The organism is uncultured Clostridium sp. (assembly GCF_947039605.1).
In the GTDB taxonomy this organism is placed as follows: domain Bacteria; phylum Bacillota; class Clostridia; order Clostridiales; family Clostridiaceae; genus Sarcina.
Map to the genome: position 1 here is coordinate 1 of NZ_CAMQZG010000017.1, position 57671 is coordinate 57671.

The 57671-nt window shown below is 28.6% G+C and carries 61 protein-coding genes and 2 pseudogenes (1 of these 63 running past the window's edge); 18 read left to right on the top strand and 45 right to left on the bottom strand.

The genetic code is table 11. From position 1 onward, the window contains the following. Positions 1-388, top strand: a pseudogene (locus Q0V24_RS07920) (cell wall hydrolase); the annotation flags it as partial. 580 nt (positions 389-968) lie between these two features. Here the strand turns inward: Q0V24_RS07920 and Q0V24_RS07925 are convergent. The 4 genes from Q0V24_RS07925 to Q0V24_RS07940 all read right to left on the bottom strand — a co-directional run bounded on the left by Q0V24_RS07925 (position 969) and on the right by Q0V24_RS07940 (position 3804). Then, on the bottom strand, positions 969-1112 hold the full coding sequence (locus Q0V24_RS07925) for a cyclic lactone autoinducer peptide (RefSeq protein WP_297520203.1): 144 nt from the start codon (positions 1110-1112) through the stop codon (positions 969-971). Positions 1113-1115: 3 nt separating this feature from the next. Then, a complete protein-coding gene (locus Q0V24_RS07930; protein ID WP_297520205.1) occupies positions 1116-1682 on the bottom strand; it encodes an accessory gene regulator ArgB-like protein in 567 nt (188 codons plus the stop codon). 104 nt (positions 1683-1786) lie between these two features. Next, a complete protein-coding gene (locus Q0V24_RS07935) occupies positions 1787-3097 on the bottom strand; it encodes a sensor histidine kinase (RefSeq protein WP_297520207.1) in 1311 nt (436 codons plus the stop codon). Then, positions 3091-3804 (bottom strand): LytTR family DNA-binding domain-containing protein, encoded by a 714-nt coding sequence (locus Q0V24_RS07940; RefSeq protein WP_297520209.1) that lies wholly within the window; start codon positions 3802-3804, stop codon positions 3091-3093. Before Q0V24_RS07940 ends, Q0V24_RS07935 begins: the two co-directional genes overlap by 7 nt. 233 nt (positions 3805-4037) lie before the next feature. On the opposite strand from Q0V24_RS07940, the gene Q0V24_RS07945 reads away from it, so the two are divergent. From Q0V24_RS07945 to ndk (Q0V24_RS07955), 3 genes are all read left to right on the top strand, one after another. After that, positions 4038-4799: a sulfite exporter TauE/SafE family protein gene (locus Q0V24_RS07945; protein ID WP_297520211.1), complete on the top strand. Its 762-nt coding sequence runs from the start codon at positions 4038-4040 to the stop codon at positions 4797-4799. 323 nt (positions 4800-5122) lie between these two features. After that, complete coding sequence (gene ndk / locus Q0V24_RS07950) at positions 5123-5515, top strand: nucleoside-diphosphate kinase (RefSeq protein ID WP_297520213.1); 393 nt, start codon at positions 5123-5125, stop codon at positions 5513-5515. A gap of 177 nt (positions 5516-5692) precedes the next feature. Continuing rightward, the gene (ndk, locus tag Q0V24_RS07955; protein ID WP_297520215.1) at positions 5693-6088 is read left to right on the top strand and encodes a nucleoside-diphosphate kinase; all 396 of its coding nucleotides are present in this window, start codon (positions 5693-5695) and stop codon (positions 6086-6088) included. Between the two features lie 103 nt (positions 6089-6191). Here the strand turns inward: ndk (Q0V24_RS07955) and Q0V24_RS07960 are convergent, their stop codons facing one another. The 3 genes from Q0V24_RS07960 to Q0V24_RS07970 form a co-directional block, all read right to left on the bottom strand. Then, positions 6192-6842: a hypothetical protein gene (locus tag Q0V24_RS07960; protein ID WP_297520217.1), complete on the bottom strand. Its 651-nt coding sequence runs from the start codon at positions 6840-6842 to the stop codon at positions 6192-6194. 34 nt (positions 6843-6876) lie between these two features. Next, the gene (locus Q0V24_RS07965; protein ID WP_297520219.1) at positions 6877-7518 is read right to left on the bottom strand and encodes a hypothetical protein; all 642 of its coding nucleotides are present in this window, start codon (positions 7516-7518) and stop codon (positions 6877-6879) included. Positions 7519-7685: 167 nt separating this feature from the next. Further along, a complete protein-coding gene (locus Q0V24_RS07970) occupies positions 7686-8360 on the bottom strand; it encodes a hypothetical protein (RefSeq protein WP_297520221.1) in 675 nt (224 codons plus the stop codon). Between the two features lie 403 nt (positions 8361-8763). Between Q0V24_RS07970 and Q0V24_RS07975 the strand changes: the two genes are divergently transcribed. Continuing rightward, entirely contained in the window at positions 8764-9675 is a 912-nt protein-coding gene (locus Q0V24_RS07975) for a hypothetical protein (protein WP_297520223.1), read from the top strand. On the opposite strand, the gene Q0V24_RS17100 is transcribed toward Q0V24_RS07975, so the two are convergent. The 10 genes from Q0V24_RS17100 to Q0V24_RS08025 form a co-directional block, all read right to left on the bottom strand. Beyond that, positions 9620-10006, bottom strand: coding sequence for a helix-turn-helix transcriptional regulator (locus Q0V24_RS17100; protein ID WP_366938289.1), 387 nt, complete (start codon positions 10004-10006; stop codon positions 9620-9622). The genes Q0V24_RS07975 and Q0V24_RS17100 overlap by 56 nt on opposite strands. A gap of 43 nt (positions 10007-10049) precedes the next feature. Then, entirely contained in the window at positions 10050-11819 is a 1770-nt protein-coding gene (locus Q0V24_RS07985) for an SH3 domain-containing protein (RefSeq protein WP_297520225.1), read from the bottom strand. A 244-nt stretch (positions 11820-12063) separates the two neighbouring features. Beyond that, positions 12064-12723 (bottom strand): NAD(P)H-dependent oxidoreductase, encoded by a 660-nt coding sequence (locus Q0V24_RS07990; RefSeq protein WP_297520227.1) that lies wholly within the window; start codon positions 12721-12723, stop codon positions 12064-12066. Continuing rightward, entirely contained in the window at positions 12723-13292 is a 570-nt protein-coding gene (locus tag Q0V24_RS07995) for a hypothetical protein (RefSeq protein WP_297520229.1), read from the bottom strand. Before Q0V24_RS07995 ends, Q0V24_RS07990 begins: the two co-directional genes overlap by 1 nt. A 194-nt stretch (positions 13293-13486) precedes the next feature. Continuing rightward, entirely contained in the window at positions 13487-14371 is an 885-nt protein-coding gene (locus Q0V24_RS08000; RefSeq protein WP_297520231.1) for a hypothetical protein, read from the bottom strand. A 169-nt stretch (positions 14372-14540) separates the two neighbouring features. Beyond that, positions 14541-15455 (bottom strand): Bro-N domain-containing protein, encoded by a 915-nt coding sequence (locus Q0V24_RS08005; protein ID WP_297520233.1) that lies wholly within the window; start codon positions 15453-15455, stop codon positions 14541-14543. 129 nt (positions 15456-15584) lie between these two features. After that, the gene (locus Q0V24_RS08010) at positions 15585-15725 is read right to left on the bottom strand and encodes a hypothetical protein (protein ID WP_297520235.1); all 141 of its coding nucleotides are present in this window, start codon (positions 15723-15725) and stop codon (positions 15585-15587) included. Positions 15726-15907: 182 nt separating this feature from the next. After that, the gene (locus Q0V24_RS08015) at positions 15908-16621 is read right to left on the bottom strand and encodes a lysozyme inhibitor LprI family protein (protein WP_297520237.1); all 714 of its coding nucleotides are present in this window, start codon (positions 16619-16621) and stop codon (positions 15908-15910) included. Positions 16622-16875: 254 nt separating this feature from the next. Next, positions 16876-17766 carry a hypothetical protein gene (locus Q0V24_RS08020; RefSeq protein ID WP_297520238.1) on the bottom strand — a complete coding sequence of 297 codons (891 nt, stop codon included), beginning with the start codon at positions 17764-17766 and terminating at the stop codon, positions 16876-16878. A 27-nt stretch (positions 17767-17793) separates the two neighbouring features. After that, positions 17794-19458, bottom strand: coding sequence for an MFS transporter (locus Q0V24_RS08025; protein ID WP_297520241.1), 1665 nt, complete (start codon positions 19456-19458; stop codon positions 17794-17796). A 199-nt stretch (positions 19459-19657) separates the two neighbouring features. Between Q0V24_RS08025 and Q0V24_RS08030 the strand changes: the two genes are divergently transcribed. Further along, the gene (locus Q0V24_RS08030) at positions 19658-20236 is read left to right on the top strand and encodes a TetR/AcrR family transcriptional regulator (RefSeq protein WP_297520243.1); all 579 of its coding nucleotides are present in this window, start codon (positions 19658-19660) and stop codon (positions 20234-20236) included. Positions 20237-20301: 65 nt separating this feature from the next. Here the strand turns inward: Q0V24_RS08030 and Q0V24_RS08035 are convergent, their stop codons facing one another. Then, the gene (locus Q0V24_RS08035) at positions 20302-20694 is read right to left on the bottom strand and encodes a hypothetical protein (RefSeq protein WP_297520245.1); all 393 of its coding nucleotides are present in this window, start codon (positions 20692-20694) and stop codon (positions 20302-20304) included. 345 nt (positions 20695-21039) lie between these two features. On the opposite strand from Q0V24_RS08035, the gene Q0V24_RS08040 reads away from it, so the two are divergent. Both Q0V24_RS08040 and Q0V24_RS08045 read left to right on the top strand, forming a co-directional pair. Continuing rightward, the gene (locus Q0V24_RS08040) at positions 21040-21984 is read left to right on the top strand and encodes a nuclease-related domain-containing protein (protein ID WP_297520247.1); all 945 of its coding nucleotides are present in this window, start codon (positions 21040-21042) and stop codon (positions 21982-21984) included. 274 nt (positions 21985-22258) lie between these two features. Then, positions 22259-23083: a hypothetical protein gene (locus tag Q0V24_RS08045; RefSeq protein WP_297520249.1), complete on the top strand. Its 825-nt coding sequence runs from the start codon at positions 22259-22261 to the stop codon at positions 23081-23083. A 336-nt stretch (positions 23084-23419) separates the two neighbouring features. On the opposite strand, the gene Q0V24_RS08050 is transcribed toward Q0V24_RS08045, so the two are convergent. The 3 genes from Q0V24_RS08050 to Q0V24_RS08060 form a co-directional block, all read right to left on the bottom strand. Further along, positions 23420-23998, bottom strand: a complete 579-nt coding sequence (locus Q0V24_RS08050; protein ID WP_297520251.1) for a zeta toxin family protein — start codon at positions 23996-23998, stop codon at positions 23420-23422. Between the two features lies 1 nt (position 23999). Continuing rightward, positions 24000-24164, bottom strand: a complete 165-nt coding sequence (locus Q0V24_RS08055; protein ID WP_297520253.1) for a hypothetical protein — start codon at positions 24162-24164, stop codon at positions 24000-24002. A gap of 154 nt (positions 24165-24318) precedes the next feature. Then, entirely contained in the window at positions 24319-25170 is an 852-nt protein-coding gene (locus tag Q0V24_RS08060; protein ID WP_297520254.1) for a BRO family protein, read from the bottom strand. 249 nt (positions 25171-25419) lie between these two features. Between Q0V24_RS08060 and Q0V24_RS08065 the strand changes: the two are divergent. Beyond that, positions 25420-25539: pseudogene (locus Q0V24_RS08065) on the top strand (ribbon-helix-helix domain-containing protein); the annotation flags it as partial. A 141-nt stretch (positions 25540-25680) separates the two neighbouring features. Here Q0V24_RS08065 and Q0V24_RS08070 read toward each other — a convergent pair. Beyond that, entirely contained in the window at positions 25681-26622 is a 942-nt protein-coding gene (locus Q0V24_RS08070; RefSeq protein WP_297520255.1) for a BRO family protein, read from the bottom strand. A gap of 139 nt (positions 26623-26761) precedes the next feature. Here Q0V24_RS08070 and Q0V24_RS08075 point away from each other — a divergent pair, with 139 nt between their 5' ends. Then, complete coding sequence (locus Q0V24_RS08075; protein ID WP_297520257.1) at positions 26762-26926, top strand: ribbon-helix-helix domain-containing protein; 165 nt, start codon at positions 26762-26764, stop codon at positions 26924-26926. Positions 26927-26983: 57 nt separating this feature from the next. Here Q0V24_RS08075 and Q0V24_RS08080 read toward each other — a convergent pair whose 3' ends face one another. The 8 genes from Q0V24_RS08080 to Q0V24_RS08115 all read right to left on the bottom strand — a co-directional run bounded on the left by Q0V24_RS08080 (position 26984) and on the right by Q0V24_RS08115 (position 32953). After that, positions 26984-27709 carry an HNH endonuclease signature motif containing protein gene (locus Q0V24_RS08080; RefSeq protein WP_297520259.1) on the bottom strand — a complete coding sequence of 242 codons (726 nt, stop codon included), beginning with the start codon at positions 27707-27709 and terminating at the stop codon, positions 26984-26986. A 273-nt stretch (positions 27710-27982) separates the two neighbouring features. Next, positions 27983-28474 (bottom strand): molecular chaperone Tir, encoded by a 492-nt coding sequence (locus Q0V24_RS08085; protein WP_297520261.1) that lies wholly within the window; start codon positions 28472-28474, stop codon positions 27983-27985. Positions 28475-28496: 22 nt separating this feature from the next. Further along, positions 28497-29321 carry a macro domain-containing protein gene (locus Q0V24_RS08090; protein ID WP_297520263.1) on the bottom strand — a complete coding sequence of 275 codons (825 nt, stop codon included), beginning with the start codon at positions 29319-29321 and terminating at the stop codon, positions 28497-28499. A 198-nt stretch (positions 29322-29519) separates the two neighbouring features. Continuing rightward, positions 29520-29996 (bottom strand): hypothetical protein, encoded by a 477-nt coding sequence (locus Q0V24_RS08095; RefSeq protein ID WP_297520265.1) that lies wholly within the window; start codon positions 29994-29996, stop codon positions 29520-29522. A 168-nt stretch (positions 29997-30164) separates the two neighbouring features. Continuing rightward, a complete protein-coding gene (locus tag Q0V24_RS08100) occupies positions 30165-30710 on the bottom strand; it encodes a GNAT family N-acetyltransferase (protein WP_297520268.1) in 546 nt (181 codons plus the stop codon). Positions 30711-30801: 91 nt separating this feature from the next. Then, positions 30802-32358, bottom strand: a complete 1557-nt coding sequence (locus Q0V24_RS08105) for an ABC-F family ATP-binding cassette domain-containing protein (protein WP_297520271.1) — start codon at positions 32356-32358, stop codon at positions 30802-30804. 51 nt (positions 32359-32409) lie between these two features. Continuing rightward, a complete protein-coding gene (locus Q0V24_RS08110) occupies positions 32410-32553 on the bottom strand; it encodes a hypothetical protein (RefSeq protein ID WP_297520273.1) in 144 nt (47 codons plus the stop codon). A gap of 220 nt (positions 32554-32773) precedes the next feature. Further along, positions 32774-32953: a hypothetical protein gene (locus Q0V24_RS08115; protein ID WP_297520275.1), complete on the bottom strand. Its 180-nt coding sequence runs from the start codon at positions 32951-32953 to the stop codon at positions 32774-32776. Between the two features lie 318 nt (positions 32954-33271). Here Q0V24_RS08115 and Q0V24_RS08120 point away from each other — a divergent pair, with 318 nt between their 5' ends. From Q0V24_RS08120 to bioC, 3 genes are all read left to right on the top strand, one after another. Beyond that, positions 33272-34330 (top strand): hypothetical protein, encoded by a 1059-nt coding sequence (locus tag Q0V24_RS08120; protein ID WP_297520277.1) that lies wholly within the window; start codon positions 33272-33274, stop codon positions 34328-34330. A 162-nt stretch (positions 34331-34492) separates the two neighbouring features. Continuing rightward, complete coding sequence (locus Q0V24_RS08125) at positions 34493-35197, top strand: alpha/beta hydrolase (protein ID WP_297520279.1); 705 nt, start codon at positions 34493-34495, stop codon at positions 35195-35197. A gap of 2 nt (positions 35198-35199) precedes the next feature. Further along, a complete protein-coding gene (gene bioC, locus Q0V24_RS08130; protein ID WP_297520281.1) occupies positions 35200-36009 on the top strand; it encodes a malonyl-ACP O-methyltransferase BioC in 810 nt (269 codons plus the stop codon). 52 nt (positions 36010-36061) lie between these two features. Here bioC and Q0V24_RS08135 read toward each other — a convergent pair whose 3' ends face one another. The 3 genes from Q0V24_RS08135 to Q0V24_RS08145 all read right to left on the bottom strand — a co-directional run bounded on the left by Q0V24_RS08135 (position 36062) and on the right by Q0V24_RS08145 (position 38406). Further along, positions 36062-37369 (bottom strand): peptidoglycan-binding protein, encoded by a 1308-nt coding sequence (locus Q0V24_RS08135; RefSeq protein WP_297520283.1) that lies wholly within the window; start codon positions 37367-37369, stop codon positions 36062-36064. Positions 37370-37469: 100 nt separating this feature from the next. Next, a complete protein-coding gene (locus Q0V24_RS08140; RefSeq protein ID WP_297520285.1) occupies positions 37470-38132 on the bottom strand; it encodes an SdpI family protein in 663 nt (220 codons plus the stop codon). A 1-nt stretch (position 38133) separates the two neighbouring features. Further along, positions 38134-38406 carry an autorepressor SdpR family transcription factor gene (locus tag Q0V24_RS08145; RefSeq protein WP_297520287.1) on the bottom strand — a complete coding sequence of 91 codons (273 nt, stop codon included), beginning with the start codon at positions 38404-38406 and terminating at the stop codon, positions 38134-38136. A 220-nt stretch (positions 38407-38626) separates the two neighbouring features. Between Q0V24_RS08145 and cls the strand changes: the two genes are divergently transcribed. Beyond that, on the top strand, positions 38627-40063 hold the full coding sequence (gene cls / locus Q0V24_RS08150; RefSeq protein ID WP_297520289.1) for a cardiolipin synthase: 1437 nt from the start codon (positions 38627-38629) through the stop codon (positions 40061-40063). A 64-nt stretch (positions 40064-40127) separates the two neighbouring features. Here cls and Q0V24_RS08155 read toward each other — a convergent pair whose 3' ends face one another. After that, on the bottom strand, positions 40128-40562 hold the full coding sequence (locus Q0V24_RS08155; protein WP_297520291.1) for a globin domain-containing protein: 435 nt from the start codon (positions 40560-40562) through the stop codon (positions 40128-40130). Positions 40563-40818: 256 nt separating this feature from the next. On the opposite strand from Q0V24_RS08155, the gene Q0V24_RS08160 reads away from it, so the two are divergent. Beyond that, a complete protein-coding gene (locus tag Q0V24_RS08160) occupies positions 40819-41847 on the top strand; it encodes a hypothetical protein (protein ID WP_297520293.1) in 1029 nt (342 codons plus the stop codon). 884 nt (positions 41848-42731) lie between these two features. Here Q0V24_RS08160 and Q0V24_RS08165 read toward each other — a convergent pair. The 3 genes from Q0V24_RS08165 to Q0V24_RS08175 all read right to left on the bottom strand — a co-directional run bounded on the left by Q0V24_RS08165 (position 42732) and on the right by Q0V24_RS08175 (position 45782). After that, the gene (locus Q0V24_RS08165) at positions 42732-43775 is read right to left on the bottom strand and encodes a type II CAAX endopeptidase family protein (RefSeq protein WP_297520295.1); all 1044 of its coding nucleotides are present in this window, start codon (positions 43773-43775) and stop codon (positions 42732-42734) included. 345 nt (positions 43776-44120) lie between these two features. After that, positions 44121-45398, bottom strand: a complete 1278-nt coding sequence (locus Q0V24_RS08170) for a competence/damage-inducible protein A (RefSeq protein WP_297520297.1) — start codon at positions 45396-45398, stop codon at positions 44121-44123. 171 nt (positions 45399-45569) lie between these two features. Next, entirely contained in the window at positions 45570-45782 is a 213-nt protein-coding gene (locus tag Q0V24_RS08175; protein WP_297520299.1) for a hypothetical protein, read from the bottom strand. Positions 45783-46128: 346 nt separating this feature from the next. Between Q0V24_RS08175 and Q0V24_RS08180 the strand changes: the two genes are divergently transcribed. After that, entirely contained in the window at positions 46129-46998 is an 870-nt protein-coding gene (locus tag Q0V24_RS08180) for a DMT family transporter (protein ID WP_297520301.1), read from the top strand. Positions 46999-47093: 95 nt separating this feature from the next. Here Q0V24_RS08180 and Q0V24_RS08185 read toward each other — a convergent pair whose 3' ends face one another. The 7 genes from Q0V24_RS08185 to hxlA all read right to left on the bottom strand — a co-directional run bounded on the left by Q0V24_RS08185 (position 47094) and on the right by hxlA (position 53074). Beyond that, entirely contained in the window at positions 47094-48026 is a 933-nt protein-coding gene (locus tag Q0V24_RS08185; RefSeq protein ID WP_297520303.1) for a type I phosphomannose isomerase catalytic subunit, read from the bottom strand. A 24-nt stretch (positions 48027-48050) separates the two neighbouring features. Next, entirely contained in the window at positions 48051-48434 is a 384-nt protein-coding gene (locus Q0V24_RS08190) for a DUF956 family protein (RefSeq protein ID WP_297520305.1), read from the bottom strand. A gap of 78 nt (positions 48435-48512) precedes the next feature. Beyond that, positions 48513-49436 carry a PTS system mannose/fructose/sorbose family transporter subunit IID gene (locus Q0V24_RS08195; RefSeq protein WP_297520307.1) on the bottom strand — a complete coding sequence of 308 codons (924 nt, stop codon included), beginning with the start codon at positions 49434-49436 and terminating at the stop codon, positions 48513-48515. 18 nt (positions 49437-49454) lie between these two features. Continuing rightward, positions 49455-50261: a PTS mannose/fructose/sorbose transporter subunit IIC gene (locus Q0V24_RS08200; RefSeq protein ID WP_297520309.1), complete on the bottom strand. Its 807-nt coding sequence runs from the start codon at positions 50259-50261 to the stop codon at positions 49455-49457. A 39-nt stretch (positions 50262-50300) separates the two neighbouring features. Next, positions 50301-51269, bottom strand: a complete 969-nt coding sequence (locus tag Q0V24_RS08205) for a mannose/fructose/sorbose PTS transporter subunit IIA (RefSeq protein WP_297520311.1) — start codon at positions 51267-51269, stop codon at positions 50301-50303. 609 nt (positions 51270-51878) lie between these two features. Next, on the bottom strand, positions 51879-52436 hold the full coding sequence (hxlB, locus tag Q0V24_RS08210) for a 6-phospho-3-hexuloisomerase (protein ID WP_297520313.1): 558 nt from the start codon (positions 52434-52436) through the stop codon (positions 51879-51881). A 5-nt stretch (positions 52437-52441) separates the two neighbouring features. Beyond that, complete coding sequence (hxlA, locus tag Q0V24_RS08215) at positions 52442-53074, bottom strand: 3-hexulose-6-phosphate synthase (protein WP_297520315.1); 633 nt, start codon at positions 53072-53074, stop codon at positions 52442-52444. Between the two features lie 342 nt (positions 53075-53416). Here hxlA and Q0V24_RS08220 point away from each other — a divergent pair, with 342 nt between their 5' ends. Then, positions 53417-54001, top strand: coding sequence for a hypothetical protein (locus tag Q0V24_RS08220; protein ID WP_297520317.1), 585 nt, complete (start codon positions 53417-53419; stop codon positions 53999-54001). 95 nt (positions 54002-54096) lie between these two features. On the opposite strand, the gene Q0V24_RS08225 is transcribed toward Q0V24_RS08220, so the two are convergent. Next, positions 54097-56652 carry a YhgE/Pip domain-containing protein gene (locus Q0V24_RS08225; RefSeq protein WP_297520319.1) on the bottom strand — a complete coding sequence of 852 codons (2556 nt, stop codon included), beginning with the start codon at positions 56650-56652 and terminating at the stop codon, positions 54097-54099. Positions 56653-56847: 195 nt separating this feature from the next. Between Q0V24_RS08225 and Q0V24_RS08230 the strand changes: the two genes are divergently transcribed. Next, positions 56848-57671, top strand: partial view of a LysR family transcriptional regulator gene (locus Q0V24_RS08230; protein WP_297520321.1) — the 5' portion only. Its footprint extends 67 nt past the window's final position; the window shows 824 of its 891 coding nt (coding positions 1-824); its start codon is at positions 56848-56850; the stop codon falls past the right edge of the window.

Genomic DNA, 57671 nt, shown 5'->3' on the forward strand with positions numbered 1-57671 from the left:
TACGATGTTAACAGGATGGATTGAACAATGGGACTCATGGTATTACTTCAATAATGATGGAGCAATGAGAAGAAATGAATGGCTTAAACAATCAAATGGCCAAACATTCTATTTAGGATCAAATGGCGTAAAAGTGGTAGGAACACATATAATAGATAATGCAACTTATATATTCAATAGTGCTGGAATACTTCAAAGAAAATGGGAAGTAATAAATGGTTCATACCATGTTTTCAATCCAGATAATGTAATGTTAAAAGGTTGGATCGAAGAATGGGGAGCAAGTTATTACTTTAATCCATCAAATGGCGCTATGGTAAAAGGCTCTAAGACAATTGATGGTAAAACTTACTTCTTTAACGCCCAAGGTGTTATGCAAACTAATTAAAATGATATAAATAGTCATAACTACTATTTATAATAGTTAGTTTATTCAATAGATTTTAATTAAATATTATACAAAATAATATTTCAATCCTTACTCATCTTTGAGTAGAAAGAATTATAAATAGAGACGAATGTATTACTATAATCATTCGTCTCTATTTGTTTTTTCATACCTCCCCCTATTTTTCAAAATATCACATGTTTAATATTTTCTTTATCAAAAAATCATTTCCTAGAAAAATAAAAAGGTCCTTTTTAAAACTAACATCTACTGCTAATTCAAAAAAAGACCCTCTTCTGAAAAAAATCATAATATTTGTGTTATAACTATAATACCAAAACAAGCTAAAAAAACTAATGCTGCTAATGATATAAAAAGCTCTCTCCTTACAGTTAAACCTTCCATTTCTAAGCCCCCTTACTACTTTCATTTTTTATTTTATATAAATAAGATATTCTATCTTATAGTTTTCTAATCAATTTACCCATTTATTTTATAAAAAAATATCCCTATATAAAATTCATGGTAAAAAATTATATTATAGGGATATTCAGATTTCAATAATTAATGTCGAATTTAATTATTTCTTTGTATATTTTTTTAAGTTCTTTGGTGTTTTTGGTTGGTGTGATATCCATGTGCATGTTGTATTAGCTGATAATTCTGCTGATTTAAAAGCTGCTTTCCCAAGGTTACTTACGATATTTGCTATAAATTTATTCATTTTTTACCCCTTCTTTCTCTTTAATTCTAAAACTAACATTATTGATGTCAAAATTAATGCTGAACCTATATAAATTGAATATATAGAACCATATATTAAAATTGAAACTAATAAAATTATAGATGCTATACATCTTGTTATTTTTTTATATTTTATTAATTGATCTTCATCTAATTCATTGTTTTCAGACTCCATAGGTCCTATTAGACAAATACCAATATAACTAATAACACTTATTATAAAAATTAAGTTTCTTAAACCATAACTCATAAGAGTTTCTAAAATTACTATATTGCTTGTATAAAGACATATAAATAATAGAAGACATTTCTTATAATTACTAGCATGGAATCCTCCTGCATATTGTCTTAAACAGCAATAACATATAAGAAAAGCTATTGTTTGTGTAAACTTTCCAAATATTGAAGCAACACCTAATATAGCAATAATATTAACTAAAAATGCTATTAGTACTTCAAAGCCATATTGGTAAATTTCTTCTTCCTCTTTATCTATTGTTTCACTTTTCATTAGAAAAAGTGTTAGCTTGTTTGCATAAGATTGAATCATTTCCTCACCTCAACTTTTCTATGAACTAAGAATAACATGTTAATTTATTCCAATCAATAGTTTTTGCCTATCTGGTCGTTTTATGGGTACAACTGTCACTTTTTTTAATTTAAAGGTATCAAAATCACTAATTTAAAAACTGTTTTAGTATAATCAGTTGTCATTTCACCCTCATATTTATTGATTGCACCTAGTATATTAGTTAGCCCAATTCCATGTTTGAAATTATCTTCTTTGCTTGTAATAATTTCATCTTCTTCAATTTCTATTCTATTTACTTTAGAATTTTCACATTTAATAATATAAAACCCCTTAACAACAGTTCCCTTTATATAAATATATCTTTTAGATTGCTTGTTCATCTTTAAACAAGCCTCTATTGAATTATCTAGAATATTTGAAAATATAGTACAAACATCTATGCTCTCTATAAAATTACACTTACTAAAATCTACATCTACATTAAATGCTATTTTTTCCTTTTGACATACAATATTTTTCTCATATAATATTGCATCTAATATAGGATTTTGGGTTTTAAAATGAGTACTATAATCCTTTATTTCATTTTTTATTCCATCTATATATTTACTTGCTTCTTCATTTTCTCCATATAAAGAATCAAGACAGCTAATATGATTATTAATATCGTGATACATTTTTCTAATCTTATTTTCTACTTCTTTATATTGGACATAGTGATTTAATTGCAACTCTAAATTTTCTTTAATCATTTTATTCTCAGTTTTTACTTTAGTCGATTTTATAAAATTAAAAATAATAAATATAAGTGAAATATTTGACCCTAATAATAAAATTGATAAACTAAAAACACTAAAATATTCTCCCATAGTATTTTTGCTATTGTTAAATGCATAAGTCCCTATTAGCAACATACTTAAAATATTACACATAATAGGAGTCATAACACATAGAATTTCTTTATAAGTTAACTCTCTAACTAACTTAATACACTTCATTATTGGTATTGTTAGAAATAATAAAACCTTTGTTAAAACAATAAGTTGTAACTTTATACTATTATTATTTAGTAAACAATCCATACTATTAAGCTTATATGCAAAAGAGATAATACTTGAACCTATTAAATCAGATGCTAGAAATAGCATCCAAAATATTAATGGAATTATAACCCCTTTTTTTTGGTTTATATCATAAATATAAAAATAATAAAAAATACTAATTATAATTCCTGAAAACAATTTAAAATTTATATTTACAACTGCTAAGTTACAAAAAATGATATATGTAATTATCCCAATTAGAAATGTTGTTTTTGTTTTTTTTTCTACTCTAACAGGACTTACTTCTTTCAAAATAAAATCATAAATTAACCAATCTGCTATTGTTGACCCTAGAATCAAAACAAAATCCCAAGGATCAAAACCTAGCATATAATATCACCCAATACTTTTGCTAACTCTTCTTTTAGTTCCTTTACCCTATACCGACTCAATGGAACTTCCCCATTTTCAAGTATTACTGTTGTTGCTGTAATCTTAACTATCTTACTCATATTTACTAAATAACTTTTGTGACATCTAAAAAACTTATGTTCTTTTAATTCAACCTCTACTTTTTCTAAACTCAAATTCACATTGTAATCTTTAGAATCTGTAAAAATAGTAATACTTTTTCTATATACTTCTATATACTTTATCTCTCTAATTGGAATCCTATATGTCTGAACTTTTGTACTTACATGAAGGGACTCCTCATCATCCTCTTCATCTTTTTGTATTTCATCTAAGCAAGTCGTAAGATGTTTCTTTAGCTCCTCAAAAACTACTGGTTTTAACAAGTATCTATAAGCTCTAACCTCATATCCTTCCTGAACATAATCAATTAATCCTGTAATGAAAATTATCTCTACATCATTATTAAAAGTTCTAATCCACCTTGCTACTTCCATACCATTAACTTCTTTCATTTGAATATCTAAAAATATTATTGATACATCCTCTGGGAAATTATCCATCAATGCTTCCCCTGATTCAAACTCCAATATTTTATACTTTTTATCCGTAGTTATCTCGCCTATGTACTTCTTCATAATATTACGCTGGTGCATATTATCATCGCATATTGCTATATTTATCATTATTCCCCCTGAAGTCTTACTTTTTCTACTTAATTATACATTGTTTGGATTATTTTTACATATCAATTGTTCATTTTATATACTATGTATTTTTATATAAAACTTATTTTATTATCGACTATTTTGTATATACATTTAATTAGTAAAAATTTATTTTGAAAGAAATTTTCACTAATTAAGAGTATAATTTCATAGTGACAGTATTTATATAACTTACAAAAGAAGGTGATTTTTTGGCTATTATAGTATTTATAATTGCAGGGCTTTTAGCTGGGGCTGGTGTTGGACTTGTTGGACTTTCTGCCGCAACTATCATAACACCTATACTTGTAGCAGTTCTAAAAATGTCTGCTTATAAAGCAATTGGTATAGCACTTATATCAGATGTCCTAGCAGCTAGTATTTCATCATTTACTTATTTCAAGCATAAAAATATTAATATAAAAAATGGAATAATAATGATGATTTCAACTTTAATATTTACGTACTTATTTAGTTTTCTTGCAAAAGATATTCCAAATAATGTACTTGGTGGTGCTGCTATATTTAGTAGTGGAATTCTTGGGTTTAAATTTTTATTTAAGCCAGTAAAATCTAAAGAAGAACTTGCAAAAAAAGAAATGAGTAAGAAAAAACAATTTATAATGACAATTATATGGGGTGCTTTCATAGGAATCATTTGTGGAACTATTGGAGCTGGTGGTGGTCTTATGATACTTCTAGTTTTAACCTCTGTACTTTCTTATGACCTTAAAACTGCAATTGGGACAAGTGTATTTATAATGGCTTTTACTGCCCTAACAGGTGGAATAGCTCACATATCTCAAAGTGGAACTGATATTCCCGCACTTATAATTTGTAGTGTTTCTGCTCTTATAAGTTCAACATTCTTATCAAGAATTGCAAATAAAATTGATAATACTCTTCTTAACAAAATAGTAGGAGTATTCTTAATTGTATTTGCAGTAGTTCTTACAGTTATTAGATTTTTCTAATATAAAATTAAAAGCTCAGAATTAACATTTTGCTAATTCTGAGCTTTTTTATTTAAAATCATATGAGTTAACTTCATCCCAAGCAGGAATAGATTAAAGTGCTTCAAACTTTGTTGTAGTTATTCCACCAACTAAATTTATAAGACTAATTATAATTTCCATATTTTTTTAATACATCTATCATTTTCTCCCCCTAAAAAACAATCAATATAATACCTAAAAAGCATTTCATTCTTCATAAGCAATAATTCTCTTTGATTGAAGAAATATTCATCAAGATATATAATTACCTCAAGGAAATTTAGTGTTAGGAGATGTTAAAAATGATAGAAAAAAGTTTAGTTTTAATTAAACCAGATGCAGTAGAAAGAAACCTTATAGGCGAAATCATAAGTATATATGAAAAGAATAATCTAAAAGTTATTCAAATGAATATGGAACATATTTCAGAAGAAAAAGCTGCTAAACATTATGCAGAACATGAAGGTAAACCTTACTTTAATGACCTAATAAACTATCTTAGCAGAAGCCCATTAGTTGCAATAATTTTTGAGGGTGAAAATGCTATTGAAAAAGTAAGAGATTTAAATGGACCTGCTAAAAATCCTGACCCTAGTACAATAAGAGGAAAATTTGCAGTATCATTAACTGAAGATGCTGTACATGGTTCTGACTCCGCTAAAAATGCTAAGAGAGAAATCTCTCTTTGGTTTTAGATAAATAAATCACATTAAAAATTATCCTTAGTTGCACCTCTAGCTTAATTGTTAGAGGTGTTTTAATTTTATATTTTTTTGCAAAACTATCACATATTCAGAATATTCTTAATATACTTATAGAGATAAGCTAATTATATTTTAGTTAGTGTAAACAATTTTATAGGAGCAATATTAATGAATGAAAAATGCTTAGTTTTAATTAAACCAGACGCAGTAGAGAGGAACCTTATAGGAAATATTCTAGCTATGTATGAAGAAAACGATTTAATAATCACAGCTATAAAAATGGAACAGGTATCAAAAGAAAAAGCTACAACACACTACGCAGAACATATTGGTAGAGGTTACTTTGATGAATTAATAAAATACATCACAAGAAGTCCCCTTACTGCAATCGTTTTAAGTGGAGAAAATGCTATATCAAAAGTAAGAGCATTAAATGGAGCTACAAAGAATCCAGATGAAGGAACTATCAGAGCAAAATATGGATTATCAATTACAGAAAACTCAGTCCATGCCTCTGACTCTATTGACAATGCTAAAAGAGAAATTTCTATTTGGTTTGAATAATCAAATGTTTTACAATAAATATCAAATAAAAAAAGTATCTTATACTAAATTCATTTTAGTGTAAGATACTTTTACTTTATAGACCTATAACCTATATACAATTTTAAATATTACAGATAACATCCCTACTAAATACTTTATCTATAATAGATTTTTCTTTTTTAAATTTTTCTAAAACTGCTTTATTTTTTTCATTTTCATATCTATTCTCTTGCAAGTACTTCAAAAGAGATTTCTCATCTATACCAATATTACCTTGAGCATTTATCACTTTATACACTTTATACTCCTCACCTTTTCTAAATATAAGCATATCAGCTTTTCTCCCTAAATAATCTGCTATATTAAACTTCACTTCACCACAAATATCTTTTATAACTATAGAATTTTGTGCTTTATTTAAAATAACTTCTCTTTCTACTGCCTCCACATCTATACTTTCTATCTTATCTTTTATTCCTTTTTTCCTATTAATTACTGCACCTATTAGCCCTATAGTAGATACACAAAGACCAATTGTCAAAATAATAAAAATACTAAAATGTATTCTTTCTATATATGTAACTGAAACTATAAATAAAGCTGCAAATACACTCAAAAATAAAACCCACTTACTTTTATTCTCTACCTTAGATTCCATAACTAATGTTTTTACTAACTGCTCTTTCTCTTTTAAATCTTTCTTAAAAGTTAAAATATTATTATTTTGAACTTCCCCTACAATTATCTTAATTTCTTCTTTTGTATTCATCAAAATCTTTTCCCCCTCAAATATATTTATCTTTTATTTAGTAAATTATAATTGCTGACTTTGCAAACTTTCCATAAACAACATCAACTATTTGACCATTTCTAAAATCCCTCATCTCTTCGTAAGAAACATCTACTACAAGTTCCTGTTTTTTCTCATAATTTACAACACTAACATAATATGATGGTTTGCTATTTCTATTCTCAATAGTAATAACCCCAGTACACTCACCTCTAAATTTATAATAAGTCCCCAAATTTTTATCAAGGAAACTATATCCTTTTGGATACACAATAAAATAAGCAATTAAAATAACTCCTATAACATCAAATGTTCCTGATATAATTCCATACCCTGCAAGAAATAAAAATGCCATATTATAATTTTTTTCATGAGCACATCTTCTTTCTATTTCTATATCACTAAGCCTGTTCCCTTTCCGCCCTTTAAATCTCCACATAAAACCAACACTTGGCATTTTATGATGCTTATCCTTATTTAAATATTGAATTACACATATAAGTTTATGAGATGTAAAAAATAAAGATATAAAAATTATAGATACTGAAACGCCTCTAACCCTGCAGAAATATTCAATAATTCCACCTGAAATAAATATTAATAATATCTTTAATAATTCCTCTGCTAAATACCTTTTTGAAAAACTACTATTCCCCATTCATAGTTCCCCTCCCTTATCATTTTCTATCATTAAAATAATTTTAATGAAAACTTATTAACCCTATATTTCCACACTGTAAAGGTACTATAAACAAAATGTATTATAACTAAAAAACACGCCTAGATTTTAAAAAATCTAGGCGTGTTTTATTATATAAACTTTGATTATCTATAAGTTGTTTTTACTAAATTAGGTACATGTCCTGTATCTTGCACAGCCTTGCCATCAACAGTAAATCTTACACCATCAACCCAATACCCTGTATAACTCTCTTGAAGAATATTATTGATAAGTGCATGTTCTGTAGCTTTAGCCCCTGCACTTCCTTGCATTTTTTGATTCCAATAAGAAGCATCTCCAGCTAAATCTATAACAGCAATTTTTTTATCATTTATAGTTTCTATTGTTGTTAAATTTATAGCTTTTCCATCAAAATACTTAGTTGATACTGTTGCTGCTATTTTTTTAATATTATCTGCAACTCCAAGCCCTATAGTTTTAATCTCACCATCTTGGACAACAACATCATTTCCAGCCACATCAATGTAAGATAATTTAAATATTCTCTCTGTTTTATCTTCCTCATCAACTTCTGGTTTTGGTTTTTCTTCTGGATTCGGCTTCTCTGTATCTGATTTTTCTATATTAGGTTTCTCTTCATCTGGCTTATCTGTTTCTGTATCTTTGTCTTCTTCATTATCTTTATCATCTTCTTTATCTTCATTTTCTTCAACTGCTGGCTTATCATTATCAGTCTCTGGTTTTTCATCATTGCCACCACAAGCCACAAAAGATAATCCCATTATTGCTATTAATCCCATACATAATAATTTTTTCATAAAAAAACGCCCCTTAAAATTTAATAATTACTCTTTAACTAGCTAAACCGCTCATTTCCATTCTACTAAAGTAACTTTATAGCACTATACTAACAAACCATTTTTTTCCTGTCAACGAATCTAATTAGTTTGAAAGAAAGGTCATTAAATAGTAATATTCTTCATTTCTTTTAATACAAATCATTATCTTTTACAACAAAAAAACTCTACTTCTTACACAAGGTTTATACAAATTTTATACCAATTACTATCGATAAATATTTGAGTTTTTTCTATAAACTCTAATCTAAATATTCTTTTCTGAAACACTTTATTGTTATATTAAGGAGATTTAAATTTAATCAATCTAATGTAATCTAAATATATATCAACTCAAACCAATATATAAATTAAGGAGTTTCTAATGAAAAAAATAATCACACTTATAATAATTATAATTCTTGCTGCTATAGCATTTTTTGTTGCTAAAGATTTAGTTTCACAAAAAAAAGCAATGGCACAAAACATAAATGAACCTACTAAAGAAGTTAATACAACTAACAATTCAAATTTACCTACAAAAAATATAACTACTGCACAAAATACAAACAATCAAAGTAGTTTAAATACTTCAGAATCTAATTCTAATAATAAAAATGTAGGTACTAATTCAATTCCAGAAAATAATTCAAATATTACTAACAATACCAATAGCACTACTTATCATACTAACTTAAACAATAATGCTAATACTCAGAACACTACTAATATAGCTAATAATACTAATAGTGCTACACAATCAAATAAAGAAAATAATACTGTAAATGGTACTATAACTTATAATTCACAAAGTTCTTCCACTCAAAAAAATAGTATCGTTATCACAAATACTACTAATAATCCAATTCCTTTAAATAAACTTACTAAATATATGAGAAATTGGATTATAGCAGATCAATCTGATTCTAATGGTATTAATGCTGCTACTTTTTGGGCTAAACCTTGGTTAGATAAAACTTCAAATAAATTACTTATTCAAGCCTTCATAAATGCTAATGGTGATAATTCTTTATCAAAAAATATAACATTTTCTGAGTTGAAAAAAGCAACTCTAGAACTCAATAAACTTACGCTAAATGCTGTTCCATTTACATTACCAGAAGCTAAAGCACTTATACTTACAGCACTGCAAAAAGATGGTTATGCAAATCCAGATCAAGTTACAAAAATAACTTTCACTAAGGGAGAGCCTAGTGTATATACTGTCTATACTAAACAATCTAAAAACTGGCCATTTTGGACTGTGTATGCAAACACTGGTTATGCTCATGGCTAAAAAACTTTAAACCACAAAAAGAGCTAGGTCTATACTTTTGGTATAAATCTAGCTCTTTTTCTGTCATATACACTCTCCAAAAAAGAAAAAAAACCTCAGTTGATTTCTTCTCAACTAAGATTTCATTTATTGACATATCAAATAATTTACTTAATGCAAATAAATTATCTATCGATGGTAAACTTTGTCCCCACTGCCATTTATAAATTGCTTGTGGACACTCAAATTTAAAATATACTTGTAAATCTTTTACTGATAAACCTTTTACTTTTCTAAGTTTTAAAATGTTAGCACCTGTTAACTCTAAATCAATTATAGGAAATTTTATCACTCACATACCTCCAAGAAAATATAATTTTAATACTTTAATAAAATTATAAAACTGTAACTTTAAACATATTTACTGACTCATTCCAAGTTTCAGGATTTGATGCATATACCCAAACATAATAAATACCTTTTTTATTAGAATTTATACTGTTAATCGAATTTTCACCCTCTGAATCTTTAGTTATATAATATCTTGTCATTCCACCATTTTCAACCTTAATATCCATTTCTGAAATATTAAATTTTTCTCCCGTCTTAAGAACTATATTTTTTCCTGTTATTACAGGTGTATCTCCTTGTAAAATATCAATTATGGCTATATTATTACCTACTGTACCATACTGATCTTTAACTGACAGATCAAGTTTCGCTTGCCCTGATGCCTGAAATGATCTTGATGCTTGATTTAACTCTCCTATCGGATCTCCATAATCATAAATATCTGAACTTAAATTTTCTCCTTCTACAGAGTATGCTCCTAATATAAAGTTACTATATGGTGAACTACTTCCCTGCTCTGCTGTCATATTATTCTTTAAAACTATTACTGGAGGTAAATCCTTTATTTTGACATCTATCTTTCTAGTATAGACTTGTCCATCAGTAAGTTTTATACTCATTTGAACTGGATAAATTCCTGGAACTTTATTATCAATATTCCCCTTATAAGATATTTTCAACTCTTTTCCACCTAAAGTAGCTGTTCCTCCTAATTGCTTATAACTAAACTTCTTATAATTAGGATTTTCTGTCTTAAATACTTGCACTGCACCTGCTGTTGGTACTAAACTACATGTAAATGGTTCACTGACATTAAACTCTGTTTGATTTACATTAAAATTAACTTTAGGACTAGTTATATTTTTCTTATCTTTTTTTATAATATTAACTACTTTATTTTCATTTTCTTTCTTTGTAGTACTACTATTCTTTTCATTATTTTCCACATTGCTATTATTAGTCTGTTTAGTAATTTTATTTATATTAACACTACCCTTTTTAACTATATTAGTGTTATCTTCTTTTTTATTTACATTACTAACATTGCTTTTATTAGCTTCTTTATTATTATTATTATGAACTTGTTTAACTATATCATCATTTTTTTTAACTTGTTTAACTATATCATCATTTTTTTTAACTATATTACTATTATGATTTGTACTTGCTACCTCACTAGCATTAACATCACTAATTTTGCTACAAATTCTATTTTTTTCATCTATAGTTTTAATCTTAGTACGTTCTATATTCTTAATACCATCATTAACTTTGTTATTATTTACTCCAATGTATTCTCTATAAATAAATCCTGTTTGCTCTTTTGATTTTACTTTATACCAATCTCCCTCTATTCCTATAATTTCAATTTTTGTATTATTCGAAATTTTTTCTAGTACTTTTGAATTCATTGTAGCTTCTTTTCTTAAATTGACTATTGATGAAACATTTATAACTTGTCCATTTTGGTTCAAACTTTCAAAATCATCATTAACTCCTGATTTTATAATTTGAATATTTTGATTATTTAAATACCCTTTTGCACCTGTTTCCTCAACCTTTACAAAAGTTTTATTGTTTCCTTTACTTATTGAAAGCATTTCCCCCACTGAAACATATGATGTAACTTTTCCACTTCCATTATATAAAGCTAAACCTTCACTTGTGTTATTTACCACACAAGCCTCTAAGTTCTTTTTATTATGTTGACTATAAAGAATTTTATTTTCTATTTTTTTATTTATTCCTATTGTAGCTGTCCCACCAATAATAAGTGAAATAATGCACGTACAGACTATTTTTCTTTTATTCATATGTAAAATTCCCTTTCTCAAATAAAATATTTTTCCAATTCTACTATATATATATACCCAAATTACACTTAAATCAAATATTCCCATATACAGAATTGCTAACTTTTAAAGGAATAAAATAGAAATTCAACAATAAAAATAGAATGCTTACAAAGTAAGTCATTACCTTATAAGCATTCTATTATTAACTATCTATATTTCACACTAAATAAATTGAAATTCATACACTTTCCTCAATTCTTTTCTAGTTACAATGTGGCTTATCTTTAATTTTCACCTTATTTTCTTTTGCTAATTTTTTAAAGCTATGATCTGCTACAAGTCCATATAACCTTTTAGGCATTCTAGCTGTTGCAGTTATATTCTTATCATTTAAAGCTGCTGTACTAAAGAATGATTCAGTAAATGAATTTAAAGCAAAGTTTACATCAGATTTTACTCTTGCTTCTAAAGGAATGTTATCTTTACTTCCACCTAGAAAACCTCCTGCTCCAAGACCAAGTCCACATCTCCAATTAACACCTATCTCATCTGCAAAATTCTCAAGAATATTAAGTGCCGGAAGGTTATAATAAGGCTCAAGAAAACCGCAATTTATAACTCCATATAAATTAACAGCCTTTGTAGGCTTAAAGTTATCTGATAAATAATCTAAAAACTCTATAACATAACTAGGTAAAGTATCAACATAAAGAGGTGCTGCAAAAATCACATCATCAACTTCATTCATAATTTTCAAAAGTTTTTCTCTATCCTTACCAAACTCTCTTAATGTCTTTATAGACAACTCAAACTTTTGTGTATCCTCTTTCTCATTAAATTTTTCCTTTAAATAATTAAGCATTAACATTGAATTAGAATTTTTACCTTTTGGGCTAAGATTTAGCATAAGTATCTTTTGCATTATTTGCCCTCCTTATCACTTGAAATTTCATCTAATTTTGCTATAAGTACTTTTAAGTCAAACTTTGAATCTATCATCATAGAATTTGTTTCTTTTGAATGTATATTACGCCCTATAGCTATACTTGTAAATGTAAACAAATCAGTATATTTAGGCATTATTTCACCAGCATATCCAATAGTTAAAAGATTTGGATACTTTTTATATCTTTTAACATGATGAAGCTCTGAATGTATAACAGTCATATATGGCAATACATTTGGAATTATCTTGTCCATAACCCTTTTAGCAGATGCAGAAAAACCTCCATAAGTCATTTCAGAAACTATAACAAGATTATCAGAATTCACTATTTTCTTATTAAGCTCATTATTTTCCTCACTATTACAAAGCCCAGGATTCTTAACCCAACAATTAAAACACCCCACACACTCCTTAAAATTCACACTACTAATATCAAAAACTTCAATATTAGAGTTAAATTCTACAGATAAATTTATAGCCTTTAAAATTTCATTTCGTTGATTTATAAACTTTCTTCCACTATCAATTAAAACAATAGTTTTCATATGCTTGTCCCCCTCAAATAATTATCTAACCATTTCAACAATTTAATATCTTAAACTATACTTTGTTTAATTATAACAAATATTGGATATTTTATATCATTTGTTTTTTAAATTTATTAAGCAAAAAAGAGATTTCAAAAGTATATTCTTACCTCTAAAACCTCTTCTAAATTTTTTAATTATTATCTATTGTTCTAATTCCCTGAATATAAACTTCCTGAATCCTCAGTAAGCTTCCCTGTTGCTGCATATACATTATAATTATAAGTTTGACCATACAAACTTGCTATTACTTTCTTATTAGCTCTATTAGACTTTATAATTTTATACTCTTGTCCATCAATATTTATAGTTTTTTCAACCGTTGACATTGTTCCAACATATCCATTATTCCCAAAATAATAATCACCAAGACTTGTAAACTTATCATTATCCTGCATAAATTTAGAAACTTCTTTATCATACTCATCTTTTGAAATCCTAGTATAAGTCATAGTTCCCTCATCCCCATTAAAACTTGGCTGAACCGCTGTCATATGTGTGTTATCTATTATAGTAAATCCCCCAAAATCAACAGCCCCATCTAACTTGTACTCAAATGTCTTAGCACTACCCTTAGTTATAGGTGTAAATTTAAAGAAATCTAAATATATTCCATGTGAACCATCCACAAAATCAGCTAAACCCTTATCACTCATTTTAGCATATGAATATCCACCTTTTTTTCTTGTTACCTTATAATATCCATTAATATCTTCTCTATTTAAAGTATCACTAGAGAATTTTATATCATTTTTAACTATCACAGACTTTTTAACCTCTACTTTAGTAGACCCTACACCTTTTTGATTTTCTATTTTATTTGACTCAACTTTTTTAGACTGTGTATCATTGGCCACACTTACTCTATCCTTTGGTACTTCTTTTACAGATACTATATCTTTATTAGTTGCATCTGTAGTAACCTTAGAAATAGTCGATATTGATGCAGTATTTTTTGTCTTTAAGTAAAGAAGCCTTGCACTGAGTGGTACTAATGCTACCACAAGTATACTTATTATTATTTTCTTTCTATTCATTGATTTTCCCCTCTTTATCTTTAGTTTATATTTGCTCTATAACACTTTAATTTAATCTAAAATTTTCCCAACACGAATACTATCTATATATCATATTACTTATTATTTCTAAAACTTACAAATCTCTAAACAAAAAAGAGTTAGCTTTCACCTAACCCTTCTGTATTTACTACTCTAAAATATATTTTAAACACTTTATTTTCAAATCATTATCTTCATCCACCATATTATTTATCGTCTTCAAAGTTTCTAAAAACTCTGTTGTTTTATGCTTTTTATTAGAGTTATCCACCTCTTCAACATATCTCTTATCCTCTTTAATACTAAATTTACTTTCACTTAATGTATCTTCAACTTCCATATCTATAAGTTCCTCAAAAACCTCGTTCCTAAGCCATTCTCTAAACATTTTCCCTGTAGGCATTTGAGAATAATTTATGAATCCTAATAGTCCTTTTTTATAAAAAACAGTTAAGTTTGATATATGTTTGCCTGAACCGGTTACTTTTACGCCCTTCGGTTGGATAACCTTTTTCACCTCATTACCACTTAAAACTTCATACTCTATTCCTTTTTTATAATTTTCTCTTTTTATACATTGAGTCACAGCTTTTGACTCATCACTATATCCTATAATACTTGCTATTTCAGTTGCTCTCCAACAAGGTCTACCATTAATAATATATGTATGTACTTCTTTTCCCTCAAACATTCCAACAATCATATTTTCAGTTTCTTCCAACTCTTCTTCATCTATTTTACTAAAATCATCATTAACAAATAATACTCTATTCAAATACCTTATAAACTTATCCATTCCACTCTCATATAAAATAGTCAAACTTGGCGCTTTGCTTATATCATAGCCTTTTCCTGAAACCCTACCTTTAAAAACTTTTAAATTTTCTTTAGTTAACACATCATAATCTTCTCCACTAGCTAATCCATCATATTTAATAGCTCTACTAATTGCTTTTGATGGTTGCTCATGACCAAAAATCTCCGCAACTTCCTTTGCTATATAGCAAGATTTCCCCTCCCAAACTCTTCTTATTTCTTCTCTTTCAAAATTTAAATTATCCATTTAACTTGTCCTCCCTTGTATTCATTCAAGGGAATTGATATAATATCACTCAAACGGAGTTTAATTACATTAACTCCCTTGTATTAAAGGTAATCCAGCATATTTGTCGGTGGATTACCTTTTATTTTTTTACTTTTTTTTATTTTCTTTTTCTAGATCATCACTTATTAGCCCAACTATGTACTCTTGTAGAGTATTCTCATCATGAGCCATCTTTATCTTCATAGCTTTGTGCATAATATCCTCTAATCTTATTGTCATAATTTTCATATCCATTCCTCCTAATTTTAGTGGATTACTTTAAATAAGTTATCCATCAGTTCATTCATTACTATCCTAGTTTAAGCAATTTTGAAAATATTATTCATAAAAAGGAAAGTTTTTCTTTATACACAAAAAGAGCTAGTTTTTACACCAACTCTTTACTCAAAACATTTAATTACTCACTAAAATCACATATACTTATTTACAAGTTCAAAGCATCTTTCCTTAGTTCTTTCTGTCTTATATACCATAGCTTTTAGTTTTTGTTCATTCTGAAAACCTTCATTTTCAACCAAATCTGCTTCCCACTTTTTATAAGCATCTAACCATCCCATTTGTTCTGCTCTTAATGTTTCAAACTCACTTGCTTCCATAGACTTCCCAAGTTCTGCCCAAATTGCATTTAGCTGTGCATCCCAAACATTAAACTCCTTTTCAGCATATGCAATCATCACTACTGGAGTCTCATTATTTGCATCTGCTACACTTTCATTTTTTATTGTTTGTATTTTCTCATTAGCCTCATTTAATTTATTTAAATATGTCACCTTTAAACTCTCTTCAACTTCATCAGTAGGCTTATTCTCTTCGCTTGGTTTGTTTCCTTCTGATGGAGTTTCTTTATCTGTTTCTATATCCTGTTCCTTATTATCTTCTACCTCTGCATCTACTTCTATATTTGTCTCTTCATCTTTCTTCTCATCTTCAACCTTTGTATCCTCAACAAGTTCATCTAACTTGCTATCTTCTACTTTATCTTGATCCTCCTGCACATTTTCTTTTTCAACTTCTACCTTTTTGTCATTCTTACCACCTAAATTACCCATAAAAACGCCACCTGCTGTCGCTATTGCAACCACACTCAGTCCTGCTATTAATATCTTTATTTGTTTATTCATCATAATTCTCTCCCTTATTCTCCCCATAAATTATTATTTCTTTAATTCAAACTATTTATAGAATAATTTAATATTATGACTATGCTATATCTAAAATATAAACTTTCCTTAAATAAACAAAATAATCCATTTTTACCTTTTATTAGAGATAAAATAACCCTATATTCTTATTTTCCACAATTTTTTTTAAATATAAAAAAAAGTAATCTACGATATATATATTACACATATCTTGTAGATTACTTTTTCATTTTAATTTATTGTCTAATATATCTCACTGATTTCTTTCTTCTTGTGATTAAGGTCATCACTACCTTTAGCTTATCACCCTCTCTATAAGGGGGGATATTCTCACCATAATAAATTTTACATTCTCTCTTATTCGTAAAATCTGTCACTATTAAACTATAATAAACGCTTCCTTCCTCACTATCTTCGTTCACTTCAATACCCATACAAGTTCCAAATAAAACAGTATTCAAATTAAAAATATCCTCTATTGTAAAAGATACTACAACCACTATTATTAGTACCCATATCTCAATTAAAAGTGAAAGTATAGCAAGTACTACACAAATCATAACTAACTTCATTACCAAGCCATTAGATGATATTTCTTCATCCTTAATATTTGATTTTATAATTGGTTTAAACCAAATCTTCCATCTCCAACTTGGTTCAACCTTATAATCATACGATTGTGCTGGTGCAAAATACTTATTTTCCTTACTCTCTTGCTCTACTGATATAATCCATATGTTTCTACTTATAAAATATAAAAGCATTATAAGCCCTGCATTTATAACACCCGCAAATATCATATATACTGAATTACTAAGTTTGTTTTGAGCAAACCCTATTGAAAGAAATATGATACCTCCACAAATATAATAAATTATATTTTTTTTATATTTAGACTTTTCCTTATTAGACAAACTATTAGCAACTTCAAATCCTGATGCAATTGCAGCAACAGATAATAAAGCTACAAATTCTAAAAAACCTCTATAATAATAAAATCTTACAAACTCTAAATCTTTATATTTATCTATAAAAAATATAATATTTCCACCTACACTAATAAGCAAAATAAATATTATTGTTACTCTTATACTTCTAGCAGTTCTTCCATCTAACTTAGCAAACATATTTTTTCCTAAAACAATTTAAATAACTCATATACTTTTCACTTTTAAATTCTTTCTGCTTGATAAGAAAATTGATATTACTAATGCTATAATACAAAATACTGCTGAAGCAAGAAACATCTCTCCGTATCCTTTATTAAGCGTACTTTGGAATGTACTTGTAATAATATCTTTTGAACCTGCAAGTTTATGAAGATAAGAAGTTTTAAACTCTGTGAACATAGGATTATTCCCCATATGTTGCCCTATTATATTAAACTGCTTACTTGTCATATTATATATTAAACTAAATATATTATTAGCAGATGCATTTTGGAATGAACTAGCAGCCCCACTAAACATATTAGCTGAATGATGTGCAAATTGCTCTGGAAGCTTTGGCATAACACTCATAAGTTTTGTTGGTACTTTTTGAGCTGCATTAGATATAAAGTTAACAAGTAAATTTGGTCCTATAGCAACTCCTATTGAACGTACAAGTGCTACTGTTGATTGTCCCATTGTAGCTTTTTCCTCTGGTACAAGAGCCATCATAAGATAATTAAGTGGTGTTGCAAATGTAAATCCAAACCCTGAACCAAGTATAGCTATCCCAACTAATAAATTAATAAGGTCTGGATAACTTGCTGTTATAAAAGCAAAATACATACATCCAGTTATTGAAATTACAAATCCAATAATAAGAACTATTTTAGCACCAATTTTATCTATAAGCTTACCAGAAATAACTGATGATATTCCCATAAACACAGCAAATATTGTTGAGAAGTATCCACCAGTTCCTGATGGAAGTTTTAGAACATTATCGCTGAATTGTGGCAAGAATACAAGTGACATAAGTCCAGCCCCTACAATTAAACTAACAATTAATGTTATTAATATATTTTTATTAGTGAAATATGAAAGGTCAAGAACAGGGTCGTGAGCTTTCTTCTCTATAAATATAAATATAGGTATACTTATAACAAATATAATAAGATAAGGCAGTACATCTTTAGATGTTAATGATGTATATAAATCATCAAATTTTAGATTTGTTAATGCATACATAAGTGAAAGTATTAAAATACCAAGTGAAAGTGAACCTAAAATATCAAGTTTTCCACTATTAACTGCTTTACTCTCATCTAGTTTTAATCCAAGAATTATAACAATTATACTTATAGGTATATTTATAAAGAATAATATTCCCCAGTTTTGGTCTCCAAATGCTCCAAGAATAGCTGAACCAAGTGTTGGTCCAATAACTGTGCATATTCCAAATATCGCACCTATAAAACCAAGTGCTGACCCTCTTTTCTCTGGTGGAAAAGATGTTCCAATATAAGTAGTAGCAATAGGCATAATTCCCCCACCACCAATGGCCTCAATAACTCTTGATGAAAGAAACATAGGGTAACTTTCAAATATATTAGATAATCCACATAGCAGTGATCCGATAGCAAATAATACTATTGAAATCATATAAATCTTTTTTCTTCCAAACTTATCAGAAAGTTTTCCCATAATAGGCATTGATACTGCAAATGCAAGTGTATAGATTGTTATCATCCATATACTAGCTGACTGACTAACATGTAGTCCATCTGCAATAATATTTCTAGCAGGGGCTACTATACCTGAGTCTAGCGCTCCCATTGCAATACCTAATAGGAAAACTATCATAGCAAGTTTAGTTGATGCTTTTTTCATTTGTCTTCCTCCTTAGTTTAAAAAATATTTAAATAGATAGCTTATTACTGCTTGTCCACAAAATATTTAAACATTCCAATTCTATATGCAGTTTAACCAAACTGTCACATTTGTGTCTTTTGATATTTTCAATTATAATTAATGAAAAATACTTAGTCAACTAATTAATGAAACTTACACAAAAAGGGGAATCTGTAACATGGAAAATTATGGAGTTAAAAATAGAAATAAAAAATCAATTGAGCGTATATCAAATGCTATGTTAGAAGTTCTAAAAGAAAAAGAATTTGATAGCATCTCAATAACAGAAATTTGTAGCAAAGCAGAAGTCGCAAGAAAAACATTTTACAGGAATTTTAATAATAAAGAAGATGTAATCAAAAGTTCTATTGATTTAAAACTTTCAGAATTCACAAGCACTGGGGTATTAAATAAAGTGATTAAACCAATCGAAATATCTGAATCTTATATCCAATTCTGGTATGATAGAAAAGATTTTTTAAAGCTTTTATTTGAAAGAAATTTATTTGGTATTTTAAATTATAAATATGATATCTACATGCAAGACTTAAGAAGATTAATGAAAGGTGATGAAGAAGAAACTCCAGAAATAGAATACTTTTTAAAATTTATATCAGGTGGATTTTGGAATGTACTACAAACATGGGTAAGAAAAGATTTCAAAGAATCTCCAAAAGAACTTGCAAAACTTACAGCGATATATATGGAAAGACTACAAGGTGCTATAGCTTCTAACTCATCTTTATTTGCTTATTAAATCCACAAAAAACTCTAAACATAAATTAAACACCTACACTTATGAAAAATGTAGGTGTTTAATTACTATAAGCCGAAAAATCCTTGACTATAATTCACTTGAGCATTTAATATCCATTCTTTAATATACTCTATAAGTTTTTGTTGTGGAATTTTTTCTCCAGTGTTATTTTTTATAACAATTGTACTAGGAACCGAATTCTCATTTTCTCCTAATATCCACTCAATTGAACCACTTTTATTATTCATTGAATTTATTTCACTATTGTTATTTTTTTTATTTATAGATTCATTATTTTGTATTTGAGTAGTATTATTCAAATTTTTATTATTTATATTACTTTGAGTTTCTGTTTGAGTATTACTATTGCTAGATGTTACATTCTTTGTATTTGAGTTATTATTAGTATTAACTTCACTATTAACACTTTTATTATTATTTGAATTTATTTCAACCATCCTTTCTTAATCTAATAAATATTTTATTTAAATTTAACACTCTTTTTTTCAGCAAAAACTACAAAGATACTACTAACAAATAACATATTTAAAAGCAACTAAAAAAGAGTTAGTTTTACACCAACTCACCAGTACTCTTATACTCATTTTTATTTTTTTAAACAAGATAACACTATTTAACTTCTTCCTAAAAGCTTATTTATATAAGCAACCTTTTTCTTCCTTCGAAAGTAAAGATTTTCAAATATATTTCATTTTTGAAGTAACTGTTTTGATTCTATCCTCAGCCTATATAATGTTAAAATTAACTGTTATAAAAAAAATGAAAGTCGGTGATTACCAAAGATGAAAAAATTCATTAGAATTATTTGTAAAATCCTTTTATTTATGAATATAGTAGCTCTTATAACACTTGGGATATTTATGAGAGGTACTGTTCCAGCTTCTAACTGGATAGTATATATTGCTTATACAGTCGTATTACTATTTATCATTAAAATTACAAAACCCATTAACAATAAAACACTCAAGAAAAAATACAAGAAGAAATATAAAAAAAGGTACAAAAAAACTTCAATTGCCCATAATAAAGATACCTTTACCAACTTACCAAATAAGCAAAAAGAAATAGAAATAGAAAAAAGAAAACTGAACCCAACATCAAACAAAACTATTGATGAAGAAACAAAAAAAAGAAAAGGCGATGTAGGTGAGTTAAAAACTGAAGTTACACTTCAAAATATATTTGAAAATGCTCATATTTACAGAAATGCTTATTTCTCTAAAATCCCTGTTGCAACACCTGAAAACCCTTATCCTTCAAATGTAGATATAGGTAGTAATGAACTTGATATAGTAGTTGTTGATAAATCAGGAGTTTATGTAATAGAATCAAAAGCTTGGAATTGCACATCAGTAAAAGGTGATTTTGCAGATAAAACAATCACTCCTATTTACGGAAACAAAGCAGCTTCTTCTAAACCTTATAACCCAATAAAGCAAAATGAAGCACATATAAAAACCCTGAAAACTCACTTAAATATTAAAAACTTACCAGTAAAATCAGTCATAGTCTTTTCTGGTGAAAAAAAAGTTAATATTGAACTAACAGGACAAAGTGATAGTATTGTAACAAACCTTAAAGACCTAGAAAAAGAATTAACTCCTTACAAAAACAAAACATTGATTAGTCCTGAAGACTTTGCTCGTATCAGTTGCATTATCAAAGATAGAACTGAATTTTCAGAGTCATACAAACAAAAGCATAAAGAATTTGCAAGTAGCTTTTAAAAATAACTACCACATCAGAAAATATATTTTTCTGATGTGGTAGTTATTTTATTTATCTATATTCTACTCAGAAGTTTGCTTACATAAACAACTTTAATACTATTTTCTTACCTACTGCTCTAAAGTTTCAGATTATTACAAATTTAAAGCTATTTTGTTTACCATTTATTATTTGTATAAATACTTTTATTCCATTATATAAATTTCTATGTTAAGACAATTCCTTCTTTATAAAGTATACTAAATAAAACTTATATTTATATGATGAAAGAAGGTGTCCCTTATAATAAATGATAAAATAAATAATTCACCTAAAAATAAACCTTCAAAACTTTCAATTATAGGTTCTATACTCTTTTTATTGATTCTGATAATTGGGTTTGGAAAGTCATATTTCAGTAGTATACTTATTGGTACTTTCGGTATAGAGGCTATCGCTACGATAACAGGCTATACCTTGTCAGATGCTAATACTTTAAGCAAATCAAGTGAAAAAACATATAATTATACACCTACTGTAAAAACAATCATAAGTGGGAAAGAAGTTATTCTGACACGAAGCCCTGTAAATTATAGCTCAAAGGAATTTACAATTGGACAAAGACTTCAAATATCATATATATTTAAAAGCAAACCAATATTTATAATTAAAAACACTTTTTATTGGGCTAACCGTGTAATGGACTTGGCAGCAGTTATAACTATACCATTTTTAATTATACTTTTTTTACTATTAGAACCCAGATATCAAACAATTGCTGAAAGAAAAGCTCTCTTTAAAAAATATAAACGACTTTTTTTCTTAAGTATAATACCTCTAATTTTATGGGCTATAGCATTAATTTACAAAGGTTATCAAATTTTAAATTATCCAAAAAATTTAATAATTCCACTCAGAGTAACTAATATAAATAATATAAGAGTTTCTGAAATCCTTTTTGTATATGCAGTCCTCATATATATAAAAATTTTCATTGATTTTTTAGTGTTTAAAAAAAGAACTTGGAAAAACATTAGAATCTCTATCCTTCTTATAGTTATTTCAATTGCCCCCTTATTTTATTTATCTTTAATACCATTTGTGAATATATCACTATAAAAATTATATTTTATAAATAAAGAAGGTGTCGCACTAAATAATTAGTGCGACACCCCCTTTCAATTCTTATTTAACCTATAATTTCTATGTACTTTCATAAGGCAATCCGTGCTATTCCCATTATACTTTTCTTACCTCGTGCCCATTAACTTTGAGTCTATTACTAAACTTCCAGTCTTTTCTCAGCGCCCTGGGGACCTTTGTGAGAGAAATTCATTTCTCGAACTTAATATTTCTTTGAACGTTTCTTCTGGAAATATATCTGTTTGCATTATACCGTACATTTTCACTCTCCATATTTCAATAACTTTTTTTCATTATGTTGCACGCTTCAAATTATTCAGTAATAACATTTTTGAGATTAATTTTGTACCAATTTGGTAATTCTTCACCGATCCAAGTAAGTGAACCCTTCTCACTAATGGCAATTAATCTAAATTTATTTGTATTATCATAAATATTAATAACATCACAAATATCTTTTACTAGCTTTAAATTTTCCAAAGATTCAACATATCTTCTTTCAACAGCTTTATCTAGTATACCATGCCCACCTTTTAAAACTCTTTCTCTAATTCTCTTCTTTGAAATCTCTGGACTTTCTGTACAAATGAAATTCATCTCAACAAAGAATCCTAACTCTTTAGCTTTTTTAATATTCCTAACTATACTTTTTCCTGATAATGTAGTTTCTTGATTAAATGATATTCCCGTTGAAAAATATTTTCTTATAAGCTTAACAGCTTCTTTTGCACACTTCATTTGAAGATTATCATCTTCCCATGAACCTATACTTGCCAACATTTCATCTGTATTAATTCTTTTCTCATCTTTTTTAAAAGGATAATATATAGCTTTGTACATTGTTGTTTTACCAGAACCATTAACTCCACCAAATACAGTATAACTTTTCATGCTATTCACCCATTACCCTTTCTTGCTCCCTTTGAAGGATTATATCTGAAACTTTAGCATAGAAATCTTTTTCTTCCTTACTATTTGCTTTTCTTAAAAGCTCCATAACATCTTTATATGTGTAACTTAAAAACAAATCATATAACTCTACTCTTTTATCTAACATATTAATTCCCCCATATTTAACTTATTTTACTTTTTATTTTCATTATAACTAAGATTATATAAGATATAAACCATATTATATTTACTCCTAAAGTTTATTTAATAATCAAAAAAGAGTTAGTTCTTACACCAACTCTAACTTTATCTATATGTACCTATATTCTACTCAAAAGTTTACTTATATAAGCAACTTTAATAGGATTATCTTCATCTATAATTCTATCTACCAAATTAACTAAATCTATAATTTCTGATAAGTTATCCATACTTTTCTCACTATATATCTTTTCTTCGGATAAGTTATCCTTTTTAATACTGAATATATTTTCACTAACAGTATTTCCAACTTCCATATCTATAAGTTCCTCAAAAACCTCATCTCTAAGCCATTTTCTAAGTTCTTTTCCTATTGGCATATCAGCATAATTTATAAATCCAAGTAAACCTTTTTTATAAAAAATAGTTAAATGTGTTATAAGTTCTCCGGAGGCAAAGGGTGTAGAATCCGTTCCTTGGATAAGTTCTTTTACTTCCCTTGCATTTAAGACATCATAATCTTTTTCTCTTTCATATCCTTCTGCTATTATACATTGTGATACTGCTTTAGATTCATCTTGATACCCTAAAACACTAGCTATATCAATAGCTCTAAAGCAAAGTTTCCCCTTCCATCTGAATGTGAAAATCTTATAGCCTTTAAAACTTTTGACCATTATATTCTTATTTTTAGCTTCATAAAAATTATCACGCTCTGTATTATCTCCTAAAAGTAATCTAACTTCCTCATAAGTTAACTTATTTCTATATCTAAGAAACTCAACTAATCCACTCTCATAAAACAAAACTAACTTTGGTGATTGTCTAAACTCATTTATTTCCATAGCTAATAATCTATCTTTAAACTCTCTCAAATCATTCTTAGATAAAACTATATAATCCTCATTTTCAAGTAATCCACTCGCAGTTAAAAAGTAATTCACTGCCTTAGATGGATTTTCATAACCCAATACTTCTCCTACTTTCTTAGCTACCCAAACTCTTTACCTTTCCATTTCATTTTTATTGCTAGTTCTGTTAGCAAATCAACATAATCATTTTTCATAAATTCTCCTCCTAGTAAAATTGAAATTAATACTAGTATTACCAAAATTCTAAATATTATCAGTTTCTAGAGGTTATAAAAAAATAAATTTTGTTAATAATAGAAATGAGGTGATAAAAATGCCAAGAAATGACTTAAAACCAGAACACCACTCGGTAGTGCTGTTGATAATGAAGTATTTAAAAGATTGAAAACATACTCTAAAGAGTCACATATACCAATATCAAAGATTTTAGATCTTGCTATTACAACATATTTAGATGAGAAAAAATAGAATACATATTTTAAAAACTACTAAAATTGCTTAGTAGTTTATTTTTACTCAAAACTAAATTTCAAGATATGTTTACCATAAAAAAGACACTAAATAGATAGTAAACACCTCCACTTTTTAATAAGTGTAGGTGTTTACTATCTATAAGTTTTTGAATATAGAATCTAAATAACCTAATTTTCTTTCATCTGTTTCACTAAGAACTCTATCAACAAGACTTAATAGATTACCTAAATCTAATTTTCCATCTAACTTCTCTAGATTACTTTCTTCATTTTTAGATAAGTTATCCACTTTAATACTAAACCTATTTTCACTAGCAGTTTCTCCAATTTCCATATCTATAAGTTCCTCAAAAACCTCATCTCTAAGCCATTCTCTGAATACTTTCCCAATAGGCATATGAGCATAATTTATAAATCCTAACAGTCCTCTTTTATAAAAAATAGTTAACTTATTTATAGCTTTTCTAGAGCGTAAGGGCGTATCGCCCTTACGCTCTAGGATTACTTTTATCTCAGATGGATTAAGTACGTCATAATCTAACCCTTTTTTAAAATCCTCACGCACTATACATTGACCAACTGCTTTAGTTCTATCACTATATCCTAAGATCTTAGCTATGTCTATAGCTATCCAACACTGTTTTCCATTCAAAACTAAAGTATGTATTTCATAATCTTCAAAGAATTTAACACTCACTCCATTTTCAATACTTAAACTTTCCTCTTCTTGCTCATTCCCAAATATATATCTAATTTCTTCAATAGTAATCTTATTTCTATAACCTAAAAACTCAATTAATCCACTTTCATAAAATAAAACTAATTTTGGTGATTGTCTAAATTTACTTATCCCCATTGATACCAATGTATCTTTAAATTCTCTTAAATCATTTCGAGAAATTGTTATGTAATCTAGCTTCTCAACTAATCCACTAGATAATAAAAAATAATTAACTACTTTTGAAGGCTTTTCATAACCTAAACACTCTGCTACCTCCATAGCTACCCAAACATCTTCTCCCTTCCATTTTATTTTTATAACATTATCCTTAATGTTATCCACTAATCGTTTAATCATATACATCATCTCCCAATAAAAATTGATGCTAATAGTATTCGCAAAAATAATGATAATTATTACTAAAATTTATAAAATATAAAAATATTTTGTTATAAAAATCCTTAATTAGGTCAATACTACCTTTAGAGGTGATTATATGGCTGAAATAAAAAAAACTTATCTAAAAAATAGAACTCCTATCGGGAGTGCTATGGATAATAAGATATATTATGAAATGAAAGGCTACTCAGAAAAAACTGGTATTCCAATTTCTAAAATGCTTGATAGAGCTATGAGTATGTATTTAAATACAGTTAAATAGGAAAAGAGTTTTCAAATGTAATTTTACTTTTGAAAACTCTTTTCCTATTTAATTTTTTTATTCTTTTGACTTGAATACTCTTACAAAAGTACAATAATTCGCCCATACTTCATCTGCCAACTCATTAAATTTATTATTTATTTTCATTGATTCTTCTGGAGTGTATTTATAATTTTTCCAAGTCTTTATTGCTTGTGTTCCTAAAGAAGTTGGAAATGTATTTTTACCTTTATATAGTAAAAATTTATTAATTACATTAATTAAATTATTCATAGCTCCCCTTAAATCGCTATCAATAAACTCATATTCTGGATTTCTTGCTAAATTAGATAGTTCAGAAAGTGGTCTAAACTCTTTATTATCAAAATCATTTCCTAAATCAACTTCAGTTAAATAATATTCTAAATTTCCAGTTTTAAATATGTCCTTTACTTCTTCATATATTTTTTCATCGCTTTTTTTAACATTTTGACTCATGTCTTTTAATATACTTCTTTGTGGAAATTCATTGTTAGCTACTCTTTCATAAAACTCATCCCGTCTTCCCTTTAATTCATTCTCTGAATATCCATTACCCTTAGGATGTTCAGAATTATAACTTCCTATTATCGCATGACAATCGAAGCATACCGGAATACAGTTCTCTAATGTATCCGGCCCACCCTTCGCGTGTGGTTTTATATGATGACACTCCATATTAATACCTTTTTTTTGTTCGCATAACACACAATGTCTTTTACACTTTAAAAATGCCTGTTCTTTCACTTTTTTTGAAAATCCCATTTTTTCACCTCATAATATTAAATTCTATAATACAATATTGTCTCACTATTCTTCAGAAAAGAGTTAGCATTCAAGCTAACTCTCTAATCATTATTTTGATTAATTATACCAATTTAATTCCCCAGTACTCATACCTTTAAGAAAGACTTTCAATTATATTTCTTTTTTAATTATATCAACTACTTAGCTAAAAAATTTCTAACATTTATTGTTAAAACTTGCACAATTGCGCCTATTTTTAAATATTTAGTTATATACTTTCTATCTTTACCTTTAACTTATTGCATTTTTTACTGATTGATAATCCCAATAAAGATTACCATCTTTGTGGTAACACATAGGTGCATGAGTACCTTCATTTTTTAGGATTTCTATACATTTACTTTTATCAACTGTTGCTGCCTTATATAGTACAACAATCCTTATTCCATCACGTATAGCCTTAGCACATTCATACTCAATAAAGCTCTTATTACTAGAACTTCCACACTCATTATTTTTAAAACAGTAATTACACTCTCCTGCTCTACGTGATTTAGTACCATTTCCTATAATAAGCACAAATGTCTTTGATATATCAAGCCTTGTCCTAAGTGAAGCTTTAATACTACAATTTTTGCTATTATCGCTAGACTGTGTTATTTCATGAGCATCATTAAATGATAATCCCCAATACCCACTATTATTCCATTTATGTAATTGGTCAACAGCATCTTTATCTCCTGTCCAATCACCGGCTATATAAGTTTTAGTTCTACGTGTCATAAATAATACCTCCCCAGTTAAATTATTTAATACCTTTTAATCTATAAAAATTAATTTTATCTTTTTGTGATTCATGAACTATTATTGTTACTTTTGATGGATAATTAAACTTCACCCTACTTACCTTAAATGACCATATCAAAAGCTCTAAAAGCTCTTGATGTGATATTGTCTCATACTCTTTAAACCTTGTAATTCCAGAACCTAACAGTGGAATCGAAACAGATCTTCCTGCATAAATCCTATCTATCTCATTCCAAAAAATCATTAAACAATTTATGTAATCATACATATATAAATATGCTCTGTTACTATTATCAAATTTCGAAAATGCTATTAATAAATACTCTTTGACTTCTACAATTGACCCTAACCTATACTTTATTTTTTTACCTCTTCTTCTAGAAGTATTTTCTTCTTCAATTTTATCTTTTAATTCATCATCATCTGCGATTAACCTATCAAGTTTATCAATATCATTCACAATATTTTTTATATACAAGCCATTAAGTGATTTCTCTGAAATTATTTTATTATCTACAATTGTATCAAAGTACTCATTAAAAGCTATTACCTTCAACCCATTTTCTTGAAAAACATCTCCTATCTTAACTTCAATGACCGAATTATTGATTTTTATTTCAACCTTTTCTAACTTATTTGCGCCTCTCCATAGCACTATATAAATACCTACTAGTATAACAATCAAAACTCCAGCTACAATAACTTTGTCGCTAGTAGGAACTTCTATAAAAATAAATATAAATGAACAGATTAAACTTAAAACTGATAATATGCCATAGTATTCTTTTAACAACTGCTTATCAAACAACTTTACCTTCCTCATAAATCCTCCTACTAAGCATATTCTTAATTATAAATTATACTCACCAAACATAATATTACACCTAATTACTCTTTATAATAATTATATCACTAATGGTTAATTTTTCCAATTTTTCCTTTTAAAAAAAGGAAGTGATTTTAAACACTTCCCTCAATGAAAATATTATACGCATTATGCTAATTTTACTGTCCAGTAACCCTACATAAAAAAAGGATTTTGATGTTCCCTAAACTCACTAATAAATAACTGACGCCCTCTTCCATTAGGATATTTTAGATCTTCAGATAATAGCATAGCATTCATATAATAAACAATTTCTAAATTTGTAATATCCCAACCTTTTATATTCCCATATACATCATCTTGATTATCAACCAATCTCAATATATATTGTGGGTTTATTCTTTCTTCCATTGATAACTCATTAGCATCTAAATAATTGAATAATCTTTCAAATATATCTATTTTCCCAATATCATAAATTTCTTGATTACTTATTACTACTAGCCTTTTCATTGGATATCTAATGACAACCGTATAATATTCTCCTGAATTTTTAAAAAGTTGTCTTACTATTTGTGTATCATTAGGTAAATCTGATTCTAGCCTCCCTACTTTATCTCCTCCCAAATTAATCTCGCTTAAATTATTCTCAATATAATCTCTAAATGGCATCTCCTTTACGTACCTCTATAAAATTATTATATTAATAATATATTTTAAACTATAAAAAATATTACTCATTTAACTTTTTTTAACAACAAAAAAAAGTTAGCCTTCAAGCTAACTCTTCAATCATTATTTTATTAATTTTTAGCAAAATTTATTAATCCACTCCAGAAACTAATTCATTACCTTCTCATATAACTTAAACCAATCTAATCCATAAATACTTAAACCTAAATCCACAGTATCAATATAAATAAATCCACATTTTTCATATAGTTTAATTGCAGGTTTATTCTTCTCATAAACATCTAATCTAACTGACTTCATATTTAGTTTTTCAGCAAGCTCAGATCCAAAGTTAATTAATCTTTCACCAATTTCTAATCTAAAATAATTAGGATTTACTACAAGAGTATGAACAACTAAAATTTCATTATAATTATTGGCAGTTTTCCACCTTGCACTATCATACCCACTTTCAGGTTCATGATTTAAAATAACTGAGCCAACAATCTTATCTTTATATTTTGCAATATATAAATTCCCTTCATTAATTCCCCTTATAGCATTAGCTCTAACTGGATAAAGTCCTTTTTTCCACCCTGGATAATTTATTCCTCTTTCTAACACATCATTCAAATTATTATAAAGTTCTTCTATTTCATCTATGTCAGATTCTGCTCCTAACATTATCATAACTTCTATATTTTCTTCTTTCATCTCTCTACCTCTTCATATGCCCTTTCTTACTTTAAATACAACAAAAGAGTCAGCATTTAAGCTAACTCTCCAATCATTATTCTGTTAATTTTTAGCAAAGTTTATTAGTCCATTCCTCGCAATTCCAAACCTCTGTTACTACATCTTGGTAGAATTCAGGTTCGTGACATACAAGTAAGATAGAACCTTTATACTCTTTTAAAGCTCTTTTAAGTTCATTCTTAGCATCAACATCAAGGTGGTTTGTAGGCTCATCTAGGATAAGTATGTTACTATCTCTATTGATTAGCTTACATAGTCTTACCTTAGCTTGCTCGCCTCCACTAAGTACTGCTACTGCACTTTCTATATGCTTAGTCATTAGACCACATTTAGCTAGTGCTGATCTTACTTCGTATTGAGTCCATGAAGGGAACTCTTCCCATATTTCTTCTATACAAGTTCTATAGTTTGCTTCTTTGATTTCTTGTTCAAAGTATCCAATTTCTTGGTAGTATCCAAGTTCAACTTCTCCACTTATAGGCTTTATAAGTCCCATTAAGCTTTTAAGAAGTGTTGATTTTCCAAGTCCATTTGAACCAACTAAAGCAATCTTTTGACCTCTTTCCATTTTAATGTTAAGTGGTTTTGTAAGTGGCTCTTCATAACCAATTACAAGGTCTGTTGTTTCAAATACAAGTTTTCCTGAAGTTTTACCTTTTCTAAAGTTAAACTCTGGCTTTGGTTTTTCTTCATTAAGTTCTAACACATCCATTTTATCAAGTTTCTTTTGTCTTGATTTGGCCATGTTTGATGTAGCAACTCTAGCTTTATTTCTAGCAACAAAATCTTCAAGTTTAGCAATTTCTTTTTGTTGTTTTTCATAAGCAGCTTCAAATTGCTTTTTATTAGCTTCATAGATTCTTTGGAACTCTTCATAATCTCCAACATATCTTGAAAGCTCTCTATTCTCAACATGATATATTAAGTTTATAACATCATTTAAGAATGGAATATCGTGTGATATCAGGATAAATGCATTTTCATAGTTATTAAGATATCTTTTTAACCATGCAATATGCTCCTCATCAAGATAGTTTGTAGGCTCATCAAGAAGAAGGATATCTGGTGTTTCTAAAAGTAACTTAGATAAAAGTACTTTTGTTCTTTGTCCACCACTAAGATTTGTAACATCCTTATCAAGACCTATTCCTGTAAGACCAAGCCCTGCTGCAACCTCTTCAACTTTTGGGTCTATAACATAGAATCCATTATTATCTAAAGTATCTTGAATGACTGCTGTTCTCTCAAGCGCTTTATTCATTTCAGTTTCATCCATTTCTCCCATTCTCTCATAAAGACCATTCATCTCAGTCTCCATATCAAATAGGTATTGGAATGCACCTCTTAGAACATCTTTTATAGACTGTCCCTTCACAAGTTCAGCATGTTGGTCCATATAACCAACTCTAACCTTATTACTCCAAGTAACTTTTCCTTCATCAGGCATAAGTTTCCCTGTAATTATATTCATAAATGTTGACTTACCTTCACCATTAGCTCCAATTAAACCAACATGTTCTCCCTTTAAAAGTCTAAAAGAAACATCCTCAAATATGGCTCTGTCACCAAAACCATGGTTCATGTTCTGTACATGTAAAACGCTCATTAAATTTCCTCCATTTTATATCAAGTGGCTCTCCCACTTAATGCTATATATTTATAAAACTTTACTTGCTCCAAATATTATTGCTGCAAATATTATTATGTAAGCAATATTAACCCAAGCAAGGTTTTTAGCTTTTTTAATCTTCTTACTCTTTGCTTGTCTAGTCTGGCTTCTTTTTCCAACTGTTCTTTCCATTATGATGCACCGCCTTCCTATCTTTTGTTCTTCTTTTAATATTATAACTTAAAACACCCGATTATTTAATTAGAAAATAATAAAAAAAATTTCTATATTGTCCAAGCAATACATTACTATCTAAATAACCTAAAAAAAGACCAATCAAAATTTCATAAAAAATTGCATAAAAAAAAGAGCAGACTTTGCTAAATCTACTCTTTCCCATTGAAAAGGGGAACTATATAAACAAACTAGCCAAGAATATCACACCTGTGAGGGCTAATACTCCTAATACATTAGCCCAAGGCTTCCAAACCGCTTTATTGAAAAACGCTATTTTCTTTTCTTTTAAAACTTCTTTTTTTTCATCTAAGATATCACTTCTATTTCTTTTTCTTTTTATAACTGTTTGACTCACTCTAATTACATCTCCTAAAAATCAATATAAATAATTTCTGTTGTTAGAAAAATTTGCTTTAAGTAATCTACACAATAATTAATATATTATTTTTTCACTGTAAGTTTCCTACTTTTTCTAACCTTCTATAAATTTTATTTAACATGCCACTTACTTTATACCTCTTAATTTCAATGTAAACTATTAAACCTTTAAATATCATTTATTCTTAATAAAAAAATCCTAAATATCATTTAACTTTCAATAAATTTTAGATGAAATGCATCTTATGAACTGTAAACAAATTCTATACTTAAAGAATGAAGGGAGTTGATTCCAATGAAAATCAAATCAATAATTGCAACAATAGTAATCCTTGGAGTTATTGGGACAGGTTCTTTATACCTTATGAATTCTCATACTGCGAACGCTAGTACTAATACAACAAATTCTAATAATCTTGTAAGCCCTAATAATACAATAAATTCTAATAATGAAGCTTCTACAACAGGAAATACTAACACTCAAAATACAGAAAGTACAAAGCCTGTTAATTTAAATAATAAAACTACTACTGCTAAGGCTCAAAATACAAAAGAAAGCAGTACTCAAAATATAACAAATAATACTAATAATAGTTCTACTAATCAGAACTCACAAAAAACAAAAGTTCAAACTTCTGCTACTCCACCAACAACTAATATGATAAAAAGCACAGGCGATTTTTCTGATATTGTAAGTGGTAGCTCTTATATGAGTGCTTCTATAGCAGGTACTAATATAGTATTACCTTTTAACAATGCTCATATAGTAAATAATCAATTAGTCTTACCTGAGTATTATACAAGTAAACTAAATGAAGTTTTTACTGCTAAAATAAGCTCTACTGGAAATGGTAACTTTGTTCTTTATGAGTTCTATGATAATAAACATACTGCTACCATGGACCTCAAATACCATAGTAACCAATATGAATCTTATCTTAGTGGAACATTTAAGCATGTTGGTAGCAATGCTGTAACAGGACTTAAATTTGATATTATAACTAAACTAAATTCTAGTGTAATTGACTATACACCATTCTATCACTGCAATATAGCTGGAACACCTGTAAATATTACAGTTGCTAACCCTAGTCTTAATAATAAGTGGTTAGAATCCTATGCTGGAAATCCTAATACTTTTAATCTAGCTATCGATTATGATTTATCAAGTACTTATCGTATTGGATTGCTTGAAACTTATAATGGCAAAAAAACTGGTGAATATCTACTTAATCCTAATGACCCTAATGATACTTTTAACAACACTTATACTGGTGTATTTATCACAAAACCTAATACTCCACAAAGTAAAAGTTATAGTGTTACTTTAACTGGTAACTACTCACCAAACTAAAATTAAATATATTTTTATAAGATAGGTCTTCAAATAAAAACCTATCTTTTTTATTTCAAATTAAAAATCTATATTCAAAATTGGTAAATTTACTGTATTATATTACTTAAACACGAAGTTAAGTAGCTAAAACTACTTTGCATAAAAAAGGATGATTTTAAAATGAAAAATATACTTATAATAGGTGGCTTCTCTAGCAGAGAAATTTACTTTGAAAGACTTATATCACTACTAAAAAAAGAAAATAATATTTTTTATATAGACTTTAATGATACAGATATAGATTTTGATAAAAAACTAATCCACTTTGTAGATGATAACTCACTAGATAACTTTGAAATAATTGCTTGGTCAATGGGTGGTCTTGTTACTCTATCTGCATATAAGGAGTTAAAAGATAGGCTAAATTCTATAACTTTTATCTCTTCAATGCCTAAGTTTTGCAAATCACCAGATTATAAAATGGGTTGGAATAAAAGAATTGTAGGCTTTATGATAGATAAGCTTGCTAGTGAGCCAGAGATTGTGTTAAATGACTTTAACAAAAGCCTTATATATAATACTCCCACCTTTCCATTTGAACCTTTAAAAACTGATTCTACTTTGGTTAATAATCTTACATTTGGGCTAAAATATTTAGTGGAAAGTGATTTTAGAGATAAGTTATCTACACTACAATCAAAAGTGCTTATAATTCATGGAGAAAATGATACTATAGCACCTATTACTCACGCAGATTTTATGTTAGACAATATTCATACAGATAAAAATTTACTTAGAATAGATAATTGTGCTCACATGCCTTTCTATTCACATGCAGAAACTTGCTATAATAAACTACTATCTTTTTGGAAGGGAGAATTTTAATATTGAAAGATGATATAAGAAAGAACTTTTCTAAAGGTTCAAAAACATATGATGACAATGCTAATGTTCAAAAAACTATGATAGACCACTTAATTAGTAAACTCCCTCAAAAGAGTTATACTAAAATACTTGAAATAGGTTGTGGTACAGGTCTTCTAACAACTAGACTTGTAGAACTTTTTCCAAATGCAAAAATTACAGCCCTTGATATATCAGAGGGTATGATTGCTACTTGTAAAGAAAAGCTTAAAGACCATAATAATATAGAATATATCTGTGCTGATGTAGAATATAACTGCCCTATAGATGAATTTGATTTAATAATTTCAAGTGCTACTTTCCAATGGATTACAGACCTTGAAGAACTTCTAAAAAAACTTAAATCAAGATTATCATTTGAAGGTGTATTAGCTTTTTCTACATTTGCAGATAAAACATTTAAAGAACTAGATAAGTCTTTAGACTATGCATTTTCAAAAAATAACATAGATACAAAAACTAACAGAAACTACTTTTCTAAAGATGATTTAAAAGAAATTGTAGATACTACTTTTAAGACTTCTAACTTTAATAATGAAATTGAACATCTAAAGTATACTGAATACTTTAAAAATGCACTTAAATTTTTAAAATCAGTAAAAGCTGTTGGTGCTAACACAAATGACTTAGCAAAATATATAAACCCACAAATAACTAAAGATTTACTTGATTACTATAATGATAATTACTCATTTAAAGATTGTGAAAAAGATTATCTTGGTTTTGTATGTGCCTCATATTACTTACTTTTTGTAATTATAGAGCAATACTAAAAAAGTGCTTTCAAATTGAAAGCACCTTTGTTTTTTATTTTATACATCTTTATTATTGAAATAACTCTGCTTCTTTTGTTACCCCAACAAAAACTCTAGAAATTGCATACCATGTTGCTCTATTTACTATCCCAGTAGTCGGTAAATCAAAAATTTGTTGAAAGTCCCGAACTGATACCTCTGTCTTTGGTCCAAAGATTCCATCCTCTGAAAGTTTTGCAATAGCAGGATAGTTTTCACTTATTCTATTTAACTGCTTTTGTATTATTTCAACATTTTCTCCTCTACTTCCAACACTTAATGGATAACCTGGATAAGAGTCTGGATAACCATTAACTTTTTGAGCCTCAACAAGATTTATATTACTACCATAATAATAGGTTAAAATTTCATATGGAGTGTATCCATTCTCTGCAAGATACTGACTTCCCCATTGACTAAGCCAATTAGGACACTTTGATGTTGTACCATTGCAGAACTCTGCAAGAAGAGGTTCTTCTTGTCCTTGTCTTTGAATATATGTTGTAAATATTTGATCAACAATAGTATTTATAGAATTGTAAGTTGTTCTATCATGGAAAAATGCTTGATCATAAGCTGTATCATTTGTAATATCAAAATTATATCCTCTAGATGGATACCACTCTGTATAAACTCTATTTAAAACGAATGAAATAATACAATATATATTTGCCCTAAGTGCATCAGAACTCCATGTAGCATAAAGTTCTGAACTTGCGACATTTTTAATATAATCAACAAAATCTATTGTACAATTTGGAGCATAAGCATTAGTTGGAGCTCCTTCATGCACTGTTATATATTGTGGAATTTCAACATTTTCAAGAACTCTCATATTTCTTTCATTACTAATTTTTCTATGTTTCTTAGATTTTTTTTTATATTTTTCCGGTTCTTTCTCTAACTTTAAAGTTTGTGCTTTTGTGCAACCACCATCACACTTAGAACAACCATGTTTAACTTGCTTATGCTGTGGTATTACAAGTGTTTTAGTTGCACACTTACCATCATCCCCTTTTTCTAAATGATATTTCTGTATAGCCTTTCTTCCTGGAAATACCTGAATCCCTTTTATAGTTGCCCCCTTATAACCATCCTTTGAAACATAACCATTGTATATTCCATAAGGTTTTGCACCCATTATTTTCACATTATTAGGTTCTGCTGATTCTAAAATAATATTATCTACATATCCTGACTCATTAGTATAAACAGTTTTTATCTCCTTGATATTATTAAAATCTTTGTCACTCTCAAAAATTTTAACAGTAGCATTAGATATAGGTATATAAGTATCTTCTAAAAAACAATGTACTTTAAGTCTTCCTGTACTTGTCATATAAATTCCCTCACAAAAATTAATTCCCTATACTATATGACCTAACACCCTTAATAGTACAATGTACTAAAGATGTTTTTCTATTTTTATAAAAGTATCCCTACTTTCCAAACTTTTCTTTATATAATTTTTTTGCATAAATAGTAGGATATATTGATGCTATAAATACTCCTATTACCAATATTGGTGTTACTATATATATTGGTAACATTACAGCTATCGGGATATATAATAGTCCAAATATAACCATGCATTTCCCACCAAGTCTTTGAGTTTTAGTCCAAATTTCACTATCTGACCTTGTAGATTTAGTTCTAATTCCAACTCCCATACCTGATTTTGCTTTGGGCATATAATTACCCATTAGAAGAAATATTAATCCAACAACTATAAGTGGAATCTTACCTACAAAATCCCCACCTATGTTAGCAACCTTATTATAGCTTGTATATATAAATACATATGTCAGAATATTAAATAATGCCACCATTCCTATAGCAGTAACATTTATAATCTTGCTGTTATCCTTATTTTGCTGTTTACCTTTTTCATTTGCCCAATTCAATATAGGTATTATAATCCCACAAAAAACTAATGTTATTATTGGAGTAATTAATATTTGATATTTACTCCCCCACTGGTCTGCCTGTCCACTAATTCCATAATGAGTTGGTATTATACTTGGCATATATTGTAGTGATATTAATGTAATTATTAGAGGTAATACTATAAATGGAACATAAACTAAATTTTTTTTAACCATTCTAAACATCTCCCTTTTTATTAAACATAGATAACCATAAAATAAGTTCTTCAAATACCGATGTATTTAAAGTGAAATATACAAACTTCCATTCCTTTTCCTCTGATATTAAATCAGCTTTTTTTAATATGGATAAATGATGCGAAATTGTAGCCTTACTCACATTAAAATGTTCTGCAATTTCTCCTGCTGATTTTCTACCTTCTTTTAATAAATTTAAAATTTCTCGTCTTGTTGGATCTGATAGTGCTTTAAAAGTATTTTGATGTAACACCTTATCACCACCCTCTCTTATCATTTTGATATTTGTCTAAATGATAAATCTTTTAGCGATTTTTGTCAAATAATAATTGTATGTAAATAAATTTTTTCAGAGTCATATTTACTACGACTTTTATTTTTTATAAATAATTAAAGTAAAAACTAAATAAAAATTTGATTCTATTGTATAATTAATAAGGTATTTAACTAAAGAAAAAACGTAGGGGGAATTTATGCATTACATATTACTAGGACTTGTAGGGCTAGATATAATTTTAGATATTATATTTATCACAGTTTTAATATTCTTTGAAAGAAAGGATGTATCATCAACTTGGGCATGGCTATTAATATTACTATTCTTACCTTTTATAGGTGCAGTATTATATATACTAATGGGACAAGGTATAAGTAAAGATAAAAGATTTAGAAAGAAATATTTAGATGATACTTTTAAAAATAGCTATTTTAAAAGTATGAAAAATGATCAAAACTACAATACATCATCAGAATTAAATAAAGATGTAATTCTAATGAATTATAAAAACTGTAATTCATTATATACTCGCAATAATACAGTAGATTTTATTTTTGAAGGTAAAGAATTATATGAGGACATGCTTTCTGAACTTAAAAAAGCTGAAAAATACATACATATGCAATATTATATTTTCAGAAGTGATTCATGGGGTTCAAAACTCTTAGATGAACTTTGTATTAAAGGACAAAGTGGTATTGAAGTTAGATTGCAAATAGACGGTATGGGAAACTTTATATCTAAGGAGTATTTAAATAAACTTAAACTTAGTAATGTTAAAGTTGAAGTATTCTTCCCTAGTATATTCAAAAAAATAAATCTTAGAGCAAACTATAGAAACCATAGAAAATTCCTTTTAATTGATGGAAAGTTTGGTTATCTTGGTGGTTTTAATATAGGAAAAGAATATGTTGGTGAAGGACATCTTGGATACTGGCGTGATTGTAATTTAAAAATATCTGGTGAAGCTTTAAATGATTTAGAGGAACGTTTCTTGCTTGATTGGACATTTACAAGTAAAGAATGTCTAAATGCAAGTTATAAAAAATACTTTAATTATGAAACTGAAGCACTAGCAGAACATAGAGTTCCTATGCAAATAGTATCTTCTGGACCAGACCTTGAAAAAAATAATATAAAAAATAGTTATATGAAAATAATAAATAAGGCTACTAAAAGAATTTGTATTCAAACACCTTATTTAATACCAGACACATCTATTTTAGACTCACTAAAAATTGCAGCACTTTCAGGTGTGCAAGTAGATATTATGCTTCCTGGAAGCCCTGATCACTTCTTTATCCCTTGGGTTTCTAATACTTATATTGGAATATTACTTGATTATGGTGTTAATATTCATCTTTATCAAAGAGGTTTTATTCACTCTAAAACAATGGTTGTAGATTCTAATATTTGTAGTGTTGGAACAGCTAATATGGATGTTAGAAGTTTCTCACTTAACTTTGAAACAAATGCAATCATATATAGTTGTAATAAATCTCAGGAACTTGAAGATAAATTTGATGAAGATTTAAAAGACTGTAGATTACTTACTAAAGAAACATTTAATAAAAGGTCTAAGAAAACTAAGTTCTTAGAATCTATCTTTAGATTATTTTCAAATATAATGTAAAAAAATTACCCCTACATGGTTATAACCATGTGGGGGTATTATATTTCAATTTATAATATTCTAATTATTTAGCTGCATACATATCAGCTTCTACACCTATAAATACTCTAGCTATTTCTCCATAAGCTTTTCCCCATGCTTCTATAACTTCATCAGTTGCAGCATCTCCTAAAACTATTTTAATAGCACTAAGAACCCCTTGTCCAACTATTGGGTAATGCTCAGGTTTAACATTAGTATTTACATGTTTTTTCCCTATGCTATGTACTGCTGGAAGTATTGTTTCAAGCTTATCTATATTTTCAGCAGCTGCAAGTATTGCCATTGCTAAAGCCTTTGGTTGCTCTCCTGTTTTTTGCTTGTGCATATCAAACATAGGTGCAACTTCTGGGTGCTCTTTGAATAAATTCTCATAGAATACCTTTGTAATTTCTTCTCCATGTGCTCTTAAAGCTGGTACTGTGCTCTTAACTATATCTATTGTTTTTTGATCTAACATATATATCTCTCCTCTTTTGTTTGCAGTTTTAATTTAATTTTTTATATTAGTTATATATTAACATAAAAAATTTAAAAGGTAAAATAAATACCCTTTTATTTTTTTCCAATTACTTTCATCCCAAATTCACATTACTTTCATTTAGATTATATTTTGTAGGTCTATTATATGTTTTATAGGAAACAGACAATAACCAATAAAAAGTTGAGAATTATAGAATTAAAAATTCTATCAAACAAATAAAGAGGTGTAAAAAATGAATAAAAAATTAATCAGTTTATTAATGACAGGTGCTATGGTAGGAGCTGTGGGAACTAGTGCTTATGCTAGTAGTGCAATTCCTTCAACTACTACAAGTAAAGCTCCAACTACGCAAACTCAAACTGCTACGACTTCAACAAGCAGTTTAAATTCAGTAGCAAAAACTACTGCTTCAAAAGATACTACTCCTAAAGAGCATAAAGCTCCTAAAATAGGATTAAATCAAAGATGGATTAAATCAGAACTTGAAGCTGGTAAAACAGTAACTCAAATAAAAGCTGAACTTGTTTCAAATTTTAATACAAAAACAAATAGCCTTGTAGTTTCAAAAAAAATAACACAAGATAAAGCTACAAAAAGAGAACAAGCTTATACAAAACATATGGAGAAACATAATATTTTAAAAGGTATAATAGCAAATGGACAGGTTAAAAAGGATTTAGATGCTGGTAAAACACTTGCACAAGCTGAATCTTCTTTAATAAGTTCAAAGGAAGCTAATATAAATAAACTTCTTTCAACTAAAAAAATAACACAAACTCAAGCAACAAAAAGAATTGATATGGTCAAAAAAGAAGTTGCTAAAGGTCATGATGTATTTGTAAATGAGGGTATGGTTCACAAAATTAGAAAAGAAATTGATGCTGGTAAAACTTTAGACCAAGCTAAAGCAGCAATTGTCCAAGATGCCAATACTCATCTTGAATCACTTGTTAAGTCTGGAAAAATAAAATCAGAAAACTTAGCAAAAGTAGAAAAACATGTAGATACTAAAATTGAACATAATGCTGCATTCAATCATGTAAGTAATGTTAGTTGGATTCAAAAAGCTTTAAAAGATGGTCAAACCGCAACACAAATTAAAGCTACATTTGAAAGTAAATTAAATCAACATGAGACTAAAATTGAAGCTAATAAAAATCTTAGCCAAACAAGAATTAGTAAAATAAAAACTCATATTCAAAATATTCAAAAATCACTTTCAACTAAAAGCATTTTTTCAAATGTAATGAATCAGAGATAATTTTTTTTATATTGAAATTCTAAAATATATTTTCTTTTATTGTCAAAAAATAAATATAATACTATTATTCTATTGGACTGCAAAGCAGTCCAATTTTTTTTTATTTTTATAGAAAAAAGGATTCCTCTACATATACTGTACTAGGAAGTTAAATCTTCACTCTAATGTAAAGGGGTGATATTTTGAAAATTCATGATAATGCTATCGAACACTTAACTAGACTTTTAAAAACTGATATAACTGGTAAAAAGTATTTAAGATTGAAAAGAGATGGTTGTGGCTGACATAGTAAATATAAAATCGTTCTGGATGAACGACGAGCAGACGACATTTTATATACTGATAGAGGTTTTAGAGTAATTGTTAGTAGAGGTTTATCTCATATTCTTGCAACTGCAAATATTCAATACAAAAAAAATGTAACAGGTTATAGACTTACCGTTCGATAAATTTTATAACTCTCCATTTAACTTAAATTAAAGTATTTTATACTAAAATGTTGTATTATTTTAATATGAAAGATTTTAACATTTGGAGGTGATTTTATTGGTTATTAAAGTTCATTATAATGCTGTTAAGCATTTGCAAAAGATGATTGATAATGATGATACTAAATCTAAGGTTATAAGAATTAAAAGTAATGGTTCTTCATGAGGAGGCATCAATTGGGATATTGTTCTGGATGAACAAAAAGATAATGATGTAGCAGTTACAGATAAAGGTTTTACAATTGTTGTAGAAGAAAGTTTAGCAAAGCTTTTTTCAGTTGCTACAATTGATTATAGAAAAACATTTGCTGGTTACAAATTTGTGATTAAGTAAATTAATTTTCAAAAAATAGTCTGAGCCCAAAGGCTCAGACTATTTTTGATTTTTATAGTATTTTATATCATAGTAGAAACCATAGATACTATAAATATTATAACACCTATAATAAACGGTATATTTACTACTTTTTCATTCTTAATTTCTTCCCTAGAATATCCATACTCTCTTACTGTATCTATACCAAAACTTGCATCCATTCTGCTATCAATATCTTCAAGTCTTGCATATTCACCTGCTGGTGCATAGGATTCTATACCTGCTCTAACTCTTTTAACTCTAGAATTTTCTAATACTCTTATAAGTGCTCTTATAATAAAGAAACCTACAAGTGAAATTGCCCCATAAAAGACTCCAACTGCAATTCTCTCTCCCATACCTATAGAATGTAACATACTCATAGCCTCTTCTGGATCAATTACCCCTGACTCCCCTGCTGCCTTTTGCACTACTGCCATTCCTCTTTGTAATAAAAGCTGTGATGTATTAATAGTAAAATGAGCTATCATAGTAACAAATATACTATTCGCAGCTCTTACCATATATCCAAAAATCATCCCCATTACAAAAGCATATAAGAATTGATGTGGATTCATATGAATTATTCCAAATACAAGTCCAGACATTACTGCTGCAATATGTTTATTTTTAAAATCATATCCTGATAAAATAATACCTCTCATTGTAATCTCTTCACTAATTGAAGGTGTAACACCAATCATAATTATCATAATCCAAAGTGGTGTACTATTTAAATCGCTCATCATTCCTGCAACATCATTTGTAAAAAAGAATGATGCTATATAAGCAAAAAATGCCATAACAGGTTGTGCAATAAATCCTATTATAATAGCTATACATATATCCTTAATTCCTATTCTATTAAGTTTAAAAACTCTTTTAAATTTCTGTCTTGTAACTAGTACATATCCAATTGCCGGAAGTATAAACATTATTATGTGTGTTAATATTAACCTTGCTGGATATGACATTGTAGCTGGTATCATTGGTCCTATTAGTACTCCACCTATCTTTGGCCAAATCATTATAAAAAGAAAGAATAAACTTGCTCTTAAAATTGGTCCTTTTTTTATTTTCATCATTTAATTATCCCCCTAAATCAAATTTTGATTATATTCTATTTATATTTTACCTAATACTATTTTATATCTTAAAAACATTTTATTAAACTATTAGAAATTTTTTTATTTAAAAATTATCTTACATAATAAAAAATTTTTTATTTTTTCTAAAATAACGTATATATATTTCAAAATTGGTGATACTTATTAATGAGGCAATAAGCTTCAATCTTATAATAGCCTCTCCCCCATTTTATTTTTATAGCAATCTTCTAAGGGAAACCTCTTCCCCGGAGATTGCTCTTTTATTTGTATTTCATTATCCTATTATAATGGCTCTAAGCAATGCTTAGAGCCATTTTTACATTATTTTATTTCTCTTCTAATCCAATCAATAGCTTCTAAAACACTTCTTCGTCTAACTCTTTCTCTATCTCCAAAAAAGTTAAATTTCTTAACCTTAGTTTCACCATTTACACAAAGACCTACATATACAAGTCCCACAGGCTTCTCTTCTGTTCCACCTCCTGGCCCTGCAATCCCAGTAGTTGAGACTCCTATATTAGTTCTAGCCTCTCTAGCAATCCCCTGTGCCATCTCTCTCGCAGTTTCTTCACTAACAGCCCCAAACTTATCTAAAGTTTCTTTTTTAACTCCAAGTCTTTTCATCTTAGCTTCATTACTATAAGTAATAGCTCCCTCCATGAAAATCTCTGAAATTCCTGGATAATTTATAAGAGTTCCAGCAAGAAGTCCTCCTGTACAAGATTCTGCTGTGCTTATAGTAAGATTTTTCTCAACTAAAAGTTTTGCAGTAACATCCTCTATACAAGTTTCACCCTCACCATAAACATTATCGCCAAGAATTTTTTTAATTTCATTTGCAACTGGTTCAATAATTGCATCACACTCTGCTTCATCTTTCCCCTTAGCAGTGACTCTTAAAAGACAATCCACTTCTTTTGCGTAAGGTGCAATAGTTGGATTGGTTTGCCCATCTATAAGGTGCTTAACCTGTCTTTCCATCTCTGATTCACCAACACCAAAAACTCTTAAAACTCTTGATTTAAGCATTGAATCAGTTTTTTTAAGTAAAAATGGTTTAACAAGATTATCAAACATTGGTTTCATCTCTCTTGGTGGTCCTGGAAGTACAACTATAAATTTTTTTTCTATATCTGCATCCTCTTCACCAACTATAAAACGCCTAGTATCTCCACTAATTATTGCTCCTGGTGCTGTCCCATTAGGGTTCTCTAAAACAATTGCATCCTCTGGAAAATAAACCTGCTTCATATTTGAATCTGAAATATTATTTTCTCTTCCGCTTTTTTTGAAATATCCTTTTAAAGCTTCTAAAGATGGTTCATGTAAAATAAGTTCCTTACCAAAATACTTACAAGCTAGTTCTTTACTTAAATCATCATCTGTTGGTCCAAGTCCACCTGTTGTAATAATCATATCGCAAGTTGCAAAAGCTCTATCGAACTCTTCCATAACTCTATCCTCATTATCTCCTACAACTGCTTGATGATAGACCTCTACCCCAATAGCTGCAAGTTCTTGTGAAAGATACTGTGCATTGGTATTCACAATATCTCCAAGTAAAATTTCTGTTCCTATGGCTAAAATTTCTGCCTTCATTTGTTTCACCTCTACCTTTATTTATTTATGGATTATTTTACCTAAAACTTATCCACAACAATTTTTATAATCTTCTAAATTTTCTTTCCTAACTTAATTTACCCATATTTATACACAAAAAACAAGAGCCATATAAAATTATATGACTCTTGATATATTTTAAATTCAAATTTATAAGAAATGATGGTGATGATGCTCTTTCTTTTTATCTTCTTTAAGCTTTTCTTTCTCTTCCTCTGCTTCTCTTAAATCAGTAACTTCAGATCTACTTTCTATATCATCATCAAGATGAAGTTCTTCTTCATATAATTGTTCATTTCTTTCTTTTAAATCTTCTTTTATTTCTATATCAGTCATTTCTTCTACTTTTTCTTCAATTTTCATAATTAAAACTCCTTCAAATTTTTATCATTTGTTCCACACAAAATGTCTTTATAGCTATATTTTACCACCAATTTAGTTGATATTGTAATTTAAAATTCCCTAAAAATCTATATTGGTAATTTAAATGTATCAAAATTACCAATTTTAAAAATTGAATATTAAAAATCACCTATATTTATATTATTAAAATTAGGTATTTAATTGAAATTTTAAAATAAATATCTATTTAAAGTATCATTTTTATGTTTTTAACTGTAAAATTATTTTCTAATAATTTTACATAAAAACATATTTTTGTATTACAATAATATAGTAACTTATAACTTAATTATTATGGGGTGACTAAATGTCTAATTCAAATAAACTTCGTGGTATCTTATTTATGATACTTGCAAGTTCAGCATTTGCGACAATGAATCTTTTTGCAAAGCTTGCCACTGGAGTAAATCCATATCAAAAAACATTTATATCAAACTTAGTAGCAACAATTATTGTTTCAATAATTATCATAAAAAGAAAAGAATCATTTATAGGAAAAAAAGAAAATCGAAAATTTCTTTTAACTAGAGGTATCATGGGAACCATTGCACTTATAACAAACTATGCATCCCTGCAATATCTAATACTTCCTAATGCAACTATTCTTTCAAAACTTGCACCCTTCTTTACTATAATTTTCTCATTTATACTTTTAAAAGAAAAAATCACAAAAGTACAGATAGGTATTTTAATAGCTGCTTTTGCCGGAAGTTTATTTGTAGTAAAACCAAGCTTTAATGCAAGTGTAATTCCATCACTAATCGCTGTATTATCAGCCTGTGTATCTGGAATTGCCTATACTATGATTAGAAGAATTGGAAGTAGTGAAAGTTTTTGGACTGTAATATTATCATTTACAGGAATAGCTACAATTGTTACTTCATTTAGCATATTTTTTGACAATACAAATTTAGTAGGAATAAACCTTTTATTCCTTGTACTATCTGGTGTTTCATTTACACTAGGTCAAATATTCTTAACTCTTGCATATAGAAATGCTCCAGCATCTGAAATCTCAGTATATGATTTCTTTGGACTTATTCTTGCAGCAGTTTATGGATTTGTATTCTTAAAGGAAATGCCAGATACAACATCTTGGATTGGATACTTTATAATAGTTCTTGTTTCAATAACTAATATATCCTATTCAAAAAGATTAAATAAAAAACAAATTTAACAAAAATTTAAGGGGTATATCAAAATTCAGTATTTTGATACACCCCTTAAATTTTCTTTATAATTATAATATCTAATAACATTCTTCTATCATTTTTAAACATAACTTTTAAGTAATTTTAACTTTCCACTTATCTTATACATGCCAAGACAAGCTGGTATAAGTATACTATCACCCTTTTCCACAAGAGTTATATTTTTATTTTCATCTTCTATCTTTCCATTCCCATCAACACATGTAAAAATGAAAAATCTATTTTCATCACTAGCTTCTTTAATTTCTGAAATTACTGAATATTTCTCTATTGTGAAATACTCACTTGCACATAATCCTATCTTCTCAAAACCACTATCTTTTTCTATAACCTTTCCAGCAATATTTTTTGCATCAAGTGAAAAATTAATTACATCAAGAGCTTTCTTTATATGAAGTGCTCTCCCTCTATGGTAATCATAAATTCTATATGTTATATCACTACTTTGTTGTATCTCAGCAATTATAACGCCCTCTCCAATAGCATGTACAAGTCCACTTTTAATCAGAAAACAATCTCCTCTTTCAACTTCAATAACATTTAAATATTCCTCAGTTCTATCATTTTTAATAGCTTCTCCAAATTTTTTCTTATCACAATCCTTAGTTCCAATTACAAGTTTTGCACCTTTTTTTGCATCCACAACATACCAAAATTCTGTTTTTCCACTTGAATTTTCAACCTGTTTGGCATACTCATCATTTGGGTGAACTTGTATAGATAGTTTATCACTTGAATTTATAAGCTTAATCAAAAGTGGAAATTCTTTCTTTATATCCTTACCAAGAATCCTACTTCCACATAAATTAATTATTTCTTCAAATGATTTCCCTTTAAACTCACCATTTGAAACAACACTCATACCATTTTTATGACATGCAACATCCCAACTCTCCCCAATTTTATCCTCTGGTAGATTATCTCTAAAAGCTTCAAAATCTCTACCACCCCAAACCTTCTCAAAATATAAATTTTCAAACTTTATTGGATACATAAAAAATTCCTCCCTACATTTTTACTATAATCTTATTTTTTTTACAAATATATTCTTTAACCCTCTACCTAGAACCTGTAAAAAAGTTAATGATTTAACTATATTATTAGCACCCACGTACTCTCTCATTGTACGAAGCACTTTCTTAGTTTCTTTTGAAGCAAAAATATATGTACCATGTCTCTTTGTTTTTACAGCATAACGAGGAATCCATTTCCCCTTAAAAAGTACTGATACTATAACGCACTCTACCTCATCCCATGGAATTTGAATATACTTCTTATAATCACGTGTATTATAAAACTCGAACCCTTTATCACCAACTAATATATCACCATAATTTGATGTACCTGCAAATGATGTTCCTTTTACACTTATATCTACCCTTGAATTAATTGATTCAACCATTTTTATTACCCCTTTTCAAACTAAATTTTTTAATAAAAGTCTAGGCTAAATAAAGTTTAACCTAGACTTTTATGAATATTACATTAATCCAATTAAATGGAATCCAATACCTGCTACAAATAGAACAAGTATTAATATAATTGGAGATACTTTCTTTCTTAAGAACCACATACAAAGAAGTGTTAATAATAATCCTGCAAGTCCAGGAATTAATGAATCTAAGTTAGCTTGTAATGTAGTAACTTTAGTTGCAGTTAATGATAAGCCTGAAGCATGTTGAATCATAGCTTCTTTAATACCATTTGCTCCTGCTGGAAGGTTAGCCCAATCAATATAAGCACCTTTACTTAAAGGAATATGTGCTACTATAGGTGTAAATTTAATTGAAACCCATCTATTAACTAATGCTCCTAAAATGAACATACCAAGTATAGATGCACCCTTTGTAATATCTTGTAGTAAATTACCAGATATATCTTCTGTAATACGAGAACCAGCTTTATAACCAAATTCTTGTGTATACCATGTAAATGCCATTCTGATAGCATTCCAACCAACAAAGAAAATAATTGGTCCCATTATACTACCTGCTAAAGCAAGAGAAGCTCCTAAAGCTCCAAGTATAGGTCTAAGAGTGAACCAGAATACAGGGTCTCCAATACCTGCTAGAGGTCCCATCATACCAACTTTAACCCCTTGAATAGCTATATCATCAACATCAGCACCATTCGCACGATCTTCTTCTAATGCGAGTGTTACTCCTATAATAGGAGATGCTATATATGGGTGAGTATTAAAGAATTCTAAGTGACGAGTTAGAGCCGCAGCTCTGTCTTCTTTTGTTTTATATAATTTTTTAATAGCTGGTATCATTGTAAATGCCCAACCACCATTCTGCATTCTTTCATAATTCCAAGAACCTTGAATAAAAGTCGAACGCCACCAAATAGCAAGACGATCTCTTTTTGTTAATTTTAATTTCTTTTCATTTTGTACTTCCATTTTAAACTTACCTCCTTTTTAGTAGTTATCAATAATATCCCCTACTGGATCCCCAGTATTTGAGCTACTTCCACCACCTGAGCCACCGCTTTTACTAAGTGCTAAGTAGATAAGAGCCATAGCTACACCGATAGCTCCTAAACCGATAAGAGTAATTTGTGAAATAGTTGCTAGAACAAATCCAATTGCAAAGAATGGCCAAACTTCTTTTGTTGCCATCATATTAATTACCATTGCATAACCAACAGCTACTACCATACCACCACCAACTGCTAATCCTGCAACTAGCCATTGTGGCATTAATGTAAGTAACTCACGTATAGGTTCTGCACCAATTATTAAAATTAAACCTGCTGGAATTGCTATACGAAGTCCTTGCAGACAAATTGCTATAATATGCCACATTTCTACCATTTTAATATTTCCTTCTTTTGCAGCCGCATCCATTAAATGTACAAATGCTGTTGCTATAGTACGAACAATAATTGTTAATAATAATCCTGCAACTGCTAAAGGAATCGCGATTGCAATCGCTGAAGTAACCCCTTCTTTTCCAGCTCCACCTAAAACTAAAATAAGTGCTGATGCAACAGATGCTAGAGCTGCATCCGGAGCCACTGCTGCTCCTATATTTGCCCAACCTAAGGCAATCATTTGGAGTGTACCTCCTAGAATTAAACAAGGTACTAAATTACCTGTAACTAATCCAATTAATGTACAAGCAACTAGCGGTTGTTGAAATTCAAATTCATCTAAAATACCTTCTACTCCTGCTAAAAACGCTATAATAAGAATTAAGATTACCTGAATAATATTTAAAGTCATCCTATTTGACCTCCTTTAAGATTAAAGTATAATTTCTATTTATTTATTTAATTCTGCCTGTGCTTTTTTAAGAATATCATCCATATTCGCTTTCATATCATTAGGAACTTTACGAACATCAAATTCTAATCCTGCTTTTTCTAATTCCTTAAAAGTATCTATATCATTTTGGTCAAATGCAAGAACTTTACTTGGTTGAACCTTTCCAGCTGAGTGAGCCATTGATCCAACATTAATACTTTTCAAAGGTACTCCACCTTTTATAGCTCTTAATACATCTTGTGGACTTTCAAAAAGAAGCAATGCTCTTTCACCACCAAAATGCTCACTATCTTTTGCAATTTTAATCATTTGATCTATTGGAATAACATGAGCTTTAACCCCTGGTGGAGCTGCTTGTTGAATTAACTTCGTACGAAGTTCATCCTTTGTTACATCATCAGAAACAACGATAATTCTTGTTGGTTGTGTAGTTTTAGTCCATGCAGTTGCTACCTGACCATGTAATAAACGTGAATCAATACGCACCAAAACATATTTTAACTCCCCTGGACTACCACCTTTAATTATTTTTTCAGTTTTTTCATGAGTTTCTACTTTAACAGTATCTAGTTTTTCAGGTTTAACTTTAATCCCTTCTCTAGAAACTTCTACAAGACTTGCTGCAATCTCATGTGCAGATTCCATTGAAAACCTTGCTCCATAAGCCTCAATTAACATAGGTAAGTTCATACCTGTAAGAATTGCCCATGTATCTTTATGATCTTCAAATAAACTATCTACTTGATTGAAAGGTGTCCCCCCCCAAAGATCCACTAAAAATAAAACTTCATCTGGATTTTCAAAAGATGCCACACCTTCTTCTATTTTTCTTCTAATATCATCTGGACCTTCACTTGGCATTAATGTAACGGCTTTAACATTTTCTTGGTCTCCAAAAATCATTGAAGACGTTTGCAAAAGACCATTGGCAAAATCACCATGACTAGCAATAATAATTCCTACCATTAACTTTTCCCTCCTTTTTTTTGTAACTTATATACTTATAATAAAAAATATAACCTTTACTGACAACTTAGTGTATTTTTCAAATCATTATAAATATATAAGTAATTTTACCCATTTAGTTGAATAATTATCCACAAATTACATACTGATAAAAATAGAAACATTATTATTACAAATTTATGAAATCGTTAACATTTTTTTAATTTATAATTAAAATTTTCTTGACAAAATTGCTTATTCAATATTATATACTTCCAGAAGTATATAATATTTTAAATAACTACCCCTCTTTTAAATTATATTAATAAAAAAATTCATCTAAGTGAGTTTTTAAATAGTTCCATTCTCTTCTTCTTTTTTTTGGTATACTCCGACATAGAATATACCCATAACATACTGAATCAAATTAAGAGTATTAGTTAAACACCTAACCTTTTATAATTACTTGCTTTTATAGATTAAATTTACAATTATACTCTCTCACTTATATTTTCTACATTTATGGTCTTTTAGAAAACATAAAAAAGACCATATCAGATTATTTTCAACCCGATATAGTCTTTCTTTATATTTAGTGTATGTGTAATTATAAGTTATTTATCTTATTTCTTATTCAAGGTTAGCATGTTTTCCATACATCTTGTTAGAATCTAAACCTCTTTTTTCCATGATAGTTAATATGATAGCATCATAGAATAGTAACATTGTCTGTTCAAAAAGAGACCCCATTGGTTGAATAGTTTTATACTCACCATTAGATTGATCCTTTGCTGCTCCTGGTAATTTCACAATAATATCTGCTAATAACCCAATAGTTGAGTCAGGAGATAATGTTACTGCAGCAACTGTCCCACCCAAAATTTTAGCTTTTTGGGCTATTGGAATAAGTGCCTTAGTTTCACCAGAACCAGAACCAATTATAAGTAAATCTTCTTTTTCAAAGTTTGGTGTAGTTGTTTCTCCAACTACATAGGCATCAATTCCCATGTGCATCATTCTCATTACAAATGATTTACCCATAAGTCCAGACCTACCTGCACCATATATAAAAATCTTCTTTGATTTTAAAATCTGATTTGCTAAATTCTCTGCTTCCACATTAGAAATTAATTCAATTGACTTACTTAATTCTTGAACTATTTTAGTTAAATATTCAGTCGTGTTCATATCAATTAAGCTCTTTTAATCATTTCTTGCATTTTTTTAGCTGTAGCTTTTCTATCAGCAGCTCCAGTTATTCCACCACCAACGATTATTAAATCTGGGTTTTGTTTAACTGCTTCTTCTAATGTTTCAAGTTTAATTCCACCAGCTATTGCTGTTTTTGCATTTTTAACAGATTTTTTGATTGTTGCAAGGTCCTCAAATGAGTTCTTTCCAACTGCTTGAAGGTCATATCCTGTATGAACACAAACATAATCAACACCTAAAGCATCAACTTCTTTTGCACGAGTTGCAAGATCTTTTACTGCTATCATATCAACAAGAATTTCTGTTCCTTGCTTTTTAGCTTCTGCTACTGCACCTTTGATTGATTCATCTTCTGATGTTCCAAGTATAGTAATTATACTAGCTCCTGCTTGTGATGCTTGCCCTACTTCGTATCCAGCAGCATCCATGATTTTTAAATCAGCTAATACTGTCATATTAGGGAATGCTTCTTTAACTGCTTTAACAGCTCTAAGTCCTTCGTTTATTACTACTGGTGTTCCTATTTCAACAACATCAATATATTCTCCAACCTCTTTAACCATTTCTATTGCACCTTGTGTATCTACTAAATCTAACGCTAATTGTAATTTCATTTGTTAATCACTCCTATTTCTTTTTTATCTTTTGCTCACTAGCTCTGCGCTAATGTTTTGCTCTTGTCTATGTACTTAGTATACTTCCCTTACAAAATAAATATAAGTACGCACTTTTCGGTGCCATAGTTACCAAAAGCATACTACGAGAGCATTAAATTTATATTAAAGCTAGATATACTACCATTTCTCCTATAATTAAATTTCTCAAACTTTTTTTATTTTTCTATTTCTCTATTCTCTCATAGAAATTATTTCATTAATTTTTCTATCATACTTAGTACTTAACTATATTTTATATTTTCAACTTTTGATAAAATGGAAATATAAGGATGTGAATATATGTTATTTAAATATAATTTCAAAGAATTTTCTTCAAAAAACTTTTACAAAAGACCAATTTTAAAGTCTCCATTTTTTATAGGATTAATTTTACTAAATATTTTAAACTACACATCAAATAAAGATTTAAGTATGTTTTTATTTCTCTTCGCAGCACTTATTTTTAATTTTTTATTAGACTTTTATCACTATGGTAGTTATATGACTGACTATAATAAGCACCTTATAAAATTTGAAAATGAATTAAAACTCTTAGACAATGCAAACATATCTTTAGGTGCTACACTTCATGATGATTATATGGAACTTGCTGGAGTTATCTCTTATGATACAGTTTCAACTAGAACACAAATTACTCATTTTGAGGTTTACAAACAAATTCATTACTGCAATATCTCTTTAGTTGTTAAAACTAAATATACTACTTATATTGATTTTCTTGAGTCAACTGAAAAATATCCTTCAACTAAAAGACTATTTATAAATTATCACTTTGAAAATAGTGATATATTATATAAAATATTAGCCGAAAAAGTTTATGGCCCTAAAGAAACTAGAAAAAAGAGCATATCAAATTATTTCTAAACTAGTATGCTCTTTCTATTATTATAAAAAAGCACCCTAGATTTTTAAAATCTAGGGTGCTTTTTATACTTTAGCTTATTTAATTTCATTGATATTTAAACAAACTGATTGAAAGCCTCTTTTTCATCAATTAGTTCTGATTCTTTTTCTTTTAAAATTCTTCTATGTGTTATGTGATTTTTTGTATATCCAACTATATAACCTATAAGTGTTGATGCTACAATAAATAATACTAATATTCCAATATACTTATAGAATAAGTCGTAATTTATTCCGCTCAGAGCCATTCTTATACTATTCACACCATATGAAAGTATTAAGAATGGATGAATTGCTTGATAGAATGTTGGCATTACAAGGACAGGATATGACCCGCCACATGCTGTGAATTGAAGAACCATTATTACAACTAATGCACCCTTCATAATTGGGGCCATTATATAATGAAGCCCATTCATTAAACTAAATATTGCTATCGAAGTAATTGTTACTACTCCATATAGCCAGCCTAATGAAACTGCCTGCATACCAAGTCCAAAATATGCTACTGTAGTTAAGATAAGTGCTTGAAGCACGCTAAGAGTTATCCCTATAGCATACATTTTTCCAAATCTCTTTAAGAAGCTACCTTTGAATTTTCTTGATAAGGCACTTACCATGAAGTATACATACATTACTCCAACCCAAAGTCCTATACACATAAAGTAAGGAGCGAATCCTTCTCCATATGAAGAAACAGGGTTAATAGTGATAGTATTTAATACTACAGGATTTGAAATAAATTCACTCATTTGTGCTGCTGTGAACGTAACATTATCATTTAGATTGTTATATCCACTTTTAAGTCCACTACTTAATTTTGACACACCTGATTTTGCTGAATCCAGTCCATTATTTAACTCTGACGCACCACTGCCTGCTGATTTTAAACCATTATTTAATGTGCTTACTCCAGAACCAACTGTTTTAAGACCACTATTTAATGCATTAGCACCTGATTTTGCTGAGTCTAAACCTGTATTTAGACTATTAGCTCCCTCTGAAACCTGTCCAAGACCTCCATTTAGAGCATTCGCTCCCTCTGAAACTTGTCCAAGACCACTATTTAAAGCATTTGCCCCTTGTGAAACTTGTCCAAGACCACTATTTAAAGCATTTGCCCCTTGTGAAACTTGTCCAAGACCACTATTTAGAGCATTTGCTCCCTCTGAAACTTGTCCAAGACCACTATTTAATGCACTTGCACCTGCTCCCACAGATGAAAGCCCACCATTTAGAGCATTTGCTCCACTAGCAGCTTTGCTAATTCCTGAGTGTAGAGAACTAATTCCTCCATTTAAAGTACTAACTCCACCATTAAGTTCTTTTGCACCTGTACTAGCATTGCTTATACCTGAACTTAATGAAGAAACACCTTGTTGTAATTGTTTATTTTGTTCTGCTATTCTAGCTAAAAGAGCATTTGCTTCTTTAGTTTGTCCTGCTGCTAAAAGACCTTTAAGAGCTTCCATTTCTTTTGAAATACCCGCTTGTCCTTGAGCAACTTGTCCAGCTCCAGCTTTAAGTTTCTGCATTCCATTAACAAGGTTTTGTGAACCATCTTGAAGCTTTTGTGCTCCATTTTCTAAGCTCTGTGAACCATTTGATAATTTCTTAATACCTGAAACTAAACTTTGTGAACCACCTTTTAGTTCATTTACTCCATTAACTAATTTTTGTGAACCTCCTTGAAGTTTACTTACTCCATTTATAAGAGTTTCAGACCCACCTTGAAGTTTACTTACTCCACCTACAAGACTTTCTGAACCACCCTGAAGTTTGCTTACTCCACCTACAAGTTCTTTTGAACCACCTTGAAGTTTATTTACTCCACCTACAAGAGTTTCTGAGCCACTTGAAAGTTTATTTAACCCTCCAACTAATTGTGTTGAACCATTTGAAAGTTTGTTAACCCCACTTACTAATTGCTCTGACCCTCCTGAAAGTTTATTAACTCCAGCTCCTAAATTTTCAGATCCATCTTCAAGTTTTGTCATTCCACTAACTAAACTTTTAGACCCATTTGATAATTTATTTACTCCAGTTTCAAGTTGACTTGCACCATCTGACGCTGTTTTGAATCCATCTTTTGATTTATAGATAGTCTCTACTAATACTGATGAAACACTTTTTGATATTGATTGCGAAACACTTTGCTTAACTTGTTCTGCACCCATTCCTGATATTTGAGAGAAAATATAATTTTTCCCTTGGTTCTGATAAAAATCTATTTTAGGTTTTTTAAATCCATCTGTTGTTGCATCTGCAATTTCCTTTGAAAAATCCTTTGGAATTACAAGCATTGCATAATATTTAGACCCATATAGACCCTCTTCACCCTCTTTATAACTAACAAATTTCCACCCTAAAGTAGTATTAGTTTTAAGATTATTAATAACAGTACTTCCTACATCATAAGTTTTACCATCCTTAGTATACGGCTGATCTAAATTTACAACCGCTATCGGAACTTGGTTTATTGTTGTACCATTTGTCCAATATGATTTTAAATATGTAAATCCATAAAATGCTGGAACTAATACAATACTAATTAAAATTATAATTAGCCATAATTTTTTCGCATTTATTTTTTTCTTCTTTTGTTCTTCCAAAATGTATACCTCCTAATGTGTATTATAAATTGCTATTGCAATTTCATTTGTAAAAAAACTAATCGAAGTAAAAGAGACTTTTTAATATGTATAAGTGCTTATCTTTAATATCTATTATATATAATTTATTATATAATTAGAAATATATATATATTATATAAGTATATATTCAAATCTATATAGGAGGTTATACTATTGGAATTATTACAATTAAAATATTTTCAAAGCGTTGCTAAATATGAAAATATAACTAAAGCAGCAAAAGAACTACATATATCACAACCCTCTCTTAGTATTACTATAAAAAGACTAGAGGATGAATTGTCAGTTCCTTTATTTAATAGAAAAGGAAAATCTTTAGAACTTAATCAATATGGCAAAAGGTATCTAACACATATAAACTCTATCTTATCTGATTTAGAAAATGCTAAATCAGAAATACTAGAATTATCAGGTGAGAAAAACACGCATATCTCACTTAGTGCAACAGCAACACTCTTTCTAAGTGGATTGCTTAAAAATTTTTTAACAGAAAATCCTGATATAACAATGACTCAAACTATTAATTATGAAAAAACTATAATTGAAAACCTAAAGAATAGAAGTATAGATTTTGCTCTAACTTGCCCTCCAATTATAGAAAATGATATTGAAACAATCGAACTTCTAGAAGAAGAACTTGTAGTTGTTATACCAAAGTGCCATAAACTTGCTAATATGAAAAGTGTTTATTTAAATGAACTAAAAGGAGAAAACTTTATCGAACTTACTGAAAACTACTCCTTTAAAAAATCTCTTAGAAGATTATTTGACCAAGCTGGTTTTATGCCTAATGTAATTTTTGAAGGTGATATAAGTATTATCTCTGAACTTCTATATCTAAAAAAAGCTTTATGTATTGCCCCTCTTTCTTTATGCATTAGTGCTAGAAGCGATAAATTTACTATTTTAAAATTAAAAGATAAAAATAATACAAGAAGAATTGCTTTATCTTATTATAAAGGACGCTACTTATCTGA

Coding starts and splice junctions, on each gene's coding strand:
- Q0V24_RS07925 (WP_297520203.1), bottom strand. CDS start 1,112: ATGAATAAATTTATAGCAAATATCGTAAGTAACCTTGGGAAAGCAGCT.
- Q0V24_RS07930 (WP_297520205.1), bottom strand. CDS start 1,682: ATGATTCAATCTTATGCAAACAAGCTAACACTTTTTCTAATGAAAAGT.
- Q0V24_RS07935 (WP_297520207.1), bottom strand. CDS start 3,097: ATGCTAGGTTTTGATCCTTGGGATTTTGTTTTGATTCTAGGGTCAACA.
- Q0V24_RS07940 (WP_297520209.1), bottom strand. CDS start 3,804: ATGATAAATATAGCAATATGCGATGATAATATGCACCAGCGTAATATT.
- ndk (WP_297520213.1), top strand. CDS start 5,123: ATGATAGAAAAAAGTTTAGTTTTAATTAAACCAGATGCAGTAGAAAGA.
- ndk (WP_297520215.1), top strand. CDS start 5,693: ATGAATGAAAAATGCTTAGTTTTAATTAAACCAGACGCAGTAGAGAGG.
- Q0V24_RS07965 (WP_297520219.1), bottom strand. CDS start 7,518: ATGGGGAATAGTAGTTTTTCAAAAAGGTATTTAGCAGAGGAATTATTA.
- Q0V24_RS07970 (WP_297520221.1), bottom strand. CDS start 8,360: ATGAAAAAATTATTATGTATGGGATTAATAGCAATAATGGGATTATCT.
- Q0V24_RS07975 (WP_297520223.1), top strand. CDS start 8,764: ATGAAAAAAATAATCACACTTATAATAATTATAATTCTTGCTGCTATA.
- Q0V24_RS07985 (WP_297520225.1), bottom strand. CDS start 11,819: ATGAATAAAAGAAAAATAGTCTGTACGTGCATTATTTCACTTATTATT.
- Q0V24_RS07990 (WP_297520227.1), bottom strand. CDS start 12,723: ATGCAAAAGATACTTATGCTAAATCTTAGCCCAAAAGGTAAAAATTCT.
- Q0V24_RS07995 (WP_297520229.1), bottom strand. CDS start 13,292: ATGAAAACTATTGTTTTAATTGATAGTGGAAGAAAGTTTATAAATCAA.
- Q0V24_RS08000 (WP_297520231.1), bottom strand. CDS start 14,371: ATGAATAGAAAGAAAATAATAATAAGTATACTTGTGGTAGCATTAGTA.
- Q0V24_RS08005 (WP_297520233.1), bottom strand. CDS start 15,455: ATGGATAATTTAAATTTTGAAAGAGAAGAAATAAGAAGAGTTTGGGAG.
- Q0V24_RS08010 (WP_297520235.1), bottom strand. CDS start 15,725: ATGAAAATTATGACAATAAGATTAGAGGATATTATGCACAAAGCTATG.
- Q0V24_RS08015 (WP_297520237.1), bottom strand. CDS start 16,621: ATGATGAATAAACAAATAAAGATATTAATAGCAGGACTGAGTGTGGTT.
- Q0V24_RS08020 (WP_297520238.1), bottom strand. CDS start 17,766: ATGTTTGCTAAGTTAGATGGAAGAACTGCTAGAAGTATAAGAGTAACA.
- Q0V24_RS08025 (WP_297520241.1), bottom strand. CDS start 19,458: ATGAAAAAAGCATCAACTAAACTTGCTATGATAGTTTTCCTATTAGGT.
- Q0V24_RS08030 (WP_297520243.1), top strand. CDS start 19,658: ATGGAAAATTATGGAGTTAAAAATAGAAATAAAAAATCAATTGAGCGT.
- Q0V24_RS08035 (WP_297520245.1), bottom strand. CDS start 20,694: ATGGTTGAAATAAATTCAAATAATAATAAAAGTGTTAATAGTGAAGTT.
- Q0V24_RS08040 (WP_297520247.1), top strand. CDS start 21,040: ATGAAAAAATTCATTAGAATTATTTGTAAAATCCTTTTATTTATGAAT.
- Q0V24_RS08050 (WP_297520251.1), bottom strand. CDS start 23,998: ATGAAAAGTTATACTGTATTTGGTGGAGTTAATGGTTCTGGTAAAACA.
- Q0V24_RS08055 (WP_297520253.1), bottom strand. CDS start 24,164: ATGTTAGATAAAAGAGTAGAGTTATATGATTTGTTTTTAAGTTACACA.
- Q0V24_RS08070 (WP_297520255.1), bottom strand. CDS start 26,622: ATGATTAAACGATTAGTGGATAACATTAAGGATAATGTTATAAAAATA.
- Q0V24_RS08075 (WP_297520257.1), top strand. CDS start 26,762: ATGGCTGAAATAAAAAAAACTTATCTAAAAAATAGAACTCCTATCGGG.
- Q0V24_RS08080 (WP_297520259.1), bottom strand. CDS start 27,709: ATGGGATTTTCAAAAAAAGTGAAAGAACAGGCATTTTTAAAGTGTAAA.
- Q0V24_RS08085 (WP_297520261.1), bottom strand. CDS start 28,474: ATGACACGTAGAACTAAAACTTATATAGCCGGTGATTGGACAGGAGAT.
- Q0V24_RS08090 (WP_297520263.1), bottom strand. CDS start 29,321: ATGAGGAAGGTAAAGTTGTTTGATAAGCAGTTGTTAAAAGAATACTAT.
- Q0V24_RS08095 (WP_297520265.1), bottom strand. CDS start 29,996: ATGCCATTTAGAGATTATATTGAGAATAATTTAAGCGAGATTAATTTG.
- Q0V24_RS08100 (WP_297520268.1), bottom strand. CDS start 30,710: ATGAAAGAAGAAAATATAGAAGTTATGATAATGTTAGGAGCAGAATCT.
- Q0V24_RS08105 (WP_297520271.1), bottom strand. CDS start 32,358: ATGAGCGTTTTACATGTACAGAACATGAACCATGGTTTTGGTGACAGA.
- Q0V24_RS08110 (WP_297520273.1), bottom strand. CDS start 32,553: ATGGAAAGAACAGTTGGAAAAAGAAGCCAGACTAGACAAGCAAAGAGT.
- Q0V24_RS08120 (WP_297520277.1), top strand. CDS start 33,272: ATGAAAATCAAATCAATAATTGCAACAATAGTAATCCTTGGAGTTATT.
- Q0V24_RS08125 (WP_297520279.1), top strand. CDS start 34,493: ATGAAAAATATACTTATAATAGGTGGCTTCTCTAGCAGAGAAATTTAC.
- Q0V24_RS08135 (WP_297520283.1), bottom strand. CDS start 37,369: ATGACAAGTACAGGAAGACTTAAAGTACATTGTTTTTTAGAAGATACT.
- Q0V24_RS08140 (WP_297520285.1), bottom strand. CDS start 38,132: ATGGTTAAAAAAAATTTAGTTTATGTTCCATTTATAGTATTACCTCTA.
- cls (WP_297520289.1), top strand. CDS start 38,627: ATGCATTACATATTACTAGGACTTGTAGGGCTAGATATAATTTTAGAT.
- Q0V24_RS08155 (WP_297520291.1), bottom strand. CDS start 40,562: ATGTTAGATCAAAAAACAATAGATATAGTTAAGAGCACAGTACCAGCT.
- Q0V24_RS08160 (WP_297520293.1), top strand. CDS start 40,819: ATGAATAAAAAATTAATCAGTTTATTAATGACAGGTGCTATGGTAGGA.
- Q0V24_RS08165 (WP_297520295.1), bottom strand. CDS start 43,775: ATGATGAAAATAAAAAAAGGACCAATTTTAAGAGCAAGTTTATTCTTT.
- Q0V24_RS08170 (WP_297520297.1), bottom strand. CDS start 45,398: ATGAAGGCAGAAATTTTAGCCATAGGAACAGAAATTTTACTTGGAGAT.
- Q0V24_RS08175 (WP_297520299.1), bottom strand. CDS start 45,782: ATGAAAATTGAAGAAAAAGTAGAAGAAATGACTGATATAGAAATAAAA.
- Q0V24_RS08180 (WP_297520301.1), top strand. CDS start 46,129: ATGTCTAATTCAAATAAACTTCGTGGTATCTTATTTATGATACTTGCA.
- Q0V24_RS08185 (WP_297520303.1), bottom strand. CDS start 48,026: ATGTATCCAATAAAGTTTGAAAATTTATATTTTGAGAAGGTTTGGGGT.
- Q0V24_RS08190 (WP_297520305.1), bottom strand. CDS start 48,434: ATGGTTGAATCAATTAATTCAAGGGTAGATATAAGTGTAAAAGGAACA.
- Q0V24_RS08195 (WP_297520307.1), bottom strand. CDS start 49,436: ATGGAAGTACAAAATGAAAAGAAATTAAAATTAACAAAAAGAGATCGT.
- Q0V24_RS08200 (WP_297520309.1), bottom strand. CDS start 50,261: ATGACTTTAAATATTATTCAGGTAATCTTAATTCTTATTATAGCGTTT.
- Q0V24_RS08205 (WP_297520311.1), bottom strand. CDS start 51,269: ATGGTAGGAATTATTATTGCTAGTCATGGTGATTTTGCCAATGGTCTT.
- hxlB (WP_297520313.1), bottom strand. CDS start 52,436: ATGAACACGACTGAATATTTAACTAAAATAGTTCAAGAATTAAGTAAG.
- hxlA (WP_297520315.1), bottom strand. CDS start 53,074: ATGAAATTACAATTAGCGTTAGATTTAGTAGATACACAAGGTGCAATA.
- Q0V24_RS08220 (WP_297520317.1), top strand. CDS start 53,417: ATGTTATTTAAATATAATTTCAAAGAATTTTCTTCAAAAAACTTTTAC.